This is a genomic window from Spirosoma oryzae (assembly GCF_003002825.1).
Classification (GTDB): domain Bacteria; phylum Bacteroidota; class Bacteroidia; order Cytophagales; family Spirosomataceae; genus Spirosoma; species Spirosoma oryzae.
The window spans coordinates 1-57,671 of sequence record NZ_PVTE01000018.1; the positions used below are offsets into that span (position 1 = coordinate 1).

51 protein-coding genes (1 of these 51 running past the window's edge) are annotated in these 57,671 nt (G+C 54.8%); 30 read left to right on the forward strand and 21 right to left on the reverse strand.

Going from position 1 to position 57,671, the window contains the following annotated elements:
* Positions 1–282 precede the first annotated feature (282 nt).
* On the reverse strand, positions 283–1,413 hold the full coding sequence (locus CLV58_RS19080; protein WP_170108741.1) for an OmpA family protein: 1,131 nt from the start codon (positions 1,411–1,413) through the stop codon (positions 283–285).
* Between the two features lie 473 nt (positions 1,414–1,886).
* Positions 1,887–2,636: a DeoR/GlpR family DNA-binding transcription regulator gene (locus tag CLV58_RS19085; RefSeq protein WP_106139514.1), complete on the reverse strand. Its 750-nt coding sequence runs from the start codon at positions 2,634–2,636 to the stop codon at positions 1,887–1,889.
* 51 nt (positions 2,637–2,687) lie between these two features.
* Between CLV58_RS19085 and nudK the strand changes: the two genes are divergently transcribed.
* Positions 2,688–3,269 (forward strand): GDP-mannose pyrophosphatase NudK, encoded by a 582-nt coding sequence (nudK, locus tag CLV58_RS19090; RefSeq protein WP_106139428.1) that lies wholly within the window; start codon positions 2,688–2,690, stop codon positions 3,267–3,269.
* A 111-nt stretch (positions 3,270–3,380) separates the two neighbouring features.
* Here the strand turns inward: nudK and CLV58_RS19095 are convergent, their stop codons facing one another.
* Together CLV58_RS19095 and CLV58_RS19100 are read right to left on the reverse strand one after the other, a co-directional pair.
* A complete protein-coding gene (locus tag CLV58_RS19095; RefSeq protein WP_106139429.1) occupies positions 3,381–3,965 on the reverse strand; it encodes a Uma2 family endonuclease in 585 nt (194 codons plus the stop codon).
* A gap of 149 nt (positions 3,966–4,114) precedes the next feature.
* On the reverse strand, positions 4,115–6,646 hold the full coding sequence (locus CLV58_RS19100) for a PIG-L family deacetylase (protein WP_106139515.1): 2,532 nt from the start codon (positions 6,644–6,646) through the stop codon (positions 4,115–4,117).
* 209 nt (positions 6,647–6,855) lie between these two features.
* Between CLV58_RS19100 and CLV58_RS19105 the strand changes: the two genes are divergently transcribed.
* From CLV58_RS19105 to CLV58_RS19115, 3 genes are all read left to right on the forward strand, one after another.
* Complete coding sequence (locus CLV58_RS19105; RefSeq protein WP_106139430.1) at positions 6,856–9,537, forward strand: sodium-translocating pyrophosphatase; 2,682 nt, start codon at positions 6,856–6,858, stop codon at positions 9,535–9,537.
* Between the two features lie 417 nt (positions 9,538–9,954).
* On the forward strand, positions 9,955–12,783 hold the full coding sequence (locus tag CLV58_RS19110) for a PAS domain-containing hybrid sensor histidine kinase/response regulator (protein ID WP_106139431.1): 2,829 nt from the start codon (positions 9,955–9,957) through the stop codon (positions 12,781–12,783).
* Entirely contained in the window at positions 12,780–13,469 is a 690-nt protein-coding gene (locus CLV58_RS19115; RefSeq protein ID WP_106139432.1) for a LytR/AlgR family response regulator transcription factor, read from the forward strand. Before CLV58_RS19110 ends, CLV58_RS19115 begins: the two co-directional genes overlap by 4 nt.
* Positions 13,470–13,544: 75 nt before the next feature.
* On the opposite strand, the gene CLV58_RS19120 is transcribed toward CLV58_RS19115, so the two are convergent.
* Positions 13,545–14,804 carry a response regulator gene (locus CLV58_RS19120; RefSeq protein WP_106139433.1) on the reverse strand — a complete coding sequence of 420 codons (1,260 nt, stop codon included), beginning with the start codon at positions 14,802–14,804 and terminating at the stop codon, positions 13,545–13,547.
* Positions 14,805–15,534: 730 nt separating this feature from the next.
* Here CLV58_RS19120 and CLV58_RS19125 point away from each other — a divergent pair.
* The 4 genes from CLV58_RS19125 to CLV58_RS19140 all read left to right on the forward strand — a co-directional run bounded on the left by CLV58_RS19125 (position 15,535) and on the right by CLV58_RS19140 (position 19,277).
* Entirely contained in the window at positions 15,535–16,215 is a 681-nt protein-coding gene (locus CLV58_RS19125) for a response regulator transcription factor (protein WP_106139434.1), read from the forward strand.
* A gap of 29 nt (positions 16,216–16,244) precedes the next feature.
* A complete protein-coding gene (locus tag CLV58_RS19130; RefSeq protein ID WP_106139435.1) occupies positions 16,245–17,597 on the forward strand; it encodes a carbohydrate porin in 1,353 nt (450 codons plus the stop codon).
* Between the two features lie 85 nt (positions 17,598–17,682).
* Complete coding sequence (locus CLV58_RS19135; protein ID WP_245882387.1) at positions 17,683–18,486, forward strand: hypothetical protein; 804 nt, start codon at positions 17,683–17,685, stop codon at positions 18,484–18,486.
* Positions 18,487–18,503: 17 nt separating this feature from the next.
* Entirely contained in the window at positions 18,504–19,277 is a 774-nt protein-coding gene (locus tag CLV58_RS19140; protein ID WP_106139436.1) for an ion transporter, read from the forward strand.
* Between the two features lie 11 nt (positions 19,278–19,288).
* Here CLV58_RS19140 and CLV58_RS19145 read toward each other — a convergent pair whose 3' ends face one another.
* The 11 genes from CLV58_RS19145 to CLV58_RS19190 all read right to left on the reverse strand — a co-directional run bounded on the left by CLV58_RS19145 (position 19,289) and on the right by CLV58_RS19190 (position 28,396).
* Positions 19,289–19,741, reverse strand: coding sequence for a hypothetical protein (locus CLV58_RS19145; protein ID WP_106139437.1), 453 nt, complete (start codon positions 19,739–19,741; stop codon positions 19,289–19,291).
* A gap of 159 nt (positions 19,742–19,900) precedes the next feature.
* Positions 19,901–20,470, reverse strand: coding sequence for a 50S ribosomal protein L25/general stress protein Ctc (locus CLV58_RS19150; RefSeq protein ID WP_106139517.1), 570 nt, complete (start codon positions 20,468–20,470; stop codon positions 19,901–19,903).
* Positions 20,471–20,637: 167 nt separating this feature from the next.
* The gene (locus CLV58_RS19155; RefSeq protein WP_106139438.1) at positions 20,638–21,579 is read right to left on the reverse strand and encodes a ribose-phosphate pyrophosphokinase; all 942 of its coding nucleotides are present in this window, start codon (positions 21,577–21,579) and stop codon (positions 20,638–20,640) included.
* Positions 21,580–21,650: 71 nt separating this feature from the next.
* Complete coding sequence (locus CLV58_RS19160) at positions 21,651–22,229, reverse strand: phosphatase PAP2 family protein (RefSeq protein WP_106139439.1); 579 nt, start codon at positions 22,227–22,229, stop codon at positions 21,651–21,653.
* A 116-nt stretch (positions 22,230–22,345) separates the two neighbouring features.
* Positions 22,346–23,275: a sugar phosphate isomerase/epimerase family protein gene (locus CLV58_RS19165; protein WP_106139440.1), complete on the reverse strand. Its 930-nt coding sequence runs from the start codon at positions 23,273–23,275 to the stop codon at positions 22,346–22,348.
* Positions 23,276–23,300: 25 nt separating this feature from the next.
* Positions 23,301–24,278, reverse strand: a complete 978-nt coding sequence (gene trpS, locus CLV58_RS19170) for a tryptophan--tRNA ligase (protein WP_106139441.1) — start codon at positions 24,276–24,278, stop codon at positions 23,301–23,303.
* A 371-nt stretch (positions 24,279–24,649) separates the two neighbouring features.
* A complete protein-coding gene (locus CLV58_RS19175) occupies positions 24,650–25,012 on the reverse strand; it encodes a hypothetical protein (protein WP_106139442.1) in 363 nt (120 codons plus the stop codon).
* Positions 25,013–25,114: 102 nt separating this feature from the next.
* The gene (locus CLV58_RS28440; protein ID WP_170108742.1) at positions 25,115–25,279 is read right to left on the reverse strand and encodes a hypothetical protein; all 165 of its coding nucleotides are present in this window, start codon (positions 25,277–25,279) and stop codon (positions 25,115–25,117) included.
* Between the two features lie 51 nt (positions 25,280–25,330).
* Positions 25,331–26,146 (reverse strand): hypothetical protein, encoded by an 816-nt coding sequence (locus CLV58_RS19180; RefSeq protein ID WP_146141478.1) that lies wholly within the window; start codon positions 26,144–26,146, stop codon positions 25,331–25,333.
* A gap of 707 nt (positions 26,147–26,853) precedes the next feature.
* A complete protein-coding gene (locus CLV58_RS19185) occupies positions 26,854–27,372 on the reverse strand; it encodes a hypothetical protein (RefSeq protein WP_106139444.1) in 519 nt (172 codons plus the stop codon).
* Positions 27,365–28,396, reverse strand: coding sequence for a LacI family DNA-binding transcriptional regulator (locus tag CLV58_RS19190; RefSeq protein ID WP_106139445.1), 1,032 nt, complete (start codon positions 28,394–28,396; stop codon positions 27,365–27,367). Before CLV58_RS19190 ends, CLV58_RS19185 begins: the two co-directional genes overlap by 8 nt.
* Before the next feature lie 252 nt (positions 28,397–28,648).
* Between CLV58_RS19190 and CLV58_RS28445 the strand changes: the two genes are divergently transcribed.
* From CLV58_RS28445 to CLV58_RS19200, 3 genes are read left to right on the forward strand one after another with little or no spacing between them, the layout of a single operon-like run.
* Entirely contained in the window at positions 28,649–28,786 is a 138-nt protein-coding gene (locus tag CLV58_RS28445; protein WP_170108743.1) for a hypothetical protein, read from the forward strand.
* 40 nt (positions 28,787–28,826) lie between these two features.
* Positions 28,827–30,323: a mannitol dehydrogenase family protein gene (locus tag CLV58_RS19195; protein ID WP_106139446.1), complete on the forward strand. Its 1,497-nt coding sequence runs from the start codon at positions 28,827–28,829 to the stop codon at positions 30,321–30,323.
* 10 nt (positions 30,324–30,333) lie between these two features.
* Complete coding sequence (locus CLV58_RS19200) at positions 30,334–30,609, forward strand: SemiSWEET family sugar transporter (protein WP_106139447.1); 276 nt, start codon at positions 30,334–30,336, stop codon at positions 30,607–30,609.
* A 23-nt stretch (positions 30,610–30,632) separates the two neighbouring features.
* Here CLV58_RS19200 and CLV58_RS19205 read toward each other — a convergent pair whose 3' ends face one another.
* Positions 30,633–31,367, reverse strand: coding sequence for a hypothetical protein (locus CLV58_RS19205; RefSeq protein ID WP_106139448.1), 735 nt, complete (start codon positions 31,365–31,367; stop codon positions 30,633–30,635).
* A 226-nt stretch (positions 31,368–31,593) separates the two neighbouring features.
* Here CLV58_RS19205 and CLV58_RS19210 point away from each other — a divergent pair, with 226 nt between their 5' ends.
* The 3 genes from CLV58_RS19210 to arr all read left to right on the forward strand — a co-directional run bounded on the left by CLV58_RS19210 (position 31,594) and on the right by arr (position 36,636).
* Positions 31,594–34,686, forward strand: coding sequence for an amidohydrolase family protein (locus CLV58_RS19210; RefSeq protein ID WP_106139449.1), 3,093 nt, complete (start codon positions 31,594–31,596; stop codon positions 34,684–34,686).
* Positions 34,687–34,812: 126 nt separating this feature from the next.
* Positions 34,813–36,114: an amidohydrolase family protein gene (locus CLV58_RS19215; protein WP_106139450.1), complete on the forward strand. Its 1,302-nt coding sequence runs from the start codon at positions 34,813–34,815 to the stop codon at positions 36,112–36,114.
* A 96-nt stretch (positions 36,115–36,210) separates the two neighbouring features.
* Positions 36,211–36,636, forward strand: a complete 426-nt coding sequence (gene arr / locus CLV58_RS19220) for an NAD(+)--rifampin ADP-ribosyltransferase (protein WP_106139451.1) — start codon at positions 36,211–36,213, stop codon at positions 36,634–36,636.
* Between the two features lie 149 nt (positions 36,637–36,785).
* Here the strand turns inward: arr and CLV58_RS19225 are convergent, their stop codons facing one another.
* Positions 36,786–38,555 carry a hypothetical protein gene (locus CLV58_RS19225; RefSeq protein WP_106139452.1) on the reverse strand — a complete coding sequence of 590 codons (1,770 nt, stop codon included), beginning with the start codon at positions 38,553–38,555 and terminating at the stop codon, positions 36,786–36,788.
* 365 nt (positions 38,556–38,920) lie between these two features.
* Here CLV58_RS19225 and CLV58_RS19230 point away from each other — a divergent pair, with 365 nt between their 5' ends.
* The 4 genes from CLV58_RS19230 (at position 38,921) to CLV58_RS28095 (ending at position 42,709) form a co-directional block, all read left to right on the forward strand.
* The gene (locus tag CLV58_RS19230) at positions 38,921–39,991 is read left to right on the forward strand and encodes a sensor histidine kinase (protein ID WP_106139453.1); all 1,071 of its coding nucleotides are present in this window, start codon (positions 38,921–38,923) and stop codon (positions 39,989–39,991) included.
* Positions 39,988–40,701, forward strand: a complete 714-nt coding sequence (locus CLV58_RS19235; protein WP_106139454.1) for a LytR/AlgR family response regulator transcription factor — start codon at positions 39,988–39,990, stop codon at positions 40,699–40,701. Before CLV58_RS19230 ends, CLV58_RS19235 begins: the two co-directional genes overlap by 4 nt.
* Positions 40,702–41,499: 798 nt before the next feature.
* Positions 41,500–42,450 carry a magnesium/cobalt transporter CorA gene (gene corA / locus CLV58_RS19240; RefSeq protein WP_106139455.1) on the forward strand — a complete coding sequence of 317 codons (951 nt, stop codon included), beginning with the start codon at positions 41,500–41,502 and terminating at the stop codon, positions 42,448–42,450.
* 37 nt (positions 42,451–42,487) lie between these two features.
* Entirely contained in the window at positions 42,488–42,709 is a 222-nt protein-coding gene (locus tag CLV58_RS28095; RefSeq protein ID WP_146141479.1) for a hypothetical protein, read from the forward strand.
* Here CLV58_RS28095 and CLV58_RS19245 read toward each other — a convergent pair.
* A complete protein-coding gene (locus CLV58_RS19245) occupies positions 42,676–43,293 on the reverse strand; it encodes a class I SAM-dependent methyltransferase (RefSeq protein WP_106139456.1) in 618 nt (205 codons plus the stop codon). The genes CLV58_RS28095 and CLV58_RS19245 overlap by 34 nt on opposite strands.
* A 167-nt stretch (positions 43,294–43,460) precedes the next feature.
* Between CLV58_RS19245 and CLV58_RS19250 the strand changes: the two genes are divergently transcribed.
* Together CLV58_RS19250 and truA are read left to right on the forward strand one after the other, a co-directional pair.
* Positions 43,461–44,813 carry a DUF6600 domain-containing protein gene (locus CLV58_RS19250; RefSeq protein ID WP_106139457.1) on the forward strand — a complete coding sequence of 451 codons (1,353 nt, stop codon included), beginning with the start codon at positions 43,461–43,463 and terminating at the stop codon, positions 44,811–44,813.
* Positions 44,814–44,941: 128 nt separating this feature from the next.
* Positions 44,942–45,700, forward strand: a complete 759-nt coding sequence (gene truA, locus CLV58_RS19255; protein ID WP_106139458.1) for a tRNA pseudouridine(38-40) synthase TruA — start codon at positions 44,942–44,944, stop codon at positions 45,698–45,700.
* 112 nt (positions 45,701–45,812) lie between these two features.
* Here the strand turns inward: truA and CLV58_RS19260 are convergent, their stop codons facing one another.
* On the reverse strand, positions 45,813–47,021 hold the full coding sequence (locus CLV58_RS19260; RefSeq protein ID WP_106139459.1) for an FAD-dependent monooxygenase: 1,209 nt from the start codon (positions 47,019–47,021) through the stop codon (positions 45,813–45,815).
* A gap of 140 nt (positions 47,022–47,161) precedes the next feature.
* On the opposite strand from CLV58_RS19260, the gene CLV58_RS19265 reads away from it, so the two are divergent.
* The 10 genes from CLV58_RS19265 (at position 47,162) to CLV58_RS19310 (ending at position 56,483) form a co-directional block, all read left to right on the forward strand.
* The gene (locus tag CLV58_RS19265; protein WP_106139460.1) at positions 47,162–47,788 is read left to right on the forward strand and encodes a MarR family winged helix-turn-helix transcriptional regulator; all 627 of its coding nucleotides are present in this window, start codon (positions 47,162–47,164) and stop codon (positions 47,786–47,788) included.
* Between the two features lie 212 nt (positions 47,789–48,000).
* Positions 48,001–48,375 carry a hypothetical protein gene (locus CLV58_RS19270; RefSeq protein ID WP_146141480.1) on the forward strand — a complete coding sequence of 125 codons (375 nt, stop codon included), beginning with the start codon at positions 48,001–48,003 and terminating at the stop codon, positions 48,373–48,375.
* Between the two features lie 15 nt (positions 48,376–48,390).
* Complete coding sequence (locus CLV58_RS19275; RefSeq protein WP_106139462.1) at positions 48,391–50,499, forward strand: TonB-dependent receptor plug domain-containing protein; 2,109 nt, start codon at positions 48,391–48,393, stop codon at positions 50,497–50,499.
* 32 nt (positions 50,500–50,531) lie between these two features.
* Complete coding sequence (locus CLV58_RS19280) at positions 50,532–51,176, forward strand: HmuY family protein (RefSeq protein ID WP_106139463.1); 645 nt, start codon at positions 50,532–50,534, stop codon at positions 51,174–51,176.
* A 144-nt stretch (positions 51,177–51,320) separates the two neighbouring features.
* Complete coding sequence (locus tag CLV58_RS19285) at positions 51,321–51,668, forward strand: hypothetical protein (RefSeq protein ID WP_146141481.1); 348 nt, start codon at positions 51,321–51,323, stop codon at positions 51,666–51,668.
* 20 nt (positions 51,669–51,688) lie between these two features.
* Entirely contained in the window at positions 51,689–52,024 is a 336-nt protein-coding gene (locus CLV58_RS19290) for a DUF6686 family protein (RefSeq protein ID WP_106139465.1), read from the forward strand.
* Positions 52,025–52,262: 238 nt separating this feature from the next.
* Positions 52,263–53,102 carry a heme/hemin ABC transporter substrate-binding protein gene (locus CLV58_RS19295; RefSeq protein WP_106139466.1) on the forward strand — a complete coding sequence of 280 codons (840 nt, stop codon included), beginning with the start codon at positions 52,263–52,265 and terminating at the stop codon, positions 53,100–53,102.
* 131 nt (positions 53,103–53,233) lie between these two features.
* Entirely contained in the window at positions 53,234–54,322 is a 1,089-nt protein-coding gene (locus CLV58_RS19300) for a FecCD family ABC transporter permease (RefSeq protein WP_106139467.1), read from the forward strand.
* Positions 54,323–54,570: 248 nt separating this feature from the next.
* Positions 54,571–55,347: a heme ABC transporter ATP-binding protein gene (locus CLV58_RS19305; RefSeq protein ID WP_106139468.1), complete on the forward strand. Its 777-nt coding sequence runs from the start codon at positions 54,571–54,573 to the stop codon at positions 55,345–55,347.
* 119 nt (positions 55,348–55,466) lie between these two features.
* The gene (locus CLV58_RS19310; RefSeq protein WP_106139469.1) at positions 55,467–56,483 is read left to right on the forward strand and encodes a hemin-degrading factor; all 1,017 of its coding nucleotides are present in this window, start codon (positions 55,467–55,469) and stop codon (positions 56,481–56,483) included.
* A 110-nt stretch (positions 56,484–56,593) separates the two neighbouring features.
* Here CLV58_RS19310 and CLV58_RS19315 read toward each other — a convergent pair whose 3' ends face one another.
* Positions 56,594–57,671, reverse strand: the 3' portion of a protein-coding gene (locus tag CLV58_RS19315) for an HRDC domain-containing protein (RefSeq protein WP_106139470.1). Its footprint extends 1,037 nt past the window's final position; only the last 1,078 of its 2,115 coding nucleotides appear in the window; its start codon lies beyond the right edge, outside the window — the gene reads right to left on this strand; the stop codon is at positions 56,594–56,596.

The window sequence follows — 57,671 nt, forward strand, 5'->3', positions numbered from 1 at the left end:
AAGCGCATGCATGAGGCCAGCCCACAGAAGAACAGCAGGCGCGAAGGGCCAATCGCCCAATGGCTAAGATAAGCGGCTTGTTGCAAAGTACATATAGCAATTACTAACTAGTAAAGGATAGTAAAAACGCCCAGATAAAAAATAAGAGTATTTCTCTTTGTCTTGGGTGGGAGCGTTTTCAAAAGAATAGATAAACAAGGATTACGGATCCTTGTGCTAATGAAGCTGGCCTTCCCCTAAAGGCAGGTAAAACAGGCACTGACCAAGCACCGTCAATAGGAGTTATTTGGAGAAAAAACGGAGCACAACCCGCCGGTTCTTGGCTTTGTTTAGCTCTGTATCATTGGAAGCTACGGGTGCGTTTGGCCCTTGCCAGCAGGTCACGAGCTGATTCGGATCGACTCCTTTTTTATGCAAGTAATTCGACACCACTCGGGTGCGGTATTCCGACAGCGTTAGATTCAATGAGCGCGGGCCAACGTTGTCTGTGTGACCCGTTACCTGAGCCATCAATGGCCGTAGCTTGATCATCCGCCAAGAAATAGAGTCCAACTTCCGCTTGGATACCTCCCCCAGGGCGTACTCACTCTGATTGAAATATAAGACGGCACTATCAAAGTAGGTTGGCTTGGCCAGATCAATACTCATCAACCTAGCCCCTGCCGCCGGCTTGGCATGGAATTGAACAAAGGTCCAGCCGGGCTCCATCCGGAATTGCTCATCAGCGACAACTTCGCCATTTTGCCCCGTTGCCGTGAAACGATAGGTATTGCCAGGTTTAAACGTGTTCCATCCCAAAGTAGGAGGTGGAACAGGACCCCGAACGGTGTAGTTTTTATCGGCCACATGGCGGAATTCGAAATGGTCTAGTTTCTGATTAGCGGGCAACTCATAAGAGGCCACAAGCACATTGTTGGGCATCAACAGTTTGATCACGTAGAGTTCCTCGTCCGTCTGGCCATCGGTTAGCGTTCCTGAGTACGGTTGATAGCCCTTGGCACGCACCTCAAAAGTGATCTTCTCGGTAGCATTCAGCAGTGCTAGAGTAGGCGTCGCATCTGCACTGATATCTACGCATTGAGTGCGGCCAGAAGACGCGTAGCGGAAGCAAACCGTGGCGGGTATGCGCCTGAACGCACGCGCATCCTGAGTCTGGAAATAGATGGAGCGGTGCTTTGTCGGGACAGCAGGTAAGTAGGCTTGACGAACTTGCTGGGAATCGGCCATAATCATGGGCAGATCAACCCTAAAGCGGGCATTTGTATCGACCCTGGCGTTCTTGCTGATTGGAATAACCGTGGTCGGGTATCCCTTGACTCGGAAAGCTAGCTCCTTAGTGGCATCGGTGATCCGAATGCTAAATTCTCCAGTGGCATTACTCTGACCCAAGAAGCGGTTCTGACCATTTTCCACCGCACTGATACTAGCGATTACGTTCTTTCCCGAAAGCACGTCCCAGCATGATCCTCGGACAACGATGGTATCAGTTGGTATACTGAGTTTAGCCGGAGCGGCCGGGGACAAGTACAAGAGGCAGGATAGTAGGGCTGCAAACATAATTGCTGGACGGTAATGGCTGGCACAGCGTAATCAAGGAAATACATTCCTGCATGTATAAGGATCCAATACGTTCAGCTTACTTACCCTTATTAATTTACTGTATTATTAAATGCCCATTTCATGAGATTTTAGCGGTCTAGCTTTCACTACTAGCCGTTTGAGGTGATAGTCGTTTCAAATTGCCATCTCACGAATCAAAGTCTCATGTTCACATGAGTGTTGGAGTATGTGAGACAACTCCAGTTATTATCGTTGGGTAACTAGCTACTCATGGTGCACTTGTTCATCCCGACCGATCTCCGGGTAAATAGTAGTCGACAAGCCGATCAGTAGATCAGATCAATGCCCGCCTGCCGATACGTATCAGCTAAATCAGGGTTGATCTGAGCGTCGGTGATCAATACGTCGACCAGACTCAGCGGGGCAAAAAACAGATACTTGTCAGTCTCCAGCTTCGAGGAATCACAGAGCAGATAAACCCGGCTGGCCTGTCGGGCTAAGGCGAGCGTTAACTGCGCTTCCTGCTCGCCATTCGCGCTCAGGCCATTTGCTAGTGAAATACCGTCGACACCGATAAAGGCGCGGTCGGCATGGTACCGGGCGATGTGTTCACCGGCCATACTGCCGTGAATCGCCTGTCGTTCCTTGTCGACTTCACCACCAATCAGATTCAGCGTTACCGATGAGTTGAGCAGTTCGCTGATAACCGGTAGCGAGTTGGTAATGACCGTGATGCGTTTGTGTCGAATGAATGGGCACAGGTGGGCTACCGTGCTGCCGCAGTCCATAAAAATTACGTCACCGTCCAGAATCTCCTGCGCAGCCCGTTGGGCAATGGCTTCTTTATGAGCAACGTTCATCGCCGACTTATTGGCGAACGGTACTACCATGGCGTCGCGTACCCGCATGGCCCCGCCATGGGTACGGTAGATCAACCCCGCAGCCGCCAGTTGTACCAGATCCCGGCGGACAGTCATGGCCGATGTTTGCAGCAATTCCGCTAGTTCCGGTACGTCAACGGCCCCCTTTTCATCGACCGTTTGCAAAATAAGCTGCTTCCGCTGTTGGAAATTCATATAAATGCTGTTGATTTGAACAAAAATAATCAAAAATAAACAAAAAAGAACATGGTGATTGGTGATCGGGTGAACATCACGGAAAACAAACTGCTGTCTGACAACTGGTATGTCCTGCGCCGATATACCTATGACTACTTAGGGCGTGATGGACAATGGACGACGCAACAGCGGGAAGCGTACGACCGGGGTAACGGCGCGACAATTCTGCTGCATAACCCGCAAACCGGTACGGTGATCCTGACCCGGCAGTTCCGTCTACCGACTTATGTCAACGGGAACCCATCGGGCATGCTCATCGAAGCCTGCGCCGGCCTACTCGACGATGACCATCCCGACGACGCGATCCGGCGGGAAACCGAAGAAGAAACCGGCTTTCGTATCCGGTCGGTCGAGAAAATAATGGAAGCGTATATGAGTCCGGGGTCGGTGACCGAAAAGCTGTTTTTCTACCTGGCCGAATACTCGGCGGATACCGAACGATTGCTGGGCGGTGGCGTCGATGATGAGGAAATCGACATTCTGGAGATGCCGCTGACGCAGGCTATGACCCTCGTCAGAACCGGTGAGATCATGGACGGAAAAACGATCATGCTGCTGCAATACCTGCAACTGCGGCAACTGATGAATTGACTTTCTCAACACAGAGTCACGGAGAACGCAGAGGGTATTTGTGGAGTTGGCTCTGGAACAATAGTCTCTTTGAATAACGCTATCGGCTGGCGCGAGCGCTACGTAAGCGGGCTACTGTAGCGGGGAAAAACGGACGTGCTCGTAAATTTCGGCTAACGGTAACGACACCCCGGCTGACCGAAGTTCAATGGCGTTGTCAATTGTCGTCTGTACCGTTTTGTCCCAGCTATGTTCGGTGGTACGAAACCACGATTCGACGCGTGGGTAATTTTGTTCGACCAGCACGTACTCCTGAAAGGAAGGGAGCTGTTCGTAGAGCAGAAATTTACCGGACCGATCAAATGACGCAGTGCTACGTGATAATACTTCGATAACCAGAAGGGGATTGACAATCAAGTCTTCCCGGCTCTGCCAGAATTGCGGTTCTTCGCAGACAACCAGCGCATCAGGATACACGCCGACGTTTTCTGACTCAATATAAATTTTCTGATCGCTGTTGTATACGATGAATTTACGCGGAAGCGGCCGCAACGCGTACTTAAGCGAACCGATCAGGTTTGCCGCAATCTGATTGTGTCGGGCTTTGGCACCGGCCATGCGAATAATTTTGCCGTTATAGAACTCGTGTTTGTATCTGGACCGGGATTCCCGGAGCAGATAGTCGTTGAGCGTATATGTCTTTTCTGTAGTTACCATTATTAGCTGCCTCGATTACAGGATAGATAGGTTGTGCTACCGGCGAATCGTCTGTTGTGAAGCTACATAAAATAAAGATTTCAGCACTAGCCGCACAGCGTACACAAAGGTTTTTCTCTGTGTACGCTGTGCGGCTAGTGCTGAAAAAACTACTTCCCGGCGGAGATCATATTGGCGAACAGGCGGTAGGCTCCCGGAACGCCGGCGGGTAATTCGCGGAAGAAAACAAGGCCCGTATACATGAAACATCCTTTGCCGTAGGTCGCGTAGATGAGGCTGCCTTCCTTGGCGGCTTCACCCGTATCGTGGGCGGAGAAAATCGGCTGATAGGCTTTGTCCCAGTCCTGTGCGAAGTAGATGCCGCGCTCCTGAATCCAGCCGTTGAAGTCGGCGTCCGTAATTTTATTCGGCTTATTTAACAGCGGGTGGTTGGGGTCGACAAACGTCATCTTTGCGTCTTCCTCCGTTACTCGTTCGCGGCTGATCGAGAACGGGTAGGGACCAAGCTGCGGCAGGGCGGGTTCGCTGCGGAGGAAGCCGCTGGGGGGCGTCACATACTGCACGATCAGCGTCCCGCCGTTCTTTACATAATTCATCAGATTCGGTTGGTAGCGCGCCAGCCAATCGTTGGTGTTGTAAGCGCGAACCCCGGTGACGATAGCGTCGTAGGTCGACAGGTTGCGGCTGAGATCGGCAGCGCCGAGTAACGTCACGCGACAGCCCATCTGTTGCAGAGCCGCCGGTACTTCATCGCCCGCACCGACAATGTAGCCGATGTTTTTTGCCGTTACCGTCACGTTGAGTTTGACCAGCTTGGCCGTCGCGGGCGGAAACAGCGTTTGCGTCGGAATGTGTTTGTAGGCAATCACCCGCAGGCCGGAGGTAAACGTACCGTCATTGGTGGTCATCTCCGCCTGTAGCTGCCCGTTCTGGGCGTCGGCGAGGGGCGTCAGTTGGAACGACAGCCGTTGCTCGTCACCCTTGGCCGTGATTGAGAACGGCTGGGAGGCCGGTTCGATGCGCCAGCCGGCCGGAGCCGTCAGCTTGAGGGTACCCGATACATTGGCCCGCCCCGCAATCAGCACGACTTCAGCCGTTTTAGGACTGTTGTCGGCGAACGTAAAGACGCGCTCCGTGAGATTCGCCATAACGTCCGGCTGAATGATAAACGGCCGGTAAACCTCGCCATCGACCGGATCGGCTGATTTGAACACGACCGGGCGCGTGTAGACAAACCGTTGCCCGGCAATATCGACGGTGAAGCTGGTCGTCAGCGCCGGTGGGTTTTCGGGCAGACCGATCAGTTGCTGATTGTCGACCTGAAATAAGCCTTTGTCAATGGGTTTGACGAGCCAGTACGGCTGGGAAATGGCCATCGACTTCGGAATCGTCACCCGTGTCGACAGCACTACCTGATCGTTGGGCTTCAGCGCCAGATTCAGCGTGCTGTCCTTACCGGTCGAGTAACGCATGCTCACCAGGGTTACAGGCGCTTTTTCGCCCGGTATGTCGGAGCGACTGATCAGGTTCGTGTTCAGCGTGACCGTTTCGCCGGGGGTAGCCGCGTAGGTAGTCGGATTGGTTTCGAGCCACATACCCAGGCACTGTTGAATGAGATTCTGCACATCCTGCCGTTTGCTGCGCACGTACAGGTTAGTCGTGTCGAGTTTGCTGATTGCCTGATACAGGCGGACCAGCGCGGGGACCGACGCGGCAGGCTGGGCGGGTTGGTAGCTGCTGATAACCTGACTGACCAGCGTCTGTACGGGGCCGCTGTTGGGTACTCGTTTCCAGCTTAGGTCGACACCGTCGAACGGGTCTTTCTCGGCCGGGTCACCCCCTTTCAGCAGCAGATAATCCATGCGGGGGCTGCGGGACGCCGGTACGCCGAAGCCCTGACTTTTGTGCTGACTCCGGCTTTCGGCGGCAATCTCACCGTACGACCGGCCCAGCAGCGGGTTATACAGGCCCGTTTCGATACCGATCAGATTGCCCGCTTCATCGGGGCGCTTGCTGCTTTGAAACGCGTTCGGAATAAAGACGTTCCACAAAATACGCTTGGCCTGCCAGGGTTTCACGTAGGCTAGTTGCTCGGGAAACTTGGTCGGGTCGCCTGCCTGTTTGAAAGCTTCTTCGGCCAGAAAACCCGACGCACTGTGGTGACCATGCCCGGCGCGGGGATCGGGCGGGAAGCGGGTGATGATGACGTCGGGTTGCCGCTGCCGGATCATCCAGACCACGTCGGCCAGCACTTTATCCTGCCCCCAGGTCCGCACCGCTTCGTTTGTCGATTTGGAAAAGCCGAAATCATAGGCCCGGCTAAAGTACTGATCGGGGCCGTCGACGCGCCGGGCCGCCAGCAGTTCCTGCGTACGAATAACACCAATGTTCTCGCCCTGTTCCGAGCCAATTAGGTTCTGCCCGCCATCGCCCCGCGTCAGCGACAAGTAAGCCGTCCGGACGAGCCGTTCCTTGGCCATGTAGGCCAGCAGTAGCGTGTTTTCGTCGTCGGGATGGGCAGCCACGTACAAGACGGAACCAAGCACGTTAAGCTTTTTCAGGTCCGACAGAATCTCGCCCGGTGGCTTCTGCCGAACGGGACCGTACGGAACCTGAGCCAGGGTAGAGAAGGTAACGAAAAGCGCGAAAACAGCGGTAAGAAGGCGGGTAGTACAACGCACAGCGGGGTGAATTTTGGGTGTCAGCAACTCAGCAAAGATAGCCGATGCCGCTCATTGACGCCACGAATTTCGTGACACCCGCTTTTTCCGGATAAATGCGAAAAATATAGTAAAAAAAGTCAATAATAACTAGGCTATGTACCATGTGGTGAAAGGTGAAAATCTATATTTGTGTGTAGTCCTTTCAGTTCATTCCTAGACTTAATCGCATGAATTACAGTATCTATTTAGTGCCTGTGCTGGGCCTGGTGGGCCTGTTGGTGATGTTCACCAAGTTTATGTGGGTGTCAAAGCAAGATGCCGGTGACGAGCGTATGCAGGAGATTGCCGGGTACATTGCCGACGGGGCTATCGCCTTCCTCAAAGCCGAATGGCGGGTGCTTACCTATTTTGGTATCATCGTCGCCATCGTGCTGGGGTACATGGGTAGTCTGGTACCCAACTCCAGCGCGATCATCGGGGGATCGTTTCTGCTCGGTGCGTTCCTGTCAGCTCTGGCGGGGTATATCGGGATGAACATTGCTACGAAGGCTAACGTCCGCACGGCGCACGCAGCCCGCACCAGCCTGACCCGGGCGCTGAACGTCTCGTTTACGGGTGGGTCGGTCATGGGAATCGGCGTGGCCGGTATCGCGGTGCTGGGACTCGGTAGTTTGTTTATCGTGCTGTACAATCTGTACGTAGGTGCCGACGGCGACGTAAATGGCCTGCCTATGGAAAAGGCGCTTGAAGTGCTGGCCGGCTTCTCGCTCGGGGCCGAATCGATTGCCTTGTTTGCGCGGGTCGGGGGCGGTATCTATACCAAAGCGGCCGACGTCGGTGCTGACCTCGTCGGGAAAGTGGAAGCCGGTATTCCCGAAGACGATCCGCGTAATCCCGCGACGATTGCCGACAACGTGGGCGATAACGTCGGCGACGTGGCCGGAATGGGGGCCGATTTGTTTGGCTCCTACGTGGCGACGATTCTGGCCACGATGGTGCTGGGACGTGAAATCCGTATTCCTGCCGCCGACAATATTACCGGTCACGCGCCGATCGTGCTACCGATGGTCATTGCCGGGCTTGGTCTGATCTTCTCCATCATCGCGACGTATTTCGTGCGGGTCAAAGACGATAATGGTAACGTACAGGGGGCCTTGAACCTCGGGAACTGGGCGTCGATTATCATGACCCTGATCGCGTCTTACTTTCTGGTCAATGCGTACCTGCCCGCCGATACCATGGAAATCCGGGGTATCGTCTTCACGCGCATGGACGTGTTCTACGCGATCGTTACGGGATTGATCGTCGGTGCGCTGATGTCGACCATCACGGAATACTACACGGCGATGGGCCGTCGGCCGGTGTTGTCGATCATCCGGCAGTCGGCGACGGGGGCCGCCACCAACATCATCGGGGGGCTGTCGGTCGGGATGGAGTCGACGGTATTACCGATTCTGGTGCTGGCTGCTGGTATTTTTACGTCCTACCATTTCGCTGGTCTGTACGGCGTAGCAATTTCGGCGGCTGGCATGATGGCGACGACCGCCATGCAACTGGCCATCGATGCTTTTGGCCCGATTGCCGACAATGCCGGTGGTATTGCCGAAATGAGTTATCTGCCCGAAGAAGTACGGGGCCGGACCGATGTGCTGGATGCGGTAGGCAACACCACAGCCGCTACCGGGAAAGGGTTTGCGATCGCATCGGCCGCACTGACAGCCTTGGCTTTGTTCGCTGCCTTTGTCGGTATCTCGGGTATTTCGTCCATCGACATTTACAAAGCCGATGTCCTGTCTGGCCTGTTCGTAGGAGCCATGATTCCGTTTATTTTTTCCTCGCTGGCGATTGCGGCCGTGGGGCGGGCGGCTATGAGCATGGTCGAAGAAGTACGGCGGCAGTTTCGCGAGATTCCGGGTATCATGGAAGGCACCGGCAAACCCGAATACGAAAAATGTGTCGCCATTTCGACGCAGGCATCGATCCGGGAAATGGTGCTGCCGGGTGCCATCGCCCTGTCGGTACCCGTGATCGTCGGGTTCATCTTTGGTCCTGAAGTGCTGGGCGGTTTGCTGGCGGGCGTTACTGTTTCGGGCGTGTTGATGGGTATCTTTCAGAACAACGCCGGTGGGGCCTGGGACAACGCTAAAAAGTCGTTCGAGAAGGGCGTACTCATCAACGGCGAGATGTTTTACAAAAAGTCGGAACCACACAAGGCATCGGTGACGGGCGATACCGTGGGCGATCCGTTCAAGGATACCTCCGGTCCGTCGATGAACATCCTGATCAAACTGATGTCCATTGTCTCGCTCGTCATTGCGCCGTACATCGCCATTCAGCCATCGGAGCAGCCGGGGTATGCCCATACGGGTGAGGAGGCCGCCGGAACCAGTGTACCCCTCGACAAATCGACCGCAGCCGACAACCAGGCCGTTAGTACGCCCAATGCATCGCTGGGCACGTTTCGGCCTGAAAAGCTTACGAGCGGAACCGAGCTAACCATTCCCGACAATGGGATTGAACGTAAACTGCTAGCGTTCATTAAGAGCGATCAGCCGGTCGACAAAGAAACCTGGTTTGACTTCGACCGGCTTACGTTCGATACGGGTAAAGCGACGTTGCAGGCCAGTTCGCAGGAGCAGTTGACAAACATTGCCGAGATCCTGAAAGCGTATCCGGCCGTGACGGTCAAGCTAGGCGGGTATACCGACAACACGGGTAGTCCCGAAGCCAATCTGAAACTGTCGCAGGACCGGGCTGAGTCGGTGCGGGCTGAACTGGAAAAAATGGGTATTGGCAACGGTCGACTGGCGGCTGAAGGCTACGGACCGGCCCATCCGGTTGCCAGTAACGATACCGAAGCAGGCCGGAGCCGGAACCGACGCATTGCCATTCGGGTGACGAAAAAGTAAAGCAGCGGTTCTGTTAACTAGGGTCCGTTGGCTGAAATTTTTTCAGCCAACGGACCCTAGTTCGTTACATTATGGTCGTTACCTCGTCTGTACCGGCACTTATCCAACTTATACCGTTGGCTCATTCGTAAGCCAATTCATTGATCGATGAGCCAAAAGGTTGTAACATACCTTTTGGCTCTATAAAAACGATACACGTAATTTATAGTCATTGCTTTATTGGTGGTATACATTGTGTTTTCTATTTAGGCGAAATAGTGTAAATGGGCGCTATTTTTGTTGTGTCTTCTGCGGATATACAGGTTAATCGTCTTTAAATCAAGTGGATTCCGGCAAGTTACATCGAGCAAGTACACAGCCTCTGGGCGTGTAGTCTACTAGGAACGACGACGGGATCAGTATGCTGAATGCTACGAAATGGAAAATTTTGACCTGCTTAAACGACGACTCAATCGGGAACAGAAAGCCCGGCAACAGGCTGAGCGTGTGCTGGAAGACAAAGCGTGGGAACTGTACAGCGCCAATCAGCAGCTTCAGTATCTCAACGAAAATCTGGCGCAGCAGGTCGAGCAGGGGGTAACCGAATTAAAGGAGACAGACGCCCGTTACCGAGAGCTAATCGATTCGGTGCAGGATATCATTTACCGGATTTCGCCGGAGGGCTACTTTACGTTCATGAACCCCATGATCGAGGTGAAACTCGGCTATCTCGTCAGCGAAATCATCGGTCAGCATTTCATCCGGCTTATCCGCCCCGACTTCCGCACAGCGGTCATTGAGTTTTACCAGCACATGCTGGACACGGGGCAGGATAATACATACATCGAATTTCCCGTGTTGACCAAAACCGGGCAAACGGTCTGGATCGGGCAGACTGTTCGTCGGATCAACACGACGTCTGGAGCCGAACTGGTTGCCGTAGCCCGCGACATGACGAGTGAGCGGGACGTGCGCGAAACACTACGGGCCACGCAAAGCCGACTGGCAAGTTTGATCATCAACCTACAGAAAGGCGTGCTGGTAGAAGATGGCAACCGACAGATTACGCTGGCCAACCAGCTGTTCTGCGACCTGTTCAGTATTCCGTTTGCGCCGGAAGAGATGATCGACGTGGATTCGGCCCAGCTTGTTCGCCACATGAAACGCCAGTTCGTTGACCCCGACGAGTTCGAACGGGATACGCTGGCGATTCTGGCCCGGCAGGAGACCGTACTCGATCAGACGCTGTATTTTGCCGATGGGCGGGTGCTGCAACGGGATTTCATTCCAATCGTGCAGGAAGGTCGCTACGAGGGTCATCTCTGGAAATACGGTGATGTGACGGAGCAGTTTCTGGCCCGGGAAGCCACCCGCAAAAATGAGGAGAAGTACCGCCGGATTCTAAACGACATGGATCTGGGGTTGATCGAACTGAACCGGGAGCGCATTATCCAGCGGGCCTTCGACCGGTTCTGTGCGATGGTCGGGTACAGCGAAGAGGAACTGATCGGGCGACCAATCAGCGAACTATTGGTTCCCGATGGTACCGTCGATGCGTCGATACAACCGGGGGGGCAGCAATACGGCGAATGCCAGCTAATCCGTCGGGATGGAAGCCGAATCTGGGTTATCGTCAGTGAAGTACCACAACTAAACGAGCATAGTCAGATTGTCGGCACCATAGCGGTGCATTACGACATTACCCAGCGCAAGGTGCTGGAACAGGAGCTGGGGCAGGCGCAGGCTGCTGCCGAAGAAGCGCGGCAGGCCGAAAAACAGTTTCTGGCCAATATGAGCCATGAAATTCGCACGCCCCTCAACGCGATCATCGGGATGGCGCACCTGCTGTTCGACACGCGCCCGAACCGGCAGCAACTGGAATACCTAGAAATTCTGAAAACGTCGGCCGATTTCCTCTACAGCCTGATCTCTGATCTGCTGGATATGGCCAAGATCGAAGCGGGCCGGATCGACGTACACAAGCAACCATTCGACCTGGTGGGCCTGTTGCGGACCATTCAGCGGGTGTTTCAGATCAAACTTGAGCAGCGCCCCATCGAATTGGAGATGATGATCGACGCGCAAATCGGCGGAAGCTATGTTGGCGACGAACTGCTGCTCAATCAGATACTGCTCAACCTGATCGGTAACGCCGATAAGTTTACGGAAGAAGGTTGCATCGACGTACGCGTTCGACTCCAGAAGGAAGAAGGTGATGTATCCTGGATTGAGTTTTCGGTGCGCGACACGGGCATCGGTATCCCCGAAGAAAAAATCGATCTGATCTTCCAGAAATTCCGGCAGGTAAACGCCAACGGCCACAAAGAGAAAGGTACCGGGCTGGGTCTGGCCATTACGCATCAGCTGGTTAGCCTCCAGGGGGGGCGTATTACGGTCAGCAGTAAAGAAGGTAGTGGAACGACATTCACCGTGACTTTACCATTCCAGCGATCGGACGAAACATTGCTGGTCAACCCGCGCCAGATTCAACCCATACCGGCTGACCTGACGGCCTGCCGCTTGCTGGTTGCCGAAGATAATATCATGAATCAGAAGTATATTAGCAGCCTGCTTGACAAATGGGCTATACCGTTTGTGATCGCATCGGACGGAAAACGAGCCGTCGAAATGGCGCAGCAGCAGCACTTCGACCTGATTCTGATGGATATTCAGATGCCCGTAATGGATGGGTACGAAGCGACGATTACAATCCGCAACACCCAGAATGTCAACCAGCAGACGCCCATCGTCGCGCTAACGGCTTCGGCCATGACCGACCAGAAAACCAAGGCCAGTTGGGCCGGTATGGACGACTTTGTGACGAAGCCTTTTTCACCAAACAGCTTGTTAGAAACCATTCAACGACATACGCATACGCGCGCGGCCGCTGCCCCAGCAGAGTCACTGTCAATCGCGGCACCCGAGCTGGATCAGCACCGGCTCAATGAAATTTACGGCTCCGACCAGGCCTATGCGGCTGACATGTTTGCCGTATTCCTGTCTGATGTACTACCCGACTTCGCCCAGATTCAGAATCTGATTCTTGAACAGGACTGGTCGGCACTCGGTAAGCTGGCGCACAAACTAAAACCGACCTTAGGCATGGTTGGGCTAACGACATTGGAGAAAAAATTGCATGCAATCGAGAAGCAGGCCAACGAAAATCCCGATCAGGACGAGCTCCAGGCGCAGTGGACCAGCGTACAGGCCGAACTAGAGCAAAGCGTACCTATTGTAAAACAGGAGTTAGCCAGACTAAGTGTATGAAGCAACAGTGTATCATAGTCGACGACGAAGTGATGGCGCGAAAGTCGCTCCAGCGGCTGTGCGAGCAGAATGAGTCGCTGGAACTATTGAAAACATTCGAAAATGCCGAAGATGCGCTGGCTTTCCTGACAACTGAATCCGTCGATCTGATCTGGCTCGACGTGGAAATGCCGGGCCTGTCGGGCTTCGATCTGCTGGAAAACCTGACGGCTATGCCGCAGGTGGTCATGACGACGACCAAGACGGAATACGCCTTCAACGCTTTTCAGTATCAGGTAACCGACTATCTGCAAAAGCCGATTACCATGCCCCGGTTCAACATGGCTGTGGGGAAAGTACTCGAACTGGCCAGCCGAAAAACAAGCGCGTCGCCGGAGCGTCAGGAAATTTATATCAAAACGGACGGCCGCTACATCCGTCTTCCCTACAGCGAGATCATGTACGTAGAGAACGTCGGCGACTACGTGAAAATCGTCACGAAAACGCAGGCGCACGTCGTCCACGCAACGATGAAGTACCTGGAAGAGAAACTGGGGAGTGCGTTTCTGCGTGTGCACCGATCCTTTATCGTTCACCTCGATCGGATCGTAGATATTGAAGAAAATAACTTGGTTGTCGCCAATAAAGTCATTCCCATCAGCCGGGCTAATAAACCCGAACTGATGAACCGACTCAATCTGCTGTAAGACGGTAGGTTCTTGTCGATGTATGGGGCGGCTGGCACGAGCGTGTCAGCCGTTTTCGTATCCGGAGCCGACGAATCAGGCCGTCACCGGACGACCGTAGCGAAGCAGGGTCCGAAACAAATCGTCGGCGTTGAACGGCTTGGTCAGGAATGAATTCATGCCGGCCGCGTAGGCGTTGGCCTGATCGGTTGGCGTGGCCGACGCTGTCAGGGCTACGATGGGAATCTGGTTGTCGTTGAGCCGAATCGCCCGCGTTGCCTGCAAGCCATCCAGCACGGGCATCTGAATATCCATCAAAATCAGATCGTACTGACCGGCAGTATACTTGTCGAGCGCGATTTGCCCGTTCTCGGCTACGTCGACGGCAACCTGCCACCGTTCCAGAAACCGGCTGGCGATACGCACGTTGATCGGATAATCTTCGACCATCAGCACCCGCATTCCCAGCAGCGATTGCTCGTTTGGCTGAACGGGTGGGACGGTGGGCCGGGCAGTGTCGAAGGTTGGAATCGCAAAGCACAGCGTCATCGACTGCGCCGACTGACGACTGACCTGAATCGAGCTGCCATACAGGCCAAGTAGCCGTTTCGTGACCAGCATAGCCAGGACCAGCCCGTCAGTGGGTTCCTGTGTGGCTTTTTCGGCCGGTAAAACGGCTTTCTGCAACATCACCTGCCGAACAGGATCATCGCAGGGCAGGTCGAACGTAAAGGTGATGAAACCATCACCGGTGGGGGTGTACTGGTGATCTACCCGAAGCGTGATCAGTCCACAGCGAACGATCGTACCCGCAATCATCAGCACATTATTGATAATCTGCGACAGCCGGGCCTGATCGCCCTGCACAACGACTGGTACCGTATCGGCGATCGAAAGTCCCAGACTAACGTCGAACCCCTTTAGCTTACTTTGATTGGTTTTCAGAACGTTACCGAGCAACTGCCGGGGCAGTAGGGGGGCCATATTCAGGTTGAGCTGCCCGATACGGATGTGCCGATAGTCCAGTATGTTGGTGAACGCCAGTTCCATACTGTCGACTGATGCGCGCAGTTGCTGACAGTAGTCCTGCCAGGCCGGCGGGGGACCTTCCTGCTGCATCATATCGAGTAAGCCGACGATGGCATTCAGCGGGGTCCGAATCTCGTGATTGATGATCGACAGAAAGGCAGACTCGTCATTGGTACTCGACTGGGGCGGTACAGGGGTTGCCAGTGGCGAATAGCACGATTTGTTTACTTCCTCAATAAACCGGTTGATGTCGGCTTTTTCCTGATAGTCAACCGGTAGGTAGCGACTGATCTGCTGTTGAAGGAGAGGATGCAAAAAATCATTCATGGATGAAGTGGGCAGGAAGCCATAAGCAATGCACCGATGAGTGGTATGGCTACCACACGGGCAAGGGTGAGTAATCACGTTTCAGAAGACAAATCTCCTGCCCGATCGCGTGCCAAATCGGAAATTTCGATGAATGGCGTCTTTACAAGGTTTTTAGGTAAAGACGCCTGCCGCCTGGCTGTATAGGACAGGCCTGATTAAACTGATATATCGTAGCAATGATCGTTCCAACTGTTAGTACGAAGCCATTATCTTAGTTTATACACAAAATTCTACCGTTGGTCACTGTATATCGAGCGATACTGGGTGGCGTGCTTAACTTTAGTTCGAATCTTCCTCTTCTTTCACAAAAATCGGCACCGCTCGCTTGCATAAAGACGCCTGTTTTACGAGCAGTGCGGGGCGGAAAAGCGCTGCAACCCGTTTGTGTCCTGATATAGTCTGGCAGTATAGTGTTAATAGCCGGACTGTATCAGGACGTAGATGGGGTATGGAAATAAACTATATTAAAGAGTCATTAATTGAAAAGTTGTATATAATAAGCTGATTGTTAGAATTTTATATCAAAATGTAACAGGCTGGTGGCTCATTTTTTAGTAATGTTATCACAAAACCTCTCATTGTAATTTAATTAGCCTTTAAAGCCAATTTAAGACCTTCGCCACACTTTTGCCACCAGCCGCCATGAATGCTAATTCAGACAATACGGACGGAAATCTGCAGTGGCCCCATGAAGATTCTACTTATTGAACACGATCCTGCTTACCGGGCTTTTTTACAAGCTGTATTGAACCGGCCGGCGTATAAAGTTGAAACCGCCACTACAGGCTGGACTGGCATCGCATCCGCGCTGCATGCACGCTACGACCTGTTGTTGCTGGGGGCCGAACTGCCCGATCTCAATGGGTTTGAATTGGTACAGCGTCTGCGGCAGGAGGGCGACATTACGCCGGTGCTGATGCTGTCGGCACTGACGTCGGCAGCCGACAAAGCGCGTGGCCTGTATGCTGGCGCCGATGACTATATGGAACGGCCCGGTGAGCCCGACGAGTTGCTGGCTCGCATCTACGCGCTGAATCGCCGGCGTACGGGGGGCTTGCACGCGCCCACGGTAATCAGCGTCGCTAATCTTGAACTCAACGTAGCCGAAAAAGTAGCTTACCGGGCTAATAAACGAATTCGATTGACTGCTCGGGAGTTTCAATTACTTTCGTTCCTGGTTGAGAATGCGGGTCGTGTTGTCACGAAAACGCAGATTCTAGAAAAAGTATGGGATTGCAGCAAAGACGTAAAAACAAACAAAGTAGAGGTATACATCAATTTTCTACGCAAAAAAATCGATCACGGCTTCGATCAGAAACTCATCCAGACCGCCATGGGCGTCGGATACCTGCTCAGTACCAGTTTGTAGGGCTGATCTGGCTATGCGGTGTACTCACGATGAGTACGGCACGGGCGCAGCAGGACAACAATAACAACTACCTCGATTCGCTGCAAAAGTGGAGTCTGCATTATCAGTTTACGACGATTGTGCAGGGCCATGCCGGGTTTCACGGGGACGGTTACGACGGCCGGAATACGCTGAGTCCGCAATCTGATACGGCACTCTCCGTCACGACAACCTTGTTTCTCGGACGCCGACTCTGGAAAGGGGCCGGCTTGTTTATTAACCCGGAAATCGCCGGTGGTCGTGGGGTAGGGCATCGCGACAGTCAGTCGCCCTACGACGAGAGTCTGTACGCACCGGCCGTCGGTATTGCCGGTTTCCCCAATGGCGAAACATTCCGGATCGGCAGCGCCCGCCCCGCGCTCTATATCGCCCGGGTGTACCTGGAGCAGATTTTTCCGCTCGACAATTCCGACGGAGTCGAGGTTGAATCGGGGGCTAACCAGGTAAAAGGTGTGGTGCCGGCATCGCGGGTTGTCGTGACGGCGGGTAAGTTTTCGGTGGCGGACATGTTCGACAATAACCGATACGCGCACGACCCGCGTACGCAGTTTCTCAACTGGTCGCTGATGAGTCTCGGGGCCTGGGATTATCCGGCGAACACGCGGGGCTATACGTGGGGGCTGGCCCTCGAATACATTCGACCAACCTACGCTATCCGGGCGGCCGCTAACCTGATGCCTAAAACTGCCAATGGGAACGTGCTCGACTGGAACATTCGCCAGTCGGGTGCGTTGACCGTCGAACTGGAGAAGCAGTATACGCTGCTGAAGTACCCTGGTACAGTACGGGTGCTGGGCTTCCGAAACGTTACTAAAGCACCGGCATATGCGCTGGCGACGCAGCGGCTGTTGCAAACGGGTTCCGTTGGCGACCCGCCGTTCGTGCTTACCGGCGATCAATACGGTGGCGTCAAGTACGGATTTGGGGTGAACATGGAGCAACCCCTTGGCGAAACGGGTGGTTTGTTTGCCCGACTAAGCTGGAACGACGGACGTACGGCAACCTGGGCCTTTACCGAAATCGATCGCAGCCTGACGGTGGGCGGGTTGATCGGTGGTCGGCGCTGGCGTCGGCCCAACGACGGGATCGGCTTGTCCGTCGCGGTCAATGGCATTTCCCCCGATCACCGGGCCTTCCTCAACGCGGGTGGGATCGGGTTTATGCTGGGCGATGGCAGCTTGCCCAATTACCGAACGGAGAACAGTTGGGAAGCGTACTATAGCGCCCGTATCGCCCGCACGTTGTACCTGACGCTCAACTACCAGTTTGTGCAGAACCCCGGTTACAACGGCGATCGGGGGCCGGTCAACCTGTTTGCGCTGCGTACGCACGTCGAATTTTAATGGCTGAGCCGCCTGTCGACAGGCCGCTGGATGGGTCGGGCATCGGCGCGCCAACCGAGCGGCCTGTTTTGTGGTTTGCTATCACATGATCCTGTTATTGACCTGGCTAAGCTCTTTTCTGCCGGGCTTCATTGCTGACTCGGCAACAGCCGTATCGGCCACTCGGCTGGCTGATGCGGCTGCGTTGCCTTATACGGCTGCACCGCCGTTCGATACACTAAAAACGGATACCACTCGTCGGCTCAAGGCGTATCTGGCACCTGCGTTCAATCTTGACTTTCGCGACTCATTCCTTGAAAAACAGCATGTTAACGTGTGGGGCATCAACGCTGGTATCGAATTTGGACTGAAAAAGCACCAGCTTACACTGGGGTATTACTGGATTAGCTACGCGACCTATCTCAAACTAATCGACTGGCGACGTGATGCGGCCCGGCGGATCAATCTGGGCTACTACACCCGGACCGATATGTGGTTTGTCAGCCTGCTGTACTGGCGGAACATCATCAACGATCGACGCTGGATGGTCAGCGTACCCGTTGAAGTGGGGGGGGGAGTCGCCTATGCCATACCGCGCGATCTGCGGCAGGATCAGCCCATTAACCGCACCCGACGCGACTTCTTTGTACCGGTGCAGGCGGGGGCTTATGCACAGTGGAAGGCGACACGCTGGGTAGGTCTTAGCGTACAGATTGGGTACCGGGTGTCGGTCTTTCAAACCGCGATCGACCAGAACTTCAACGGCTCGTATTACAGCGTTGGGGCTACGATTTATCCGGCCCTGGCGACGGATTTTTGGCGATTTATTCGGCATAAAGACCGTATTTCGCCTGTGCACCCACCGCGCCCCCGTACTGAAAAGCAGCCGACCGGGGTGCCGATGAAGTAGTAACAACTGGTATACCGATGCCCGAGTCTCCACCACCCCGCCCCCATCTGACCCGGCATCAGGTTATCATGCTTGTGCTATCGGTTTACGTGATCGTGGCCTTGCTGATTCGGGAACTACTGTCCTTGTCGAAACAGACACAGCTATTGCTCGACCGGATCGACATGGTTATCTGTCTGTATTTCCTGTACGATTTTGGCTTGCGGCTTTCGCGGGCACCCGACAAATGGCGGTTTATGCGCTGGGCCTGGATCGATCTGCTGGCCAGTATTCCGGCGGTCGGCTGGCTGCGGCTGGGGCAGCTCGTCCGGATCGTGCGGATACTGCGGTTGGTACGTGTTTTCCGAACGGCTCGCGACTACCTGACCTTTCGTTTCCGACACCGGGCCAACGGTACGCTGGCCATTGTCCTAATCAGTTCGGTGCTGCTGATGTTCTGCGGGGCAATTGCCATGTTCTACATCGAGCGAGTGCCCGACGCCAATATCAAGACATTTGCGGATGCGCTCTGGTGGGCGTTCGTGACGATCACGACCGTTGGGTATGGCGATCGCTATCCGGTAACGGACGCCGGTCGACTGGTAGCCGCTGTGCTGATGGTAGCCGGGGTCGGGCTGTTTGGTACGTTTACCGGCTTTGTTGCTAATTTCTTCGTGGGCGAAGAGCAACAACAAAACGAGGATGACCTACAGTTGCTGATTCAGGAAGTGCGGCAGCTGCGCGAAAAAATCGAACAACTGGAGCAACGGCAAACAGGTTCGCCGACTGGTAAAGCACCTGATACCAATTGACTCGCCTGCTTTTACAACTTCCGGAAGCGGGCCGCCTGACCAGTGTAATACGGGCTTTCCAGCAAGCGGGCGTATTGCAGCACATTAATGTCGCGGCAGGTCATATAAAAGACACTCGAATCTGTCCCCGGTTTCAACCGAATCAGGTAGTTGATGCAGTTGGTCCCTTTTACGGACCCCTCGACCTGCTGTACGACCGGCAATCTGGGGTATTGCAGGACAAAAACGGGTTGCCCCCGCTGAATGGCCTGTACCGTGACATCGACCGTATCGCTGGCGACACTGGTCAGGGTTACCGTAACCGAATCACCCGCAATGGGAAGCGGTAAGGTGCCTGGCAGACTGGCATAGGTACCGGCGATGGCGGGTGCTGGTGCGGGTAATGTCAGTAGATTCTCGCGAGAGCAGGACAAGCCAGCCAGCAGAATCGCCAGTGAACCGAACAGGACGCGCTTCGTAAGCATAACGTACACAGAAAGGTGTTTTCTGCAGAACGCAGGGATGCCGTTTTTCTGATGAAAGCCCGGTAGGATTGACTGAGCGGTTGCTAGTTGAAAACGAAACAACCCCGCTCAAGCCTGAGCGGGGTTGCCAACTAATCCGTAAATGGGTTGCTTCGGGGATTACTTCGCCGAAACCGTACCACGCAGTGCGCGGGGAATTTCGATGCTGGCGACCGGGTTAGAGGCATCTTCGAGCAGCGTGATGTCGCTTACTGCGATTTGGCCAACCCGAACCGACTTACCCAGGTCCAGTGCCGATACATCGACATCGATGTACTCGGGGATGTTCTCGATGGGGCCTTTCACGCGCAGTTTCCGAACGCGCGTTACCAGCTTACCACCTTTCTGAACGCCGGGAGCTGTACCGACCAGACGAACTGGAACCGATACTTTCACGTCTTTACCGTCCTGAACCAGCAGGAAGTCAGCGTGCAGCAGGGTTTCACTAACCGGGTGGAACTGCGTTTCCTGCAGGATAGCGCGGTACACGGTACCTTCGATGTTCAGGCTTACTTCGTATACATTGGGGGTATACACCAGATCCCGGAACAGGATAGCGGGTGCGTAGAAATGCACCTGCGATTCGCCACCATACAATACGCATGGTACATTGCCTTCGGCCCGAATCGCTTGTGATTCCGTGCGGCCGAGATTCGCTCTTTGAAACCCTACAATCTCGATTGATTTCATAAAAATTGGTGCCAACGGCCCACCGCCGGCGTTTGCTTTGGTTGATAAACCGGACGTGGGCATCCGGCAGGTCTTTAGTCAGTATTTGGTTTACAGTATACGGTTCACGGTTGTTGCACGATTGCTGACCGGCCGTAAACCGAAAACTGTAAACCGAATACCGTAAACTAATTTCGTATAAACAGTGAGCTGATCGATTCGTGGTCACGGATGCGGCCAATGGCTTTCGCGAATAGCTCGGCAACCGACAGTACGCGGATCTTCTCGTTGGTTTGACTCATCGGTAGCGTATCGGCCACGACCAGTTCTTCCAGTACTGAATTTGCAATGTTTTCGTGGGCTTTCCCCGACATGACCGGGTGCGTACAGATCGCCCGTACCGACTTGGCCCCTTTGTCGAGAATGATCTGAGCCGCTTTTGCCATCGTACCGCCCGTGTCGATCAGGTCATCGACAAGGACGACGTTCGCGCCTTCGACGTCACCGATTACCTGCATCGACGCAATCTCATTGGCCCGCTTGCGGTGTTTGTCGCAGAGAACGATGTCGGCGTTGAAATGCTTGGCAAACGTCCGGGCCCGGTTAGCGCCACCCACGTCCGGCGAGGCAATCACCAGATTGTCGAGGTTCAGGCTACGGATATACGGAACAAAGACCGACGTGCCTTCCAGATGATCGACAGGAATGTCGAAAAAACCCTGAATCTGACCGGCGTGCAAGTCGATGGTCATCAGCCGGTCGGCACCGGCCGCTGTCAGCATGTTCGCAATCAGCTTGGCCGCGATAGCAACGCGGGGTTTGTCTTTCCGGTCCTGACGGGCGTAGCCGAAGTAGGGAATAACGACGGTTACGTAGTGGGCTGATGCCCGGCGGGCTGCATCGACCATCAGCAGCAATTCCATCAGGTTTTCGGTCGGGGGAGGGGTCGACTGAATCAGGAATACGTCGCATCCCCGAATCGACTCTTCAAAGCTGGGCGACATCTCACCGTCGCTGAAGCGCCGGCAGGTGTAACCGCCTAAATCTTTACCGTAATAGTGTGCAATTTTCTCAGCCAGATAGGTAGACTGGGAGCCTGAAAAAATCTTAACCGGGTTGAATGCCGCCATTTATACCGCCCAAATTTTCCGCAAAGGTACGGAAAAATCGGGCGGTAGGGGGTGATCTGTCTAAATTTCTGTCAGCGCCCGAACGAAGCCAGTTGCCGCCCGGCTGCTGTGCGGTGGTAAATGCCCACTATGCCCATGGCCGAAGCAACCCCCACACCCGTGCCCGCCAGCACGTCGAGCGGGTAATGCGCGGCTACATAGATACGGCTGTACGAAACCAGTGCTGCCCACGCAAACACCCAGCCAAACGCCGGATAACGACGACCCAGCAGCAACCAGAGCGACGTGGCCAGCGCAAATGTGGTCGACGCATGCGACGACACGAAGCTGTACGGTCCACCACATTCGAGCACCGGGTGAATGAACTTCTGAATCGCCTGTGTGTGGCAGGGGCGCAGGCGGTGGGTCATCGGTTTCAGAACCGACGACGCGACCTGATCGCCGACGGCTACTGATCCGGCAATGGCCAGTAGCAGCCCCAGCGCCTGCTGCCGGAACTGGTAGATTAGCCAGCCAATCAGCAACGCGTAAAACGGAAACCAGGTGTTGCGCTCCGTTATCTGAATCATCACCGGGTCGAGCCAGGGCGCGCTTTGGTTGTTGAGCCAGAGAAATAGCCGGGTATCCAGTTCGTTAAGCGTTTCAATCATGGTGATTTACGGTTTTCTGGTTACAGTATACGGTTTATGAATTGTCAGTATAGAAGGCCTGCGTAGCCAAACGGAGTCGCCGTGAACCGAAAACTGTAAACAGTATACCGTGAACATCATAGGACCAGAAATTGACTCAGGTAATTCCGCGCGGTCAGGATGGCGGTGTGTACGTCGTCGGAATTGCCTTCGTAGGCCTTGTCTTCCACTTCGATACAGATCGGCCCCCGGTAGCGCACGTCGGTCAGGGCTGCGAAGAAGTCACGCCAGCGCACGTCGCCCAGTCCCGGTAGCTTGGGCGAATGGTATTCCAGCGGATTGCCCATGATGCCGACCCGGTTGAGCTTGTCGCGGTAGAGTTTGACGTCTTTCAGGTGGACGTGATGCAACCGATCGCGGTAGTCGTAAATGGGCTTTACCTCGTCCATCATTTGCCAGATCATGTGGCTGGGGTCGTAGTTCAGGCCCAGCAGGGGAGACGGCAGCAACTCGAACACCCGGTCCCAGATGGCCGGTGTCGTCATCAGGTTTTTACCGCCGGGCCACTCGTCGTTGGTGAACCACATCGGGCAGTTTTCGATGCCGATCTTTACGTTACAGGCTTCGGCTTCGCGAATGATAGCGGGCCAGTGCTCGGCAACCAGTTTCAGGTTATCGTCGATGGTCAGGCCCGAATTTCGACCGATAAACGTGTTGACGACGGGTACCGACCCGTCGGACCGCTTCAACCTGGCTGCGGCCCGAATAATTTTTTTGATGTGCTCGCGGTAGAACGCGGCCTGTTCGGGATTGGGGTCGAGCGGATTGGGGTAGTAGCCCAGCCCCGAAATAGAAACGCCGTGCTGCTGAACCAGCGACTGCACCTGGTCAATGTCCATGTTGTCGACGTCGATGTGCGTAACGCCTGCGTACCGCCGGGCATCGGCATTGCCGGTGGGCCAGCACATCACTTCGACGCACTTAAAGCGATTCTCCGACGCAAATTTCAGCACACCGTTCAGATCACTGTCGGCCAGAATTGCCGATACAAAACCAAGATCAAGCATAGGATTAAGGGTCAGGAATAAGTAGTTAGTTGAAGCCTAGCTTCTCGCGTACACGCTGAATAGTCGCCCTGGCTACAGTCCGGGCTTTTTCTTCGCCCGCCTGCAACTCGGCTTCCAGCGCGTCGGGGTTCTCAATCATGTAGTAATTGTACCGTTCGCGTTCGTCTTTGAACTTGTCGACGATTAGTTCGTATAATGCTTTCTTGGCCATGCCGTAGCCGTAGTTACCGCCTTCGTAGTTGGCCCGCATGGTCGCAACCTGCTCATCGGTCGCCAGCAGTGAATAAAGCTGGAACGTGATGTCGATATCCGGGTTCTTGGGCTCCTCCATCGGCGTCGAATCCGACTTAACCTTCTTGATGACTTTCCAGAGTTCGTTGTCGGGCAGGAAAATGTCGATGTAGTTGTTGTACGACTTACTCATCTTTTGCCCGTCAAGGCCGGGGATCGTCATCAGGCGCTCATCGATCCGCGCTTCGGGCAGCACAAAAATGTCGGCGTTGTATTCGCGGTTGAATGCACCGGCGATGTCGCGGGTCATCTCGATGTGCTGCCGCTGATCTTTGCCGACCGGAATGATCTCGGCATCGTACAGCAGAATGTCGGCTGCCTGTAACACCGGATAGACGAACAGGCCCGCGTTGACATTGGCGTATTTGTCCGACTTCTCCTTGAACGAGGTCGCGTTGTTGAGCATCGGCATGGGTGTGAAGCAGTTCAGGTACCAGCACAGCTCCGTATGCTCGGCCACCCGCGATTGCCGCCAGAACGTATTTTTCGCCGTATCGAGTCCGAAGGCCAGCCAGGTGGCCGCTACGGCTTTGATGAACTCCCGGCGCTGCGGACCGTCTTTGATCGTGGTGAGTGAATGCAGGTCGGCGATGAACAGAAACGATTCATTACCAGGCTGTTTGGAGAGGTCGATCGCGGGCTTGATGGCCCCCAGAATGTTACCCAGATGCGGCCGGCCGCTGCTCTGAATACCGGTTAAAATACGGGACATAAATCGGTTGTCGGTTTTCGGTTCACGGTTTTACGGATCGTCAGCGTGTGGCTTACCGGGGTCTAAACGGGATGCGTCGACCCTGAAATAGCCGCTGAAAATCGGGCACCGGAACAGACGCGAAGGTACGGAAAGATGCGTATCGGTACTGCCGCTGAACCGGACAAGCCAATACGGTGGGGTGCGCCAGTCGCAAAAAAGCCGCCCCCGGTTAGAGAGCGGCTTTTTTGCGGCTGGCGCAACTCATTCGTTTCTTGTCATCCCGAGCCTGCGAGGGATCTTCAGTAAAAGCAAAATAAATTGGCTGTTTCCGAAGATCCCTCGCAGGCTCGGGATGACAAAATGGAGTAGGGGAAACTCTGTATGGTTTGTTAGCTGACCAGAAAATTAACGGCTTGTTTCAGCGTACGTTCGTTGCCGGTTTCCGGGTCGTTGTACGAACGATCGCCGACGTCGATGGTCATGGTTTTGCCGATAAGCTGCTTCGTATCCAGCTCTTTACCTTCTTTTACTTCGATACCAGCCATCTCGAACAGACTGACGATAGCGGGCATGCCAGCGGGTGATTGATAGAATCTATGCGACACGTAGCCGTTGTCGTTTTCAAAGCGGACGGCAAAAAAAGGAATGCCTTTGTGCTCACTGCTTCCCTCGTCGATGCTGGTGATTGTTGCCTGCTGTGTACCATCTGGCAGCAATGCTTTGGCCTGCCCTTCTTCAACTGCGATTTTCATAACGTGTATATGTTAGTTGTATTATAAACGCCCTGTACGGTGGAATGTTTAGCCGAAAATCGACACCTTCGGTAGTGATGATAAGTGGAGAAGCGGGCGGGATCAGCGTCGGATTGTCTGTTTGTCGACGGCCAGCCAGAACGACCAGATGACGATGGCGTACAGACAGAACAGGCTCAGTCGGAGATAGGGCTTCGTATGCGAGTCGTTGTAGATGGTTCGGGTCGTGCGAACGTGAAAAAACGGCGACGAATCGATACCCGCCACCGGGATGGAACGATAGTCGTCGTATCGATCGCCAAACGTCAGCGGCTGCTGTCAGCTGATTTTGGTGCGGAAATCATACGCACGGATGGTTAGCGTCAGGCGGGGCGGGTAGTTTAGCGCGTAAGGTAAGGTCCGGAGCGAATCCGTAAATTCCTTGCGTCGGGCATAAAACGTGAAGTCAGGGTATTCGGCAAGACGTAACGTGAAACCGGTGTACGAACTGCTGCGGTTGGTTGTCTTTCGAATACTGGACAATGTGCCGCTTAGCTGAACCAGCCGGGCCGGTTGCTTGTCGACAGGTTGGTACGCGGCAAAACCAAACCAGACGGGCACCAGCCCAACCAGCAACGCGACGATGAGGAAGATCCGCGCCAGCCGTTGTTCGCCGGGCGACAGAACCTGCCTATAGGGTACTGCCGGACTGACCGCCGAAAATAGCGCGACCAGTTCATCGAAATTATCGAAATCAACCGACCGGAGGGTAAACCAGTTATCGGGCAGGTACACGACCAGTTCTGTCCAGCTTCGTTGCCGGTCGAAATTAGGACGGACGGTATGTCCGGTTATGGCTGTGTAAGGATGCTCGAAAGGTTCTTGCCCATATTTCCGAGCGGTAAACGACTCCGTACCTGTCTGAATGGATGCTGTATGCTCGATATAAGGCCACGTAAGCAGTAACATCATTATGAGGCCTAGTGAGCCGAAGAAGGTGCTGAAGTTGAGATCAGGGTAGGGCTGAGTCCATACGGAGTATATCGGTGCGGTCACCATGATAACGCCTAGCAGCAGGATGATGCCGATAAGTAACCAAAACATCCAGGAGCGTTGGGCTTTTTGAGTCGTCTGATTGGCAGGTGTAGGTGGCATACGCATATCGTAGTCGGGATAACGTCCGGTTAACTACGCATCTGTCGTCGTATGGTGCTACTCCTACTGGAATGTCGGTTTATCTACTGGTCAAACGGTTATTTCGTGTGCTGTAAATTACCGGTTATTGCGGAGCTGTAGCAAGCAGGATGTGATGTACCGCTAGCTAAATACACAAGGCTACCGCTGCGCTATTTTCAGCAGCAAAAGTTCGCCCTCAGATTTAGATCGTTGACTTTCTACAAGCGCCTTAGCTGCGTTTAAGTCTTGAGGGACGGGCCCAATTCCCCAACAACCGCAAGAGTAAAAGTTGTAATTGTGTATCGATAGATATTCAATAGCCAACCACTTTTCATCCGCTTTGCGAGTGGGTAATCGAAGATCTAAGCCTAAGTTTTTCATCTCTCCACCACAATCTGGGCACGTTACACGCTCGCCCTCGCGCCGGTGTTGGGGTATTATATCCTCATCTAACCTGCGTTTGAATCCCTTTCGACAAGTGAAGCAGGCGTAGGTATTTTTGTAAACCTTGAAAGCATATCTACACATGATGCACAACAGTGAAGTGTTATTAAATCGCCTGAAATATAAAAATGAAAGTGCAATAACTGCCTGCGTGCGTATTACTGGAACTGCCTGCGTGCGTATTACTGGGTTGCTGCTAATGTTTTTCGGGCCACGCTCACTACTGCATAAATGAGAGCAAATTATCTGTTTACCTGGCGAGAACCCACCCAGGTTTGAGTTAACACATAATTGGTCAATTCCTTCTCTGGATATTTACCATCGTACGCAAAAATTTCCAACGAGCTAATCAGTCCTTCACTGACAAATAAAATAGTACTCGCACTACCTTCTAGTTCACTCGATTTAATCTCAACACCATCAGTGAGAATGGTACTACTCGTCAATTTGAATTGATATATTGCTTTGTCATAAAGGAAGCCAACAAAAAGTTCAGCACCAGTATACTCATAGTCTGAGTCAGTTGAAAACGGAATTTGATTCCGTAGTGCTGTTCCTTCCTCATCACCATCAAGTAGTAAGTCTATTATATCTGCTATAAATCTTGACTGTATCATGATCATGTCAACTAACGACTTACATTCCTGAGAGAAATGGTAAGACACAACCGGGCGTTTATCCCATTGTTTTAAATTGACTGATAAGTCTGAAAATTGCTGGTCGGCCCGAACGGTATTGTTTACGTGTGTCCCGCTACCCATGCACAGCCGATTGCGGAAGCGAAGAGACCTGTACGATCAGGTTGGCGGGTAGGTTAACCTGCATGATTCGGTCGGGTGCATCCAGCATGTCCAGCAGGATGCGGGTTGCCTGTTGACTCATCTCCGAGACGGGTTGCTGAATGTAGGTAGGGGGGGCATAGAATAGGCCATAGGCGTCGGTCTCGTCGAAACCCACTACGGCTAGTTCATCGGGTACCCGGACGTGCAGCCGGATGAGCTGTTGCAGGCCCGCCAGCGTCAGCATGTTCGACGCGAAGACGACCGCATCGACCGGATGCGCACCCGTTGTCAGCTCGCGGATGGCCTTTGCTGTCTCGATCGCTGCGTTACAGGGGTCGACGGCTTTCAGCCAGCTTTTGCGGGTAGGTAGTTCATGGTCGCGCAACGCCGTCAGGTAGCCACGTCCGCGCTCGGCCATGTGAAACAGCGTCGTATCAAACGTAACCAGTCCGATCCGGTGGTAGCCCGACGAAAGCAGATGCTCGACAGCGTGGTACATCGCCTGGTAATTGTTCAGCGCAACGTAGCTGGTGTGCAGGCTGGGGTAGTAGCGGTCGAGGAGAACGAAGGGCGTACGCTGCTGCTGGAGCGCCGTCAGTTTGGCTTCCATACCGGCCGGTGGCGCAATCAGTAAACCGTCGACCTGCCGGTTCAGCAACGTATCGATCAGTTGGCTGCACTTGGCTGGATTCTCGTCCGAGCTACCGAAAATAACGGTGTAGCCCTGCTGCTCGGCTTCGTCCTCCACCGCCCGCGCCAATGCGGCCGAGAACGGGTTGGCAATATCGGCGACGATCAGCCCCAGTGTTCGCGTCCGGTTCGTTTTCAGACCCTGCGCCATCCGGTTTGGCTGGTAATTCAGTTCGCTGGCGACCTGCCGGATTCGGGTCGCAATTTCTTTTCCGATGCGGTTCTCTTTCTTGTTGTTCAGTACGTACGACACCAGGGCAGTCGATACGCCAAGGCGCTGGGCAATGTCTTTCAGAGAAGGCTTTTTAGACATGGTGGGTGCGTGATTATCAGCCACTAACTCAATTAATCGATTAACTTTTTAAACGGGAAAAACACCGTCGGATACCTGTTGTTCTGCTTATAATCCGCTTTCTGTTACCTAAAACGCACAAGGTAAGTCTAATCTACTGTCTGGTGTACAGTGAGTTTGTTTAAACGATTAAACCATTTTTCGTACGCTTTTGTTAAGTTAGGAAGCTACTTCGCGAGACCTAGCTAACTGGTAAGACAAAAACACAAGCGTATGGAAGGCATTCACACCCCCGCAGAACAGAGACCGGTAACGGGTTTGCACCGGTTTATCGACCGTTACCAACCTGTATTTGAATCGTTGAGCCGGAGCGCAACGCCCTTCGGCAGTAACTTCTTCACCAACTACTAACTATCGCCAACAGGCGTTTCTATAACCAACCTATACGGATATGCTTACAACCATTCAGGATACACTGACGGCCGACTCGCCGACGGTCGAGCTGCCCGCTTACGACCCCAGTACGTTGACTGCCGGCATCGCGCATATTGGCGTCGGTAATTTTCACCGGGCCCACCAGGCGTACTACACCCATCAGCTATTGAACCAACGACCCGACGCCAACTGGGGCATTCGGGGTATCAGCATAACCGGCTCTGGACCCGCTACGGCGGCACAGTTTGCCCAGCAGGACAACCTGTATACCCTGACGGAATTCAGCGCCGACGGTGATGCCAGCGTGGCCGTTATCGGCTCGATTGTCGACTATATCGCGGCTCAGGATGACCCCGAAGCTGCACTGGAAGCCCTGGCCGATCCGGCAATCAAAATCATTTCGCTGACGATTACCGAAGGCGGCTACAAACTCGATGCGAATCGCTCGTTTCAGCTGGATGATGCCGACGTACAGCACGATCTGCACCATCCGACGGAACCGAAAACGGCGTTCGGCTACGTGATCGAAGCGCTGGCCCGCCGGAAGCAGCGCGGTAGCGGACCCGTCACGATTCTGTCGTGCGATAACCTGCAACACAATGGCGATGCCGCCCGCACGGCTTTCCTGGCCTTTGCAACGGCCCGCGACGCAGCATTGGCCGACTGGATAACGCAGCATGTCAGCTTCCCGAACGCGATGGTCGATCGCATCACGCCCGCTACCCACCGTGCTGACCGGCAGCGACTGAACGCGCAAAGTGGTATCGATGATGCGCTGCCCGTGTATTGCGAGGAGTTTACGCAATGGATTATCGAAGACGAGTTTGCGGCTGGTCGGCCCGCATGGGAGCAGGCGGGCGTGTTATTCGTCGACGATGTAACGCCCTACGAGACCGTCAAGCTCCGGCTGCTGAACGCGGCTCACAGCATGCTGGCGTACCCCGCTTTTCTGGCCGGCTTCCGCACAGTGCATGAGGTGATGCAGGACGATCTGTTCCGCACCTACCTGTACCGGTTTCTTCAACAGACAGCGCGCTCGCTGACAGCCGAAGCGCAGGTTATCGATCTGGACGACTACATCGACCAACTGATGATCCGGTTCTCGAATGAAGCGGTGGGCGATCAACTGGCCCGCCTGTGTGGCGATGGTGCATCCAAGTGGCCGGTATTCGTGCTACCGACCCTGCTCGACCACCTTCAGTACGGGCGCGATACTGCCTGTCTGGCCTTTGGCCTGGCTGCCTACGGACATTACCTACAGGCGGGTGTTGACGACAAAGGGAAAAAATATACGGTTGTGGAGCCACACCTGAGCGGTGCCGACTGGGCCAACATTCGCCATCAGGATAGTACCTGCCTGCTGACGACCACGCCCTTTGCTGCGGCTGATTTGCGGGCTTACCCGGCTTTCCTGGCGCAGTACCGTTCGTACCGGTCGCAGATTGCCCACTATGGTCTCATCTTTTCGTTGAAACAAACCCGCTGTATTCTCCAGACAAACGAAGCGGCTTAATCCACTGCCTATGCAATGGCTTGATATACTGGGCCTTGTCGCCACGGTCTTTACAACCGGAGCGTACGTGCCACAAGCGTATAAAATCATCCAGACAAAATCGACCCGCAGTCTCTCAACGCCCACCTACACGATGATCGTGATCGGTAGTGCGTTGTGGCTGCTCTATGCCTACGACCGGCGCGACTATCCGGTTATGCTGGCCAATGGCGTAACCGGCCTGCTGAGCCTGGTCATTCTGATCATGAAACTCAGCGCCAAAGAAGAAGCCACTGCTGAGTCGTAGATAATCGGCGAAGTGAGGGCCGATCAGTGAAGTGCATTGTAGTGTGAAAAGACGGATATGAGTCCGGCGCGGGTTTTCAAGTCCGGGTCAGCAGTACTGATAAAACGGTCGATCTCATCCTTTTTGTCAGCCATCAGTGCGAGAATGGCTTTGCGGGTAAGTGATAACCGACTCATATGTCCATTCTGAGCTACGTACCAGTCGGTGCGCGGGATGAGTACATCGTCTTTCGAACCAGTACTGAGCGCAGCGTTGTAATTGGCTCGTTTCAGGTACACGCTGGGGTAACACAGCAGCGTTAGTTGTCCCGATACAACCTGCTCGACAAAACCCGTCAGTTTGGCTGCGTCGCTCCCAAATTCGTGCACGTTGATGTAATGGCTGGTGCCGCCCAGCAAATTATTTACCCGGAACTGCCGTACCGTCGATCCTTTCGCAACTCGTACGTCGCCCGGTTTGGCCCGAATTTCCAGATTCTCTGCTTTCAGGTCGTAGCGGACCGGCACGCCGGTGAGCGAGTCTGTGCCGGATATCAATTTCGTGTAGAAGGTGACTGTGCCAGCCTGCCAGGTGGAGTCTAGGTAAGCAGTGCCAAGCAGTTGCCCCGCGTCGCCGGACAGGCCATATAGTACGCCCGACTGCGGGATCGTTAGCCCGCTAAAATTGATCCGATCCCGGGTTGTCTGGGTCATGCTGGTTGGCTGCGAGAACACCTTACAACCGATAAATAGACTGACGATGAGTAACAGGAAGTGCATGGTTAATTCGTAATGGCGTGATAGTAGAATACGGTGACAACGCAGCCGACGCTTTGTAACGAGTCGATACGGCACTGGTCTACCATGCTTAAAGATAGTACAGGAAGTGAGTAGTTTCTGTACGGTTACTACGTAGGTATACGAAATTTTATTTGGTTGTTGCGCGATACGACAGGCAGTGTTTTGTTATTTTTGCCTGTTAAAACCCAATCATCAACCGTATTCTATGAGAAAACATGTCCTTTCGGGACTGTTTGCGATTGCGTTCGCTTCGGGAGCCTTCGCCCAGACAACCTTCCCTCAGAATGGGGTGCACGACCAGCGGATGGGGCTCTACGCCTTTACCAACGCTACCATCGTCGTCGACCCGAAAACTACCCTGCAAAATGCGACCCTGCTCGTCCGCGACGGCCGTATCGAAGCCATTGGTAGCGACGTTAAACTGCCCACCGGCGTTGTCGCGACTGATCTGAAAGGCAAGCGCATTTACCCGGCACTGGTCGAACTCGATTCCGACTACGGTATGCCCGAGGTAAAGCGGCAACCCGGCGGTGGGCGTGGTAACCCACAACTCGAATCGAACAAGAAAGGCGCGTACTACTGGAATCAGGCCGTACAGCCGGAGAACGATGCCAGTCTGCTCTTCACGGGCAGCTCGACCAAAGCCGATGAACTGCGCAAACTGGGCTACGGTGCCGCGCTGACGCATCCGCACGACGGCATTATCCGGGGAACGGGGACGCTGGTGACCCTGGCCGACGACCGGGAGAACATGGTCGTGCTGAAGCCCAACGCGACCATGCACTACTCGTTCAACCGGGGCACGTCGAATCAGACCTATCCGAACTCGATGATGGGAGCGGTGGCCCTGATCCGGCAGGCACTCTACGACGCCGACTGGTATAAGCGGGGGGGCAGCAATCAACAGGAAAACCTGTCGCTGGCGGCTCTGAACCGCAACCAGAACCTGCCCGTCATCTTCGACGTGACCGACAAACTCGGCGTGCTGCGGGCCGATAAAATCGGCGATGAATTCAACAAGCAGTATATCATTCGTAGCGGTGGTGATGATTACCAGCGTATCGACGAAATCAAAGCGACGGGCGCGACGCTGATCGTACCGGTCAACTTCCCGCAACCGTACGACGTGGAAGACCCCTGGGATGCCGACAACGTGTCGGTCGCCGAGCTGAAACACTGGGAAATGGCACCGATGAATGCGGGTAAACTGGCGGCTGCCAACATCCCGTTTGCCATCACCACGGCTGGTCTGCGGAACAAGACTGAATTCTGGGCCAACCTGCGCAAAGCCATCGAAAACGGCCTGACAGAAGAGCAGGCGCTGGCGGCTCTGACGACCGTGCCGGCCCGACTCATCAACGCCGGCGACCTAGTTGGTACGCTGAAAAAAGGAAGTCTCGCCAATTTCATCATCACCTCCGGCAACCTGTTCTCGCCCGACAATGTGATCTACGAAAACTGGATTCGGGGTAAGCAGTACATCGTCGGTCAGCAGGTTGTGCAGGACCCGCGTGGTATCTGGAATCTGACGGTCGGTAATCAGCCGCCGATGAAACTGACGATTAACGGAAAGTCGGCCGAAAAGCCGGAGTTTCAACTGATGGCCGATACGACGAAACTGTCGCCCAAAGTGGCCGTCAACGGCGATTTCGTCACCATTCAGGTACAGCTGGATAAGAAAAAGCCCGGCACGACCCGCCTGACGGGATACCGCACCGGTAACACCATCAAAGGCGACGGTGAAACCCCGGACGGCAAACAGGTAAGCTGGACGGCCACCCGCACGGGTGATGCTCCGGCACCCGTTTCGACCACGGCTACCAGCAGCACAGCCACGTCAGCTACGGCTACGCAGGGACAGCTGACTACTACGCTACCGGCTAGTGCAACGGCTGTCGTGTATCCGTTTGTCGGCATGGGCAACGCTAAAAAGCCACAGGCTGAAACGATGCTGATTCGCAACGCAACGGTCTGGACGAACGAAACTGACGGCCCCCGTGGAAACGGCGTTCTGCAAAACGCCGACGTGCTGGTCACCAACGGTAAGATTGCGCAGGTCGGTAAGGGGCTGACTGCCCCCGCCGGAGCCCGCGTCATCGATGGTACGGGTAAGCACCTGACCAACGGTATCATCGATGAGCACTCGCACATCGCCTTGCTATCGGTCAACGAAGGGTCGCAGTCGAGCACGGCAGAAGTCCGCATGGCCGACGTGGTCAATTCGGAAGACGTCAACATCTACCGGCAACTGGCCGGGGGCGTCACGACGTCGCAGCTGCTCCACGGCTCGGCCAACGCCATCGGTGGTCAGTCGGCCATCGTCAAGCTGAAATGGGGGGAAGCGCCCGACGCCATGCTCATCAAAGGTGCCGACGGGTTCATCAAGTTCGCGTTGGGTGAAAATGTGAAGCAGTCGAACTGGGGCGATGCGGCCCGGATACGCTTTCCGCAAACCCGGATGGGCGTCGAGCAGGTGTACATGGACCATTTCATGCGCGCCAAAGAATACGCTAAAGGCTGGGATACGTACAACAAGCTGAGTGCGAAGGATAAAGCGAAAGCCACCGCCCCCCGCCGGGACATCGAACTCGACGCGCTGGCCGAAATTCTGGCGAAGAAACGCTTTATCACCTGTCACTCGTACGTACAGTCGGAGATCAACATGCTGATGAAAGTGGCCGATTCGCTGGGTTTTAAAGTCAACACGTTTACGCATATTCTGGAAGGCTACAAGGTGGCCGACAAGATGGCGAAGCACGGGGCGGGTGGCTCGTCGTTTGCCGACTGGTGGGCCTATAAGATGGAGGTACATGACGCTATCCCGTACAATGCGGCTCTGATGAAGAGTCAGGGGGTAACGGTGTCGATCAACTCCGATGATGCCGAAATGGCCCGTCGTCTGAACCAGGAAGCGGCTAAAGCCGTCGAATACGGCGGTGTCAACGAAGAGGATGCCTGGAAAATGGTGACGCTGAACCCGGCTAAACTGCTGCACCTCGACAATCGACTGGGGAGTATCAAGGCGGGTAAGGACGCTGATCTGGTTGTCTGGAACGCCCATCCGCTGTCGATCTACGCCCGGCCCGACTACACGATCATCGACGGAGCGGTTTACTTCAGCCTGAAAGATGAAGATGCCAAACGGGAAGCGATGCTGGCCGAACGCGCCCGGTTAATCCAGAAAAACCTGGCGGCTAAAGCCGGTGGCGCACCGACCGTCCGCCCAACTTTCCGCCGGATGCGGATGTGGCATTGCGAAGACATCGAAGGCGTTATGGCAGAAGGGGAAGAAAAATAGGTTTTCAGTTTTCGATTTACGGTTTTCGGTGGCTACTGCCGGTTGTCCAATTGTAATAGAGGGCGATGGTCTACACCACCGAAAGCTGTAAACCGTAAACCGAATACCGTAAACCGTAAACCGATAATGAAACGACTATTTATTTCCATACTCTGCCTGGCGTCGCTTACGAGCGTAGCCCAGAACCCTGCACCGGCGAAACAGCAGGACCACGTCATTGCCCTGATGGGTGGAACGGCCCACCTGGGTAACGGACAGGTAATTCAGAACGCCATCGTCCTGTTCGACAAGGGCGTTATCACCAATGTGGTCGACGGAACGCTGGTGAAACTCAATCTGGCCAATGGTACTGAAGTCATCGACGTAAGCGGCAAGCACATTTATCCCGGCCTGATTTCCCCCGCATCGACGGTGGGGCTGGAAGAGATCGAGGCCGTTCGGGCCACGGTCGACAAGCAGGAAGTGGGCGTGCTGAACCCCAACGTCCGCGCGCTGATCGCCTACAATACCGACTCCGAAATCATCCCGACGATCCGTAACAACGGTGTACTGCTGACACAGGCCATGCCGCAGGGCGGGGCCATATCGGGTAGTTCGAGCGTCATGATGACCGACGGCTGGAACTGGGAAGATGCCGTGCTGAAAAAAGACGACGGCCTATGGCTTAACTGGCCGGGCTATTACGCCAGCGATTTCGATCTGGAGAACTTCACCCGCGTCGTGAAGAAAAACGACAAACGCGACGAAGCCATCAGTGCACTGCGCGCGACCTTCGGCGACGCGAAAGCCTACGCGGCCGTATCGAACCCGTCGCCGATGAACCTCCGGCTGGAAGCAATGAAGGGCTTGTTTACGGGGATGCAGAACCTGTACGTCCGGGCTGATTACGCCAAAGACATTGTTGAGGCTGTTCAATGGGCTAAAGCGATGGGCGTGGCGAAGGTCGTGATTGTCGGGGGCGAAGAAAGTCACCGCGTGGCCAGTTTCCTGAAAGAAAACAACGTGCCGGTTATTCTGGGGGCACTGCACCGCCTGCCCAACCGGGAAGACGAAGCCGTCGACCTGCCGTACCGCCTGCCGGGTATCCTGCAAAAAGCGGGTGTGCTGGTCGGACTGAGCTATGCCGACGAGTGGTGGCGGACCCGTAACCTGGCGTTTCAGGCGGGTACGGCGGCCGGATTCGGCGTTGCCGATCACGAAGAAGCGTTGAAGATGATTACGGCCAACAACGCGAAAATCCTGGGTATCGACGGTCTGGTTGGTACGCTGGAAAAAGGCAAACACGCAACCCTGTTCGTTTCGTCGGGCGATGCGCTTGACATGCGCACCAATGTGGTCGAGCACGTATTCATGCAGGGGCGCAAAGTCAATCTCGACGACCGGCACAAGCGCCTGTATAGAATGTACAAGGAGAAGTACACGAAGTAACGCGAAGAAAGCCGGGCTGCACAACTGCTGCCCGGCTTTTTCGTTTTTGGCGTAGCGCCCGTTGACAGCGAATACCCGTAAAAACTGACAAATACGATGGCCAAATCGGACGAACCAAGTATACTGGATAGTGGCCCGTTTTACCACGGCACGAAAGCAGCCCTGTCGGTCGGTGATTTCCTGACGGCCGGATTTCGGTCGAATTACAGACCGGAAATCATCATGAACCACATTTATTTCACCGCGCTGGTCGATGGGGCAGGGCTTGCCGCTGCGCTGGCTAATGGTGACGGTGACGAGCGCGTATACATCGTTGAACCGACGGGCCCCTTCGAAAATGATCCGAACGTTACCGACAAGAAGTTTCCGGGTAATCCTACACGGTCCTACCGCAGTCAGGCACCGGTGAAAATCATCGGTGAAGTAACAGACTGGACACGGCTGACACCGGAACAGCGTCAGCAATGGCGCGACCGACTAGCCGCGATCAACGCAGACCCGGAAGCAAAGATTATTAATTGACAGCGGTAGAGACCGCACCGACGGCCACGCGGTGGTCGTTACCGTAGCGCGGACCGGCGATCCTTCGCGTCTCCCCGCTGAATTCCATATAGGCTGTCGAGGGCTGGCGCGTGCTGAGACGCAAAGGGTTGCGTCGCTACTCAAATCGATCAAAGACTAATGTCAAATTCGGATTGAATGACTAGCTGGGAAGGACGTCCACTGATCAGTTGATAGGAGGCAATCCATTTCTGGGAAACGATCAATTGCACAATCTTTGAGGCTATTTTAGGCAAGGTACCCGCCCAGGTGCCAACGAACGGCAGAAATTGAATCCCAACGGAGGGGCTGACCAGCCAGTGCGGTTTTCCATTTTGCAGAAATAGCCCACTCTCCAGGTAGGAATGAAGGCCGACATACGTGTTTCGAGTGAGCCACAGATCACCCGTCAGATTGACTCCGCCCTTGATTTGATAGAAAGGCTGAGGTCGTTCGGTAGTCTCCGGTATCAGCGTGTATAACGGTTGCCCATAGGCGAAGGCCGCCGTCAAACCCCGCCAGGTGTCGAAGGTTCCGCGTTTACGGGCTCTATCGTGGTAATTGTAGTGCTTCGAACCGATAATGATTCGTGTGTCGAACACGCCGTAGGGCAAAAAATCGTCGGTATTGTTGATGTCGCGCACTTGACCAAAGCCCACGATCAGGCTATTGGCCACCCGGCTGCGGGCGTAGTTACGGTAGTAAGGAATACGGTTCAGCTGGATTAGTTCTTTCTTCCGGATATCGGTGGGGAAATAGCGGGCAATGTCGCTATCCAGCGGAAGGGGAACCAATGACAGAGCGCCAAAATGGGTGATATAAAAGGTTTCCCGCTGATCGGCCTGATGCCGCTTAGGGCTGTCTGGTATGGTTTGTAAAAAGGTGGCGCTTCCAGTTCGGGTAGCGTCAAAGTAAGCGTCCATTACTTCGAAAAGTGACTGGCTGACCACCTCAATGGCTCGCTGGTATTTAACCGTTACCGGTACTTTCGTGAGCAGAGCGAACGAGCGGGCCGTCTGCCATTTGTTTTCAGGAATGTTAAGAAACCCATCGCCGTTGGTCTTCCAGGTCGTCCCCTGCAAATTGACAACCTGTAAGCCAATCCGGTTGTAGAAGTCGTGTAGCGCCTTGTTATTGGTGATACCACCTGCCAGCGAGCGTTTGACAACCATATGGCCGGCGGCACACATATCCTCCACGAAATGGTCCGCAAAAGCATTATAAAGCACCGCGTAAAACAGATAAAGCCGGGCTTTATCCGCCTGCTGCTGGTGGGCGAACTGACCAGCCTGTTGAGCCAGCTGAATGGCCACTGCATGCAGCGTTACGTACATGCGAATGGAATTTTGCTTCTTCAGCGCACTGAATACGCGTTCCGTATTTTCCGGGTTTAGCAGATCAACAATGTCCTGTCGGTCAACGGTTTGCAGGTGCCAGGTCAGGGATTTGCCGTATGCGTAGAAATGGTTAAAGTTAGTCAGTGCCAGTAGGCCATACTGAAAATCGGTATTGAGTAGCTGTTTATCGGGTGCACCGGATAAAAACTGCTGGCCGTACTGGATTTGAAGCTGAACGATTCGGTTCAGTACCGAATTGTTGTAGCTTAACTGTTCGCTCATTTCCAGCGGATTACTCTCGTGATCGCCTGACAGCCCATTCAAGTCCCCGTAACTGATGGTATTGGGGGAAACCGACAGCTCCTCGAAAAGCCATTCCTGATGTTGGGCGTCATAACGTAAGTGAAGCTGGGTAGCCAGAAACTGAGCAGCCGTTAGTGAGTCGACAAAATAGCCTTTACCCATCATTCGGTTTACTACCTCGCTCATGGCGGCATTACCGATTGCCTTATGCTCATTGTAGTTGTAGGTCCAGCCCAGACGGCTTGTCAGTAACAGGGCCATAAGTAAACCTAATCGTGTCATTAGCATCGTCAATATAAGCCACCGAAGGGGGGCGATGTGAATAAATCAATGCAATTGCTACCTACTGTCTGTTCGGATCGAATTGCTCAGTACACATATCCATCAACTGGTATGAGTTATTCGCTGTAGATTTTATAGCGCTTGTTAGCGCTATTTTTGTATACGTTGCGCGGGCAAAAGTATACGATTGGCGAGCGGTGAATGTCGATTTTAGACGAAAGTGCCTATTTATTAGACCAAAACGACCGATACGACGCTGTCTCGATGAAAAGTTGGGCTTCGTCTACTGTTAAAATGGCAGAGACGGCGAAAATTTATCGTTGGATGCCTGTTTCTACTAGTGAATGACTTACGCGAACATGCCAGACCTTCCGACGGAAAATAAACTGCTGCTGTATTCATTCAGTGGTAAATTCAGGTGGCATCGACGGGCCCTGCTGCTGCTAATACTTTTATCGGCTTTATTTTTCTTATTAAGTCTTCCGGCAGAAGGGTACACGACACGTGCTATAGTGTGGCAGAGAATAGGTTTTTTTCTGCTAATTACTGGACCGATCGGGATTAATCTGTACGTCCTGATTCCCCGATTTTTATTTAAAAATAAGTATGGTTGGTACCTCACGGGGCTGATCGGAGGATACGGATTCTTTTTTGGCATTCATCTTTTTTGCCGGTGGGTTAGCAGTTCATCGTTTAGCTTATATCGCTTACCAGGCCTGTCGATTGGCGTAGTATACGAATTTTTATTCTACACAATTATTCTAAGCATGCTTAGCGCGACTACGGCAGCCTGGCAATTGTTCCAGCGCTGGCTGCGAGATGGTTATCGACTAGCGCAACTTGAAAATAGTCTGGTGCGAACAGAACTAGCCTTGCTGAAAACGAATATCAGTCCCCATTTTCTGTTTAATATGCTCAACAATGCCGAGGTGCTAACGCAGACTGATCCGCTAATGGCCAGGCAGTTACTGAGTAAACTTGCTGATTTTTTACGCTACCAGCTCTATGATAGCAGCCGGGAGAAGGTACTGCTGAGTGCGGATATCCTTTTTCTCGATCAGTATCTTGCCCTGGAGAAAATTCGACGGGATCAATTCGATTACACCATAGAGCAGCAGGGAACAGATCGACCGGTTGAAGTGGCCCCCTTGTTATTTATTCCCTTCGTCGAAAATGCGGTCAAGCATAACCTGGTTTCCTGGGGAGCCTACGTTCACCTAAGTTTTACACTGACGGCGAACGAGCTACTGTTTACCTGCCGTAACTCGGTCGATAGAACCCAAACTGCCTTCTCTGGAGGATTGGGTTTAGAAACTGTTTACCGTCGCCTGGACTTGCTGTATCCCAACCGGCATCAACTGGTGGTTGAAGACCAACCGGATAGTTATACTGTTAAATTGACCATTAGCTTATGAAATGCATCATAATCGATGACGAACCTTTGGCTAGAAAAGGGGTGATGCTACTGCTGGAATTACACGCGGAATTGCAGGTAGTCGGCAATTTTAACCAGGCGACCACAGCGCTGGATTATATAAGGCTCAACCCTGTAGATTTGATTTTTCTGGACATTCATATGCCGGGACTTAACGGTTTAGAATTCGCTCGCCAGCTGGGAAAAAATACGATGATTATTTTCATTACAGCCCATGCCGAATATGCCCTGGACAGCTACGAAGTCGAAGCGATCGACTATTTGGTTAAGCCGATTCAGCCGGCCCGGTTCAACCTGGCGGTTCAGAAAGCATTGGCATACGCTGACTTGTTAAAACAGGCTAGCCTGAGTACATCCCTGGAATTCACAGCTGACTTTCTGTTCGTTCGTTCAGAACGTCAGTACGTGAAAGTAGCGCTACAGGATATTTTCTACATAGAAGGGTTAAAGGACTATGTAATTCTTCACCTGGCGGAACAAAAAATTATCACGGCCATGAACCTTAAAAAGATTCATGGTCAGTTGCCGCTGGATTTCTTTATCCGGGTAAGCAAATCGTACATCGTGAATGTCACTCACATACAGGCGTTCGATAATAATAACGTTACGATCTTGGACAAGGAAATCCCCATCGGCAGCAGCTTTCGGGACGCTTTCTTTGATCGAGTCATTCGAAAAGGTAGTCGGTAGCCGGTCTAGTTCATCCAGACGGCGTTCGGGAAGTACATCGGGTAGCGGGGTCAACTGCGTTGGATCATCAGTTAATGGTTGGCTATACGCAATCAACCCACCGAAGAAGGGCGCGGACTTACGTGCGCTGTTTTTGAGCGTGCGAAGCCATGCACCAGGCCGCTCAACGACCCGCGTTGAGTAACCCCAACAAACTTCTGACCGGATTTGACCACAAAGGCTTTCGCTTCCTCAATCGGCCCGCTAGCCAACCTGTTGGCAAAAATATCCTTATACGAAATAGGCTCAGAGCATGGATACCAACGCGCAGTCTAACAAATTGTTTGTCAGTGTCTAAGGTGGAAGGGTAAACCCCTTTCTGGCTTGTCTACGCGATAGTTGATCCAGGGGCTCATTAATTCGTTTGACAGCTTGATGCCGTATGCCCTGACCAGACCGAATCGCCGATGTGCTCGTCGTGCATGGGTTGCCAATCGGATTTCCGTCGGCTAAACCACGCCAGTGTCAACCAGGGCGCAGGGGCCATAGAGTAGTGGTGAGGCCCTGACGGGGGACTGCGGTTCTGCCCGTGCGGTCATAACGCTGAAGTTCGGCGTTGATAACGTTGGTACCACGCTCCGTTCTATCGATGCCCAAACACGTTCTGAAGGGCGGACCGGTCGCTACCTCAATACGCAGCGTTTCCGTTAAGCAACTCTATACGGTAAACCATACACAGTAAAGCCCCGAAAAGCGGCTTTGCTCCGGTTTTTTTCGTGAACTTTGGCCCCGGAAACTTACCGCTGCCGCCATCAACGCATGATTCGTATTTTTCAGGAGGATGAGACCTTCGTCCGCAAAATCCGCGACATCGATTCTTTTTCTGATACCGAACGCACACTCTGGGTTGACCTACAGAACCCTACAGCCGCCGAAATCAAGAGCGTCGAGGAAAAATTTGACGTCGACTTTCTAAGTCAGCAGGAGCAACTGGAGATCGAAAGCAGTTCCCGTTACATCGAGGAGGACGAGTTCCTGATTGCCAACTCCAACTTTCTGGTACCTGACGCGGAACAGCGCTACGTAACGGTGCCGGTCAGTTTTATCCTCAAAGACGACACGCTCTTTACCTACCGGAACGCCGACCTGAAATCGTTCGCCGACACGGTCAAGCGCATCAAGTCGCGCCGGGCGATGTTCAAGGATGGCGCGCAGATCATGATCTACATCTTCGAATCGCGCATCGACTACGACGCCGATCTGATCGAACTGGTGTCGGGCGAGATCAAGGCGATCAATCGCCTGCTTGATCTCGACGCTAACCTCGACCGGGAAATGCTGCTGAATATCAACGATTATCAGGAGCTAACCATGTCGATTCGGGAAAACGTGGTCGATAAACAGCGCGTGATTTCGTCGATGATCCGGTCGGACGGCTGGTTTACGGATGACGAACAGCAGCGACTGCGCACGCTTATCAAAGACATCAACTCGCTGATCGACCATACGAACTTCATCTTCGAACGACTCGAATTTCTGCAAAACACCTACCTCGGTCTGATCGACCTGGAGCAGAACCGGGTCGTCAAGATTTTCACCGTCGTATCGCTGGTGTTTCTGCCGCCGACCCTGCTGGCAAGTATCTGGGGGATGAACTTCGCCGGGATGCCCGAGTTGAGCTGGTCATTTGGCTATCCGATTGCCATTGGTTCGATGCTGTTGTCGTCGCTGCTAACGATACTCATATTCCGGCGCAAAAAATGGTTGTAGGGCTAATGGGCCGAATAACCGACGAATATTGCCTTCTATGCGTCGGCCATGGCTGTTGATGTCGTATCGAACGCCTTCTCTTACAGCCTGGTCGGCCTGGACGACAGACAACCGCTGCTGGCGGGAGTTGGCGCGGTTACCCGGCCGGGCTCCACAAGACTGGGCGACGCACCAACCAGCCGCCGAGCGGCTGGTATTTATCGGTGGATTGGTAGCCAGTGCTGTTTACGACCGTTTCCGTCGGCCCACGACAGCGTAGAGTGGATCGCCCGAGCCGCCCGGACTGCGATCAAGCACCTCGATCTGGTCGAACAGTAGACTGTGTTCATAGTAGCTACGAACCAGTTCCTGGTGCCCCTTATCGTCCATCGACTGCCAGATCATAACCGCTTTGGTCGGAAACAACCGGTTGGAAAAGACGGTGATAAACGGCGCGCCCGGCTTCAGCACCCGCGCTATCTCTTGATACACCCTGACCGGGTCGGTCAGGTATTGTACGGAAACCGTCAGCATGCCGCCGTCGAAATATTCTTTTTCGAATGTCAGGCGCGGTTGCCGGTTGATGTCGTGCACGACGCGAGCGTCTAACTGCGGATTTTGGGTGAGTTCGGTTGCGTTCATGCCCAATCCGACTACCTGTCCGTAGTGTACGTCCGTTGGCAAGTGGCTGCGCCAGCTACTCATCAGGTCCAGAATACGGCCGTCGGCGGGCAGGTACTCCCGGAACAGCTGCGTTGTAGCTGCAATGGCTTGATCGTCAATATGAACGACCAAACGGGGTTGCCTGTAAAAATCGGCATCGTCGGTTTCATCGTAACGGCGAAAGGGGTTGGGGGTAGGCATGTTAGTGCTTGCTATCGTCCTGTTTATTGGGTAACCGAGCGTTTATAGGCGGGGTTTTCCGTTCTACAGTATTCCCCGACGACAGAAAATACATCGGGCGATTAAACGGTTTTATTCGTTATGTATCAAAGTGATATACACGGTAACCGCCACGATTGGCTCCGACGATGAACATACTGAAAACGATTGCAATGCTTTGCCTGCTGGTCACGCTGACGACCGGGGTGGGTTTCGTCCGGACGGCGTCGGCGCAGCCGGGCGTAAGCGTACCGATTCAGGCATTTTACGATGAATTGGCTCCCTACGGACAGTGGGTGCAGCATCCCTACTATGGCTCGATCTGGCTACCCAGTGCCGGACCCGGTTTTCAGCCGTACGTCAGCGATGGGCACTGGGTTGTCACGGAATATGGTAATACCTGGGTGTCTGACTACCCCTGGGGCTGGGCACCGTTTCACTACGGCCGCTGGATTTTCGACGATCAGTACGGTGGCTGGGCCTGGATTCCCGGTTCCGATTGGGGACCCGCCTGGGTGTCGTGGCGGTCGGGTGGCGGTTATTACGGCTGGGCACCACTGGGTCCGGGTGTGAACGTCAACGTAAATATCAACATCCCTGCGCCGTACTGGACGTTTGTGCCGCAGATATACATCAACAGTCCGCAGTGGTACGGCTATCGGGCACCACGGCCACGGGGTGTGGCGATCTACCAGAATACGACGATCATCAACAACGTCTACCAGTACGGTAATCAGGCTTATTTCTATGGTCCGTACCGGGGTGAAATCGAGCGCGTGACGCGTCGGCCCGTGCAAGTGTACCGCATCGATCAACTCGACAGGCCGGGCCGCACCATTATTTCAGGCAATTCGGTCGGGTTCTACCGACCCGGCCTGGGTAATCGACGTGACTACGACCGGGGTAATTACGGATATAACAACCGCTACGACAATAACTACGGCAGTCGCGGCAATGGTACCTACAACGACGGTCGCTACGGGAACAACTACCCGGACGGTCGGCGGTATGACAACGGTAATCGCCAGCCGGGAAACGCCTATCCGGACAGACGTTACGATAACACGCCGAATGGTGGCTATAACGGTAATAACCGCAACTATCCCGGCTCTACCAATCCACCATCACCCGGTAATCCAACCAACGGTAACGGCCGTTACGACAATGGTGGCTATAGCCGGGGCGATGGCGGATTCGGTAATGGAAACCGGCCTGACGCTAACCGGGGTGGCTACAACAACCCGTCGATCAACCAGCCCAGTCCACAGCCCACTCCGCCACAGAGTCAGCCCGAGCGGCAGTATAATGGCGGGGTGAGCCGGGAACCGGCACAACCGCAGCCCGGCATGTCGCGTGGCGATGGTGGCTTTGCGCCGGGTGGCCGTGGTGGATTCAGCCAGCCGAACCAGCGTATGGAGCAGCCGCAGGGGCAGCCAGCTGGGCAACCACAGGGTGGCGAGCGCGAAGCTGGTGGCCAACGGGGTGGTCGCGGACCACGCTAGTCGTCAAATTCATTTTACCATTACTACACTACTTGCTTTAGTCAAGCTCACCGTGACGGGCCAGTGTCAGAAACGACACTGGCCTTTTTTGTTGCGCGCGACTATAGCTGACCGCGTATTTTTGTGGGATGCGCTATTTTATCGAGTTATCGTACCGGGGAACGGCCTACCGGGGCTGGCAGACACAGGCCAATGGGGTCAGCATACAGTCGACACTGGAGCAGGCGCTGTCGAAGCGGCTGGGCTGGCCAGTGTATGTACTGGCCAGTGGTCGGACCGATGCGGGCGTGCACGCCGAACAGCAATTTGCTCACTTCGATACCGACCAGCCGCTTGCCCTGACCGACGATCTGCTCTACTCGCTCAACTGCATCCTGCCCGACGACATCGCGATTCATACTATCTTCCCTGTCGAAGCTTCCGCCCATGCCCGGTTTTCGGCGGTGTCGCGCTACTACCAATACCATATTACTCGTGATAAAAACGTGTTTCAGCCAGGCCTGACGCTCCATTTTCGCCCGTCGCTCGACCTAGATCGAATGAACGAAGCCTGTCAGATTCTGCTGCGCTACACCGATTTTAAAAGCGTCAGTAAAGCACGCGCCAACGTAGCCCACTTCCGCTGCGAGCTGGCCTTCGCGTACTGGACCGCCCAACCCGACGGTAGGCTCACGTTCCACATCAAAGCCAACCGATTTCTCTGGGGGATGGTCCGTACGATCGTCGGGATGATGCTGGAAATCGGGCAGGACCGGCTGAGTCTCGACGCCTTCGATCAAATCTTACAGGCCCGTGATCGCACCGTCGCCGGGCGAGCGGCCCCCGCCAACGGCCTGTATCTGGTCGAAGTCGCCTATCCCGCCGAGGTATTGGTGAACCGTGTGTAGACAAGTGTAGCCTGGACCTCCCGGTCCGGGTGCCCGTCAGGGCAACTCTTACAGGCGGTAGCCTGATTGGCCGCTATCGCGCCCTTCAGACGTGGACGTCTGGGTTACACCGCTATACGTCATACGCCGGCAGGTCGAACTCGGCTTCTTCCTCGGCGTGTTTGTCGTCTTTCTTCGTAAACAGACCCATTAGCTTCTTGACCGTGTCGCTGGCGGCTACGGCGAAGGCTTTGTTTAACACGAACACGCCGAATTTCGATTTGGGGTAAACAATCCAGGGAACGCCGGGGGGTAACTTCTGCACCGACTCAACATAGGGGCGCAACCGCTGCTCGTAGCTGGCAAAAGCGTCCTGATAGTTGGTGTGCGTGGCTAATTCTCCGGCCAGCACGTAAGCGCCTACCATGGCCAGCGTAGTGCCTTTCCCACTTACCGGAGCCGGACAATAGGCTGCGTCGCCGGTCAGGGCTAATCTGCCGTTTGACCAGCGGGGGGCTTTGATTTGACCCACGCCATCGAAATAGATGTCGTCGTTGGTGTCGAATTCACGAGCCAGCCTGGGTGCTTCCCAGCCCGCGTTCTGAATCTTTTCTTTTAGTAGCGGTCGGTAATCAGCCGATGTTAGCTTAGCGTATTCGTCCTCAGGCAGCAAAAAGTTGAACGACGCCCGCGTAGTTCCTTTGTTGTCGGGCCGTAACAGAATCACCCGGCGATCATCGGCAGTATACCAGCGGGCCCAGTTCGTATCTGTCGGTCCTTTGGGTATGGTGAGGTAGGCGCTACACAGACCCAGGTAGTGGAACGTCGGTTCGTCGCCAACCATCAGTTTGCGGGTTTTCGACCGGATACCGTCGGCGGAAATGACCAGGTCGAACCGTTCGGTCGTTCCACTGTTGAACGCGACGCCGACGCCATCAGCGTCCTGCGTCAACCCGGTTATGTAATCGTCAAAGCGGTAGTTGGCTTTGGTCCGGCTGGCTTCGTACAGAATACTGACGAGGTCACCCCGGAGAATTTCCAGCTCCTGCGTCAACCCGGTTGGATCGTCTTTCGAAAATGCGGCTTCCGCGTTGTTGTCGGCGTCGACAAACTGCGTACCGATCTCCGTCGTGTTGGCTGCCCGGACGGCTTCTTCCAGCCCCATCAGGCGGATGATTTTTCGGGCCGGTCCATTGACGTCGATATTCTGACCACCCAGCCGGAGGGCAGCCGACCGTTCGACGACCGTGACGTCAAAACCGTATTTACTCAGCCAGTAGGCCAGTGTAGGCCCGGCTATACTGGCTCCTGAGATGAGCACTCGTTGCGGTTTGGTTTGCATGGAGTAATGAATAGATGCGTTCTGTAGCTCTTTTGACATGCCCATATCTGCTTACTTTTGACAGGATTGGCAGAAGTGACACATCTATAATTACTATATCGTAGTTATTTTGTTTTAATACTACGAAAACATTTTAAGCTATGGGTAAGCAATCGGCGGTACCGTTGATGATCGAGTGGGAGCGATACTGTGATGAGCACCCACAGGGTAACCTACGGGAGTTCGCGAGCTGGCTGCTCAACACCCTCGATCCCATACGGGAAGCGCCGTCGGTATCTGTCGCTGAACCGCTTGCCGCACCAGACGTGCAACTGCCAGAGGCTTTCCAGCAGGACGACGACTTTTTATCATGGTTTTACATGAGTCGACTGAATCGATTCGTCCGGTCTTACGCTAAGTCAATCATGGCCGAGTATAGCTTTTCCGGGCCCGACGAATTCCTGTTTCTATCGATGATTCACTACATGGACCGGCCTACCAAGAAAGAAGTATGCATGGCCAATGCCGTTGAGCTGACAACCGGCGTCGACATTCTGCGTCGACTCATGAAGCGCGGACTGATACTGGAAGCGACCGATGAGCGCGACGCCCGGTCAAAGCGGTTATCACTGACAGACAGCGGCCGAACGATGGTACAGGTCGTCGGTAAAGAGTTGGAGCAACTGCCACACAGCGTGTTGGCCGACCTGTCTGAAGCCGACCGCCGGCAATTCATGCAAACCCTGCAATACCTCAATAACTACCATTTCCTGAACTACAAGCTGTAGTGTAGCCCAGACGTCCACGTCTGGAGGACGCGACAGCGGCCAGCATGGCTACCACCTAACACAATTAGCCTAACGGCTACCAGACCTAGAGGTCTGGGCTACGCGGCTACGGCCAATTCTATCTGTTTAGAAAATTTCTAAATAATCTCTCTTTTTATTTGGATTGATTATAAACAAGGGCGATGTTTGCAACGAACCTTCTGGCAAACGCTATGCGCTGCACCTATCGAACCCTTGCTGATTCGGCCAACGGCCGCATCGGGCTGTACGGAGACATGGCTTCCTGCCTTGACTCGGCCGATGCGCAGCACAACGTCGTTTTCGAATACGGAAACATCACGCAGTGGCTGGCGTACGATGAGTTGGTTCAACTGGAATGGAACGTGCGGCACGTCGACCCCGACGCTTATTTCGAGCTGTACCCCAACGACAATCGCATCCACCTGTCGACGCCCTCGCCTTACCTCTGCTTTAGTTTCCTGCCCGACGAGTTGACCGAACTGCGGGCGCTGCTGTCGGAAGCGGTGGCAAGTGTAACCGATTTTCAGCGGCAGTGGACGCGCATTCTTAACGAGTCGATCAACTAGTCTGCGCCCCGTTCGATGCTTACCAGTCTACTCCTCCTCCTTATCGGTATTCAGCAGCCCGCAGTCCCACCTGCCGACACGATGCGAAGCCGGTCGCTCGACGCGGTCGTCGTGACGGCGACGCGTACGGAACGGCAGGTCGGCTCGTTGCCAATGCCGGTTACGGTCGTGGGAAAAGCGCAGATACAGCAGTCCGGTAGTTTACGGCTCAACGATATTCTACGGGAGCAAACCGGTCTGACGATCGTCAGCGATCACGGGCAGGGGCTTCAGGTACAGGGATTTGCGCCCGATTATACGCTGATATTGGTCGATGGTGAACCGCTGATCGGCCGTACCGCCGGTACGCTGGATCTGAACCGGCTGACGGTTGGCAACATCAAACAAATCGAGGTGGTGAAAGGACCGTCGTCGAGTCTGTATGGTTCGGAAGCGCTGGCTGGAGTAGTCAATATCATCACCGAAAGTCCGACCCGCACCCAGGGAAGTGTGTCGGCGCGGTACGGCGCGAATCGAACCAGCGACCTGACCGCCGACGTAGCCCTGCGACAGGGGAAAACCAACCTGTATCTGTTCGGTAATCGATATGCGTCGGCGGGCTACGATCTGACGCCCGAAACGTACGGCAATACGGTCTCGCCATTCACAAACTATACAGGCAGTGGCCGGCTGACGAGTCAGCTAAGCAACCGGGTAAAGCTCACACTCACAGGTCGGTACTTTGCTGAAAATCAGAACGCCAACACGCAACTGACCGATCAGCAGCTTATCGTGGGGGCGGGTAGGGTAAATGAGTACACGATTAACCCGGTCGTTACGCATCAGGTGTCGGACGCCTGGAAACTGATGTACCGCTACTACCGCTCGGGCTACCGTACATCAAGCGATCTGCGCTACCAGACGACCGGGGCCGATTACGACGCCAGCTATTTCCGGCAGACATTCAACCGACCCGAGCTGGTAGTCGAACGGACGATTCGCAACCGGCATTTTTTAACCCTTGGCGTGGGCTATATCGGCGAAAGCGTGGAAGCAACGCGATACCCCGGCCGGCAGCTATTCTCTACCCGCTATAGTTTCGCGCAGTTCGAATGGATACCGACCCGGCGGCTGACGATCATTGCCGGTGGCCGTTACGACAACCACAGTCAGTACGCAGCGCAGTTCAGTCCCAAGCTATCGGCGCGGTATGAAGTAAGTCCGACGATTGCGTTGCGGGCCAGTAGTGGGGTCGGTTTCAAAGCGCCTGACTTTCGGCAGTTATACCTCAACTTCGACAATGGCGTGGTGGGGTACAGCGTATTCGGCACGCAGGAATTGGCCGCTGGCATCGCCCGGTTGCAACAGCAGGGGCAAATCGCGGAAATCCTGGCCGATCCCGCGCGCTTCGGTACTATTCGGGCGGAGCGTTCGATGGCGTACAACCTGGGCATAGCCGCTAATTTTCAGCAGAAATACAACCTGCCACTGCTGCTGTCGGTCAACCTGTTCCGGAACGACGTTCGCGATTTGATCGAAACGCAGGTCGTGGCGCAAAAGACCAATGGGCAGAACGTATTCAGCTACACCAACCTCAATCGGGTATTTACGCAGGGGGCTGAAATCGACGGCAGTTACCGGCTGACGGCAGGTGCGGGTCGACTGACAATAGGTGCGGGCTATCAGTATCTCGATGCCCGCGACAAGAGTGTGGTCGATGCGATTCGGGCCGGGCAGGTATTTCGGCGCAATCCCGAAACGCTGATAACGGAGCAGGTGAAGATGGCCGACTACGGTGGCCTGCTGAACCGGTCGCGGCATATGGCCAACCTGAAATTTTTCTACGAACTGCCCCGGCATGGCGTATCGGCTTCGGTGCGGGGCATCTACCGGAGTCGCTACGGATTTTCCGATCGCAACGGTAACCTGATCCTCGACGTCGACAATGAATACGTACCCGGCTATATCACCTGGCATCTGACAGCCGCCAAGACGATTCGGCAACTGACGGTACAGGCGGGCGTCGACAACCTGACCGGGTACACCAATCCGCAATACATCCCGACGCTGGCCGGGCGGCTCTGGTACGCCAGCCTGCGCTGGAACTGGCAGCAGCGACCGGCAACACAATCCAACTCTCTATAAATCAATTCGTAATCTCCCAATCAGTACACTGTATGAAACTAATTGCCAACCTGACCCTGCTCACCCTGTCAGCCGCGCTGCTGACGGCCTGTTCAAAAGACGACAACGCCGTAACAACGCAACCCGTGCAGTCGGTAACCGTGCGGGATCTGCCCGCCGACCCGGTATCGACAACGGCCAGCAGTGGTACCGCCACGCAGCCGGTGGCCGCTACTGGTAAGTACACGCTCTACAGCCTGCGCGACAACAAAGTCATTGCCAACACCGACTCGGCCAGCAACAAATGGGACATTGGCTTTCGCAGCACGTCGATCATCGTCAACGGTGGTGCTATGCGGTCGGGACAAGGCGGAGCCAACGTGTATACCGGTACGTTCGACGCCTTAACGGCCATTCCAGCGTCGACAACTTTTGCTCAGGACCAAAGTGTTACGCAACTCGCTGTGCCGGGTGGCTCGGGTAATGGCTGGTACAATTACAGCAGTACGACCAACCTTGTGTCGGCCATACCGGGACGGGTGCTGCTGATCCGCACCGGCGACGGTACCAAATACGCCAAACTGGAAATTCTGAGCTATTACCTGGGGGCACCCGCCAACCCGACCAGTACGACGCCCAGCCGGTATTTCACCTTCCGCTACACCTATCAGCCGAATGGCTCAACCACACTGAACTAATTCGTAGTTGGCTGACGCATAACTACAAAACACAAACCTCTTAAGCCCTTAGCTGAGGTGGTCGGTGCCGTGGCGCGGCCCGGAACCCACAGGCACACCAACCGGCCACCCGCTAAGGCACAACGTTTCGTCAATATCCTCACCATGACTAACGCACTCAATACGCCAATCCAACTAGCGAGCAGCCCTCGGGGCGAAGTAGTACTGTATGCCGATACAGCCTTATGGTATTCGTTTCGCTTCGGGGCGCTGCAACGTTATTTAACAGCCGATGAATTTCACCGACTGCATGAGTCGGCCATGAGTTTCGAACTGAACGCGCTGCCCGACGCTGCCCGGAATATGCTGACCCCGTCCTCGACAGGCGAAGCCCCGGTTGTAACGCTGTTTGGCCGACTGACGCGCCATGATCTGCTGGAATTGAAAGCCTTGCTGGGGCGGGCGGCTTTGCTGGTCACGGCGCTCAACCGAATCTGGAACGACCTTAACTAAACCGACTTGACTTTTTGCGCATGAAACACAACCATAACTTCCGGACGCTGGCCGACAATACGGTCGGGTATGTGGGTATCTGCGATGGGTGCCGCACCGTTAATGTCGCGTTTCAGAATTCACTATTCTGCCTGACGCTCGATCAGTTCGATACGTTTTCGGAGATGATTTTCGAGCGACTGGCTATGCGTCCGTTCTGCACGACGCATGGCAAGGAATTGCTGCTGCCAACGCCCATGCCGAATTATTTCCTGCTCTTCAGCGACGACGATCTAAACACGCTGGCTGGGCTGCTGCGGGAAGCGGCTCCGGTTCTGGCCGCCGAACAAATCCTCGATCTAAGCCGGACGAATTGATGGTTTTGAGTTTATAGCGGTACCTAACCCGCTTTTGGGTAGTGCCGTTTACCCCCCCAGCCCCCTGAAGGGGGAGCATTCCGCAAATGAACCACTCCCCCTTCAGGGGGCTGGGGGGTAGGCCAGCCGGATAAAGCTTGCCCGTTAACAGACCTGATTCAAGTCCTTAATAGCCCTACCTTGAAAGGGCGGGGAGGCCGAAACAACGTCAAACCTCGAACTACAAACGGTAAACAAAATGAAAAACTTCCTGCTTACACTGCTGGTCATGGCGTCCGGCCTGGTTCGGGCGCAGACCGCACCACCTCGTATCGTATCGCTCGATGGTACTGTCAGTGAAATTCTGAGCGATCTGGGGCTGGAAAACCGACTGGTCGGCGTCGACGTGACAAGTACCTACCCGGAATCGCTGAAGAAACTGCCGAAGGTTGGCCATAACCGCACCATCTCCGCCGAAGGAGTACTCGCCCAGCAGCCGACGCTGGTCCTGACGACCGAAAAAGCCGGTACCAAAGCCGATGTGCTCGACCAGATCCGGTCGGCGGGTGTGCAGGTCGTGTCGTTCAGGCAGGACTTTTCGGTCGAAGGCACCAGGAAACTCATCAACGATGTAGCCGCTGCCTGCCGGGTACCAAGTAAAGCCAAAGCGTTAATTCGTCAGGTCGATACCGATATGGCGAAGGTGCAGAAAGCGACGGGTAAACCGAACGTGCTGTTCATCTATGCGCGTGGTACCGGTACGATGCTGGTGGCCGGTAGGGGAACGCCGGTAGAAAAGATGATCGCACTGGCGGGTGGCCAGAACGCAACGCCCCAGTTTACCGATTTTAAACCCTTAACGACCGAAGCTCTCGTCGCTGCCGATCCCGACGTTATTCTGCTGTTCGACAGTGGGCTGGAAAGTTTGGGCGGGCCTGTCGGCCTGCTGAGTGTGCCGGGCGTCGCCCAGACGAAAGCGGGAAAAAACCGCCGGTTTGTTACGATGGACGGCCACCTGCTGACAGGATTCACCCCCCGGCTCGGTAAGGCTCTGAGTGAACTGGCAAAGGGCATTTCGCTGACGGGCAAGGCTTTGTAAGTTATAGAATTTACGGTTTATGGTATTCGGTTTACGGTGCGAGACGTGTAAACGTCCACCTGGCTTCTTACCTGTAACAAATGCCGTATACTGAATACCGTAAACCGAATACCATAAACTGTACACCACAAATGCTAACCCAAACACCACCGGCTCCCACAATCCCTCGTTCGGCGGGGCTACTTCCCGTGCCCCGGCGCAACTGGCTATTGCCTGCGCTGGTGGCCGGATTGATCGTGACGATCGTGCTGTCGGTAGGAGTAGGGGCGGTAGCGATTGCGCCCGTCGACGTGTTGCGAATACTGGCCGGGCGGCTGGGTTTCGACACGGACGTTAATGAGACAAAAACCGTCATTCTGACGACAATTCGACTGCCAAGAGTGTGTTTGGGTATACTGGTTGGATCGGGGTTAGCCGTGGCGGGCGCGGCTATGCAGGGTTTGTTCCGAAACCCGCTGGCCGACCCCGGTTTGATCGGTATTTCGTCGGGTGCATCGTTGGCCGCTGTACTGATGATCGTGCTGGAAGTGACGCTCTTCCAGAAACTGGCGGGGCTGGCAGGCTATTATGCCCTGTCGCTGGTGGCGTTTGCCGGGGCCTGCGGGACGACACTACTCGTATATCGGCTGGCGCGGGTGGCGGGTCGGTCGGTTGTTACGACGATGTTGCTGGCCGGTATCGCGATCAATGCGCTGGCCGGTGCCCTGACGGGCTTACTCACCTACCTGGCTACCGACGATCAGCTGCGGACGATTACGTTCTGGGCGCTGGGTAGTCTCGGCGGAGCATCGTGGACAACCGTGCTGGTGCTGTTACCCTTCATGGCGGTGGTGCTGATCGGTATGCCCCGACTGGCCAAATCGCTGAACCTGCTGGCGCTGGGCGAGAGTCAGGCGGCTATGCTGGGCGTGAACCTGACACGGCTCAAACGGCAGGTTATTATCCTGGCGACGCTGGCCGTCGGTACGTCCGTGGCGGTCGCGGGCGTTATCGGCTTCGTCGGCCTGGTCATTCCCCACCTGATTCGGCTGGTCGCTGGTTCCGACCACCGGCATGTACTGACCGGGTCGGCGCTGGGCGGGGCAATCGTTTTGACGGCTGCCGATGCCCTGTCGCGAACAATCGTAGCCCCGGCCGAACTACCCATCGGCATCGTAACGGCTCTGATCGGCACCCCCGTTTTTATCTGGATGCTCATTCGCCAACGAAATCTAGGGTAGACGATCAGGGCTGTTAAGTTCTAGCCTGTTTACCCGGCAGCGGCCGTCCGTCCCAGCCCCCTGAAGGGGGAGTGGTTTCTTCGCGGAATGCTCCCCCTTTAGGGGGCTGGGACGGACGGCCGCTGCCGGGTGGTTCGGCCGAAGTAAATTTGGCTTCTGGTAGTATCAAATCAAGAACTTAAGAGCCCTAGGGTAGACGATGGCCCCGTACGAACCGAAAACCGAATACCGTAAACTGAAAACCCCCTATGCTGCAAACCGAACAACTAACTTATCGCATCGACAAGCGGACGCTGGTCAACAGTGTGTCGATGCGGGCGCGGGCGGGCGAACTGCTGGCGATCGTCGGGCCGAACGGGGCCGGGAAGTCCACGCTGCTGCGGCTCTGCGCCGGTGAACTGAAGCCCGCATCGGGTCAGGTGTCGTGGGGTGGGCAGCCATTGTGGGCGCATTCGGCCAGTGAGCTGGCGCGTCTGCGTGGCTTCCTCCACCAGCAGAACACGCTGGCGTTTCCATTTCGGGTCGACGAACTCGTGCTGATGGGCCGCTACCCGCACCATGGCGCACACCCGTCTTCGGCAGACTATGCCATCGCCGAAGACGCCCTGCGCATGGTCGACATGAGCGCCTTCGCCAGCCGAATCGTGACGACACTGTCGGGTGGAGAACAGCAACGTGTCCAACTGGCGCGAATATTGGCCCAACTGTGGGACGTCAACGAAGGCTTACTGCTGCTTGACGAACCGACTACCGGGCTCGACTTGCTGCATCAGCACCAACTGCTCGACATTGCCCGACAGATGGCCCGACGAGGCTACACCGTCGTCGCCGTACTACACGACCTGAACATGGCGGCCCAGTATGCCGACCGGCTGCTGCTGCTGCGTTCCGGGCGGGTCGAAGCGCTCGGCGCACCCCGCGACGTGCTGACAGAGACGTTGGTCGAACGCGTGTTCAACGTACCCGTGCAGATACTCGATAACCCCCGAACCCACAGCCCGATGGTAGTGGTAGGAAGGGTATAACGTTATTCGGTATTCGGTTCACGGTAGTCCATCGCACGTTAAGTTTTCTTCAGAAGATACGCTGAACTGAAGACCGTATACCGAAAACTGTATACCGAAAACATTAAACTTTAAACGAAATGACTACACTCGAAACACTGACGACGCGCTGGGCCGACTTGCGGCAGCAGCAACCCAATCTACGCATCCGCGATGCCGCCCGGCAACTGGGCGTGAGCGAAGCGGAACTGCTCGCAACAGGTACCGGTAAAACGGTGGTGCGGCTGGCGGGGGACTTTCGCGAACTGCTCAAACAGGTTGCGACGCTTGGGCACGTCATGGCGCTTACCCGCAACGATGCTCTGGTTCACGAACGGAAAGGCACGTACGAAAGCGTGTCGTTCAATGGGCATGTCGGGCTGGTACTCGGCCCTGATATCGACCTGCGCCTGTTTATGAGTCGCTGGACGTTTGGATTTGCTGTTGACGAAAATGGTCGGCAGAGCTTACAGTTTTTCGACGCGCAGGGACAGGCCATTCACAAAATCTACCTTACTGAACAGTCGAACCGGACCGCCTACGACGCGCTGGTCAGTCAGTTCTGCAGCGACGACCAAAGTGATACACTGCTCATTGAGCCCGCCCCCGACCGGACGGTCGACCAGCCCGATGAAGCGATCGACGTAGCTGGCTTTCAGGCCGGATGGCTGGCAATGCAGGACACGCACGAGTTCTTTGGTCTGCTCCGCCAACACGGCGTGGGGCGTCAGCAGGGGCTGCGACTGGCTCCCGACGGGTACGCCCAACTGCTGACGATGGAGCAAGTGAAACAGGCAATGACCCTGGCGTCGGACCGCGCGGTGCCCATCATGGTGTTTGTGTCGAATCCCGGCTGTATCCAGATACACACGGGACCGGTGCAGAAACTGGTACAGATGGGACCGTGGTATAACGTCCTCGATCCACTGTTCAACCTGCACCTGAACGAAACGCTGATCGGGCAGGTCTGGCTGACTAAAAAACCGACCGCCGACGGTATCGTTACCAGCCTGGAACTCTTCGACAAAGATGGTCAGAACGTATGCCTGCTCTTCGGCGAACGCAAACCCGGCAAGCCCGAACTGGAAAGCTGGCGCGCGATCGTGGCAGCGTTGTAGCCTGGACCTCCCGGTCCGGGTGGACGCGAAGCGGCCTTAAAGCTACCGCATACACAAGTTGCCCTGACGGGCACCCGGACCGGGAGGTCCAGGCTACGCACCTCGACAGGCTACACCGCCTTCCTGCGTGAACCTTTCGCTGGTTTGCCACTGTGTAGTTCGATGATGCGCAGTATGTCGGCACCAATCTGGCGGGCACGGGTTTTTCCGAAGCCTTTGATCGCCATCAGCTCATCCATGGTCGACGGGCGCTGACTGGCCAGTTCGGTGACGGTTTTATGGGGAAGTACCATGAAGCCCGTCGTGCCATGCTCACTCGCCAGTTCGTTGCGCCACTTCATCAGGGCACCGTACAAGCCACCCTTCCCGGTACTGCCTTCCTTCTCGGCAGGTTCGTTTTTCTTCCGACTCGGCACAAAGTCAAGCTCGACTTTGTGCCGGGCCTGTTGGTATGCCGTTGCGTCGAACGCGGATCGAAGCGTGTCGAAGCCGTGCTGTTTGCTAATCAGTTCTTTCTCCAGTTCGTCAAGGTTTTCGAACAGGCTGTCGCGGGCTTGCTTGTTGTCGGTCGCCGTGTCGAGTCGGTGCAGCAGGGGCAGGGCTTCGTCGGTAAGCAGCGCGTGAAAATAGCCGCCCGCTTTCTGAAGCCGGTCGCGCAGTGGTTCGTTGGCTTCGGGCAGCACGTCGGGCAGAAAGTAGCCGGGCAGTTGTCGGACGAACCGCCGGGCCACAACGCGGCCTTTCTCGGTCAGCAGTTCGGTTAGTTGCAGCAGGAGTAGCATCAGGTCGCCCGAAAAAGCACCACTGTGATCGTGGATCACCTTACGCGATCGGTGCAGTAGTGAATGAGCCGTTTCGAACGAAAACAGTTCTTCGAGTAGCTGTTCCTGGTACGCCCGTTTGGCATCGGTCAGGTGCTGTTCGGTGGGTGTCTGTTGCTGTACCTGTTCGTGAAAGTCGTCCAGCCGTTGCTCGCTCTTGATGCTGTGCATCGGAATTTCGGCCCGCAGCACCAGCCCATCCAGCGTTTTGCACCGGCTCAGCGCCACGTACACCTGCCCGTGTGCAAACGCCGACGATGCATCGATGATCGCCCGCTCGAAGGTCAATCCCTGACTTTTGTGAATCGTGATGGCCCAGGCCAGTTTCAGCGGATACTGCGTAAACGTGCCGATGACCTCACTGGTA

What these genes read in the sequence shown, in the direction of transcription:
- CLV58_RS19185 (WP_106139444.1), bottom strand. Translation starts at nt 27,372, where the DNA reads ATGGGTAGCGGGACACACGTAAACAATACCGTTCGGGCCGACCAGCAA.
- CLV58_RS19200 (WP_106139447.1), top strand. Translation starts at nt 30,334, where the DNA reads ATGCAATGGCTTGATATACTGGGCCTTGTCGCCACGGTCTTTACAACC.
- CLV58_RS19260 (WP_106139459.1), bottom strand. Translation starts at nt 47,021, where the DNA reads ATGCAAACCAAACCGCAACGAGTGCTCATCTCAGGAGCCAGTATAGCC.
- CLV58_RS19115 (WP_106139432.1), top strand. Translation starts at nt 12,780, where the DNA reads ATGAAGCAACAGTGTATCATAGTCGACGACGAAGTGATGGCGCGAAAG.
- CLV58_RS19125 (WP_106139434.1), top strand. Translation starts at nt 15,535, where the DNA reads ATGAAGATTCTACTTATTGAACACGATCCTGCTTACCGGGCTTTTTTA.
- CLV58_RS19225 (WP_106139452.1), bottom strand. Translation starts at nt 38,555, where the DNA reads ATGGCCCTGTTACTGACAAGCCGTCTGGGCTGGACCTACAACTACAAT.
- corA (WP_106139455.1), top strand. Translation starts at nt 41,500, where the DNA reads ATGATTCGTATTTTTCAGGAGGATGAGACCTTCGTCCGCAAAATCCGC.
- CLV58_RS19275 (WP_106139462.1), top strand. Translation starts at nt 48,391, where the DNA reads ATGCTTACCAGTCTACTCCTCCTCCTTATCGGTATTCAGCAGCCCGCA.
- CLV58_RS19250 (WP_106139457.1), top strand. Translation starts at nt 43,461, where the DNA reads ATGAACATACTGAAAACGATTGCAATGCTTTGCCTGCTGGTCACGCTG.
- CLV58_RS28095 (WP_146141479.1), top strand. Translation starts at nt 42,488, where the DNA reads ATGCGTCGGCCATGGCTGTTGATGTCGTATCGAACGCCTTCTCTTACA.
- CLV58_RS19285 (WP_146141481.1), top strand. Translation starts at nt 51,321, where the DNA reads ATGACTAACGCACTCAATACGCCAATCCAACTAGCGAGCAGCCCTCGG.
- CLV58_RS19135 (WP_245882387.1), top strand. Translation starts at nt 17,683, where the DNA reads ATGATCCTGTTATTGACCTGGCTAAGCTCTTTTCTGCCGGGCTTCATT.
- CLV58_RS19130 (WP_106139435.1), top strand. Translation starts at nt 16,245, where the DNA reads ATGAGTACGGCACGGGCGCAGCAGGACAACAATAACAACTACCTCGAT.
- CLV58_RS19095 (WP_106139429.1), bottom strand. Translation starts at nt 3,965, where the DNA reads ATGGTAACTACAGAAAAGACATATACGCTCAACGACTATCTGCTCCGG.
- CLV58_RS19230 (WP_106139453.1), top strand. Translation starts at nt 38,921, where the DNA reads ATGACTTACGCGAACATGCCAGACCTTCCGACGGAAAATAAACTGCTG.
- CLV58_RS19150 (WP_106139517.1), bottom strand. Translation starts at nt 20,470, where the DNA reads ATGAAATCAATCGAGATTGTAGGGTTTCAAAGAGCGAATCTCGGCCGC.
- CLV58_RS19235 (WP_106139454.1), top strand. Translation starts at nt 39,988, where the DNA reads ATGAAATGCATCATAATCGATGACGAACCTTTGGCTAGAAAAGGGGTG.
- CLV58_RS19295 (WP_106139466.1), top strand. Translation starts at nt 52,263, where the DNA reads ATGAAAAACTTCCTGCTTACACTGCTGGTCATGGCGTCCGGCCTGGTT.
- CLV58_RS19205 (WP_106139448.1), bottom strand. Translation starts at nt 31,367, where the DNA reads ATGCACTTCCTGTTACTCATCGTCAGTCTATTTATCGGTTGTAAGGTG.
- CLV58_RS19145 (WP_106139437.1), bottom strand. Translation starts at nt 19,741, where the DNA reads ATGCTTACGAAGCGCGTCCTGTTCGGTTCACTGGCGATTCTGCTGGCT.
- CLV58_RS19160 (WP_106139439.1), bottom strand. Translation starts at nt 22,229, where the DNA reads ATGATTGAAACGCTTAACGAACTGGATACCCGGCTATTTCTCTGGCTC.
- CLV58_RS19165 (WP_106139440.1), bottom strand. Translation starts at nt 23,275, where the DNA reads ATGCTTGATCTTGGTTTTGTATCGGCAATTCTGGCCGACAGTGATCTG.
- CLV58_RS28445 (WP_170108743.1), top strand. Translation starts at nt 28,649, where the DNA reads ATGGAAGGCATTCACACCCCCGCAGAACAGAGACCGGTAACGGGTTTG.
- CLV58_RS19195 (WP_106139446.1), top strand. Translation starts at nt 28,827, where the DNA reads ATGCTTACAACCATTCAGGATACACTGACGGCCGACTCGCCGACGGTC.
- CLV58_RS19300 (WP_106139467.1), top strand. Translation starts at nt 53,234, where the DNA reads ATGCTAACCCAAACACCACCGGCTCCCACAATCCCTCGTTCGGCGGGG.
- CLV58_RS19280 (WP_106139463.1), top strand. Translation starts at nt 50,532, where the DNA reads ATGAAACTAATTGCCAACCTGACCCTGCTCACCCTGTCAGCCGCGCTG.
- CLV58_RS19265 (WP_106139460.1), top strand. Translation starts at nt 47,162, where the DNA reads ATGGGTAAGCAATCGGCGGTACCGTTGATGATCGAGTGGGAGCGATAC.
- CLV58_RS19310 (WP_106139469.1), top strand. Translation starts at nt 55,467, where the DNA reads ATGACTACACTCGAAACACTGACGACGCGCTGGGCCGACTTGCGGCAG.
- nudK (WP_106139428.1), top strand. Translation starts at nt 2,688, where the DNA reads ATGGTGATTGGTGATCGGGTGAACATCACGGAAAACAAACTGCTGTCT.
- CLV58_RS19175 (WP_106139442.1), bottom strand. Translation starts at nt 25,012, where the DNA reads ATGAAAATCGCAGTTGAAGAAGGGCAGGCCAAAGCATTGCTGCCAGAT.
- trpS (WP_106139441.1), bottom strand. Translation starts at nt 24,278, where the DNA reads ATGTCCCGTATTTTAACCGGTATTCAGAGCAGCGGCCGGCCGCATCTG.
- CLV58_RS19305 (WP_106139468.1), top strand. Translation starts at nt 54,571, where the DNA reads ATGCTGCAAACCGAACAACTAACTTATCGCATCGACAAGCGGACGCTG.
- CLV58_RS19110 (WP_106139431.1), top strand. Translation starts at nt 9,955, where the DNA reads ATGGAAAATTTTGACCTGCTTAAACGACGACTCAATCGGGAACAGAAA.
- CLV58_RS19105 (WP_106139430.1), top strand. Translation starts at nt 6,856, where the DNA reads ATGAATTACAGTATCTATTTAGTGCCTGTGCTGGGCCTGGTGGGCCTG.
- CLV58_RS19140 (WP_106139436.1), top strand. Translation starts at nt 18,504, where the DNA reads ATGCCCGAGTCTCCACCACCCCGCCCCCATCTGACCCGGCATCAGGTT.
- CLV58_RS19210 (WP_106139449.1), top strand. Translation starts at nt 31,594, where the DNA reads ATGAGAAAACATGTCCTTTCGGGACTGTTTGCGATTGCGTTCGCTTCG.
- arr (WP_106139451.1), top strand. Translation starts at nt 36,211, where the DNA reads ATGGCCAAATCGGACGAACCAAGTATACTGGATAGTGGCCCGTTTTAC.
- CLV58_RS19245 (WP_106139456.1), bottom strand. Translation starts at nt 43,293, where the DNA reads ATGCCTACCCCCAACCCCTTTCGCCGTTACGATGAAACCGACGATGCC.
- truA (WP_106139458.1), top strand. Translation starts at nt 44,942, where the DNA reads ATGCGCTATTTTATCGAGTTATCGTACCGGGGAACGGCCTACCGGGGC.
- CLV58_RS19190 (WP_106139445.1), bottom strand. Translation starts at nt 28,396, where the DNA reads ATGTCTAAAAAGCCTTCTCTGAAAGACATTGCCCAGCGCCTTGGCGTA.
- CLV58_RS19085 (WP_106139514.1), bottom strand. Translation starts at nt 2,636, where the DNA reads ATGAATTTCCAACAGCGGAAGCAGCTTATTTTGCAAACGGTCGATGAA.
- CLV58_RS19180 (WP_146141478.1), bottom strand. Translation starts at nt 26,146, where the DNA reads ATGCCACCTACACCTGCCAATCAGACGACTCAAAAAGCCCAACGCTCC.
- CLV58_RS19215 (WP_106139450.1), top strand. Translation starts at nt 34,813, where the DNA reads ATGAAACGACTATTTATTTCCATACTCTGCCTGGCGTCGCTTACGAGC.
- CLV58_RS19270 (WP_146141480.1), top strand. Translation starts at nt 48,001, where the DNA reads ATGCGCTGCACCTATCGAACCCTTGCTGATTCGGCCAACGGCCGCATC.
- CLV58_RS19290 (WP_106139465.1), top strand. Translation starts at nt 51,689, where the DNA reads ATGAAACACAACCATAACTTCCGGACGCTGGCCGACAATACGGTCGGG.
- CLV58_RS19155 (WP_106139438.1), bottom strand. Translation starts at nt 21,579, where the DNA reads ATGGCGGCATTCAACCCGGTTAAGATTTTTTCAGGCTCCCAGTCTACC.
- CLV58_RS19120 (WP_106139433.1), bottom strand. Translation starts at nt 14,804, where the DNA reads ATGAATGATTTTTTGCATCCTCTCCTTCAACAGCAGATCAGTCGCTAC.